49 protein-coding genes (2 of these 49 running past the window's edge) are annotated in these 57,143 nt (G+C 74.5%); 26 read left to right on the top strand and 23 right to left on the bottom strand.

What is annotated here, in order from left to right; all coding sequences use genetic code 11:
- A protein-coding gene (locus PUR71_RS27855; RefSeq protein ID WP_329929887.1) for a YhjD/YihY/BrkB family envelope integrity protein crosses the window boundary here: on the top strand, positions 1–547 show its 3' portion. The gene continues 335 nt to the left of window position 1, outside the view; only the last 547 of its 882 coding nucleotides appear in the window; its start codon lies off the left edge, out of view; the stop codon is at positions 545–547.
- 40 nt (positions 548–587) lie between these two features.
- On the opposite strand, the gene ppsA is transcribed toward PUR71_RS27855, so the two are convergent.
- Together ppsA and PUR71_RS27845 are read right to left on the bottom strand one after the other, a co-directional pair.
- Positions 588–2,951 (bottom strand): phosphoenolpyruvate synthase, encoded by a 2,364-nt coding sequence (ppsA, locus tag PUR71_RS27850; RefSeq protein WP_329929886.1) that lies wholly within the window; start codon positions 2,949–2,951, stop codon positions 588–590.
- Between the two features lie 398 nt (positions 2,952–3,349).
- A complete protein-coding gene (locus PUR71_RS27845) occupies positions 3,350–6,283 on the bottom strand; it encodes a cation-translocating P-type ATPase (protein ID WP_329929885.1) in 2,934 nt (977 codons plus the stop codon).
- A gap of 379 nt (positions 6,284–6,662) precedes the next feature.
- On the opposite strand from PUR71_RS27845, the gene PUR71_RS27840 reads away from it, so the two are divergent.
- Together PUR71_RS27840 and PUR71_RS27835 are read left to right on the top strand one after the other, a co-directional pair.
- Positions 6,663–7,379: an ABC transporter ATP-binding protein gene (locus PUR71_RS27840; protein ID WP_329929884.1), complete on the top strand. Its 717-nt coding sequence runs from the start codon at positions 6,663–6,665 to the stop codon at positions 7,377–7,379.
- Positions 7,380–7,382: 3 nt separating this feature from the next.
- Complete coding sequence (locus PUR71_RS27835) at positions 7,383–10,316, top strand: ABC transporter permease (RefSeq protein ID WP_329929883.1); 2,934 nt, start codon at positions 7,383–7,385, stop codon at positions 10,314–10,316.
- Between the two features lie 173 nt (positions 10,317–10,489).
- Here PUR71_RS27835 and PUR71_RS27830 read toward each other — a convergent pair whose 3' ends face one another.
- Both PUR71_RS27830 and PUR71_RS27825 read right to left on the bottom strand, forming a co-directional pair.
- Entirely contained in the window at positions 10,490–11,188 is a 699-nt protein-coding gene (locus tag PUR71_RS27830) for a hypothetical protein (protein ID WP_329929882.1), read from the bottom strand.
- A gap of 203 nt (positions 11,189–11,391) precedes the next feature.
- The gene (locus PUR71_RS27825; protein WP_329929881.1) at positions 11,392–14,982 is read right to left on the bottom strand and encodes a hydantoinase B/oxoprolinase family protein; all 3,591 of its coding nucleotides are present in this window, start codon (positions 14,980–14,982) and stop codon (positions 11,392–11,394) included.
- Positions 14,983–15,098: 116 nt separating this feature from the next.
- Here PUR71_RS27825 and PUR71_RS27820 point away from each other — a divergent pair, with 116 nt between their 5' ends.
- On the top strand, positions 15,099–16,256 hold the full coding sequence (locus PUR71_RS27820) for an NAD(P) transhydrogenase subunit alpha (protein ID WP_329929880.1): 1,158 nt from the start codon (positions 15,099–15,101) through the stop codon (positions 16,254–16,256).
- Here the strand turns inward: PUR71_RS27820 and PUR71_RS27815 are convergent.
- Positions 16,221–16,862, bottom strand: a complete 642-nt coding sequence (locus tag PUR71_RS27815; RefSeq protein WP_329929879.1) for a hypothetical protein — start codon at positions 16,860–16,862, stop codon at positions 16,221–16,223. The genes PUR71_RS27820 and PUR71_RS27815 overlap by 36 nt on opposite strands.
- A gap of 55 nt (positions 16,863–16,917) precedes the next feature.
- A complete protein-coding gene (locus PUR71_RS27810) occupies positions 16,918–17,235 on the bottom strand; it encodes a hypothetical protein (RefSeq protein WP_329929878.1) in 318 nt (105 codons plus the stop codon).
- On the opposite strand from PUR71_RS27810, the gene PUR71_RS41360 reads away from it, so the two are divergent.
- Complete coding sequence (locus tag PUR71_RS41360; RefSeq protein ID WP_443077596.1) at positions 17,198–17,518, top strand: hypothetical protein; 321 nt, start codon at positions 17,198–17,200, stop codon at positions 17,516–17,518. The two genes, PUR71_RS27810 and PUR71_RS41360, sit on opposite strands and share 38 nt — an antisense overlap.
- A gap of 102 nt (positions 17,519–17,620) precedes the next feature.
- On the opposite strand, the gene PUR71_RS27805 is transcribed toward PUR71_RS41360, so the two are convergent.
- From PUR71_RS27805 to PUR71_RS27780, 6 genes are all read right to left on the bottom strand, one after another.
- The gene (locus tag PUR71_RS27805) at positions 17,621–18,055 is read right to left on the bottom strand and encodes a universal stress protein (protein WP_329929877.1); all 435 of its coding nucleotides are present in this window, start codon (positions 18,053–18,055) and stop codon (positions 17,621–17,623) included.
- Between the two features lie 38 nt (positions 18,056–18,093).
- The gene (locus PUR71_RS27800; protein ID WP_329929876.1) at positions 18,094–18,291 is read right to left on the bottom strand and encodes a hypothetical protein; all 198 of its coding nucleotides are present in this window, start codon (positions 18,289–18,291) and stop codon (positions 18,094–18,096) included.
- A 30-nt stretch (positions 18,292–18,321) separates the two neighbouring features.
- The gene (locus PUR71_RS27795) at positions 18,322–18,855 is read right to left on the bottom strand and encodes a flavodoxin family protein (RefSeq protein ID WP_329929875.1); all 534 of its coding nucleotides are present in this window, start codon (positions 18,853–18,855) and stop codon (positions 18,322–18,324) included.
- Positions 18,856–18,946: 91 nt separating this feature from the next.
- Positions 18,947–19,792, bottom strand: coding sequence for a universal stress protein (locus tag PUR71_RS27790; RefSeq protein ID WP_329929874.1), 846 nt, complete (start codon positions 19,790–19,792; stop codon positions 18,947–18,949).
- On the bottom strand, positions 19,789–20,697 hold the full coding sequence (locus tag PUR71_RS27785; RefSeq protein ID WP_329929873.1) for a universal stress protein: 909 nt from the start codon (positions 20,695–20,697) through the stop codon (positions 19,789–19,791). The genes PUR71_RS27790 and PUR71_RS27785 overlap by 4 nt, the downstream gene beginning before the upstream one ends.
- 60 nt (positions 20,698–20,757) lie before the next feature.
- A complete protein-coding gene (locus tag PUR71_RS27780) occupies positions 20,758–20,988 on the bottom strand; it encodes a DUF1918 domain-containing protein (protein WP_329929872.1) in 231 nt (76 codons plus the stop codon).
- A 188-nt stretch (positions 20,989–21,176) separates the two neighbouring features.
- Here PUR71_RS27780 and PUR71_RS27775 point away from each other — a divergent pair, with 188 nt between their 5' ends.
- A complete protein-coding gene (locus PUR71_RS27775) occupies positions 21,177–21,794 on the top strand; it encodes an Rv1733c family protein (protein ID WP_329929871.1) in 618 nt (205 codons plus the stop codon).
- 28 nt (positions 21,795–21,822) lie between these two features.
- Here the strand turns inward: PUR71_RS27775 and PUR71_RS27770 are convergent, their stop codons facing one another.
- Positions 21,823–24,183, bottom strand: coding sequence for a glycoside hydrolase family 65 protein (locus PUR71_RS27770; protein WP_329929870.1), 2,361 nt, complete (start codon positions 24,181–24,183; stop codon positions 21,823–21,825).
- 207 nt (positions 24,184–24,390) lie between these two features.
- Here PUR71_RS27770 and PUR71_RS27765 point away from each other — a divergent pair, with 207 nt between their 5' ends.
- Positions 24,391–27,111, top strand: coding sequence for an acetate--CoA ligase family protein (locus PUR71_RS27765; protein WP_329929869.1), 2,721 nt, complete (start codon positions 24,391–24,393; stop codon positions 27,109–27,111).
- Between the two features lie 202 nt (positions 27,112–27,313).
- On the opposite strand, the gene PUR71_RS27760 is transcribed toward PUR71_RS27765, so the two are convergent.
- The 4 genes from PUR71_RS27760 to PUR71_RS27745 form a co-directional block, all read right to left on the bottom strand.
- Positions 27,314–27,601, bottom strand: coding sequence for an SHOCT domain-containing protein (locus PUR71_RS27760; protein WP_329929868.1), 288 nt, complete (start codon positions 27,599–27,601; stop codon positions 27,314–27,316).
- A 50-nt stretch (positions 27,602–27,651) separates the two neighbouring features.
- Positions 27,652–28,116, bottom strand: coding sequence for a DUF6325 family protein (locus PUR71_RS27755; protein ID WP_329929867.1), 465 nt, complete (start codon positions 28,114–28,116; stop codon positions 27,652–27,654).
- 265 nt (positions 28,117–28,381) lie between these two features.
- A complete protein-coding gene (locus PUR71_RS27750) occupies positions 28,382–29,719 on the bottom strand; it encodes a DUF2252 domain-containing protein (protein WP_329929928.1) in 1,338 nt (445 codons plus the stop codon).
- 88 nt (positions 29,720–29,807) lie between these two features.
- Positions 29,808–30,128, bottom strand: coding sequence for a hypothetical protein (locus PUR71_RS27745; RefSeq protein ID WP_329929866.1), 321 nt, complete (start codon positions 30,126–30,128; stop codon positions 29,808–29,810).
- A gap of 444 nt (positions 30,129–30,572) precedes the next feature.
- On the opposite strand from PUR71_RS27745, the gene PUR71_RS27740 reads away from it, so the two are divergent.
- A complete protein-coding gene (locus PUR71_RS27740) occupies positions 30,573–31,001 on the top strand; it encodes a DUF7144 family membrane protein (protein ID WP_329929865.1) in 429 nt (142 codons plus the stop codon).
- 57 nt (positions 31,002–31,058) lie between these two features.
- Here PUR71_RS27740 and PUR71_RS27735 read toward each other — a convergent pair whose 3' ends face one another.
- The gene (locus PUR71_RS27735) at positions 31,059–31,886 is read right to left on the bottom strand and encodes a YhjD/YihY/BrkB family envelope integrity protein (protein ID WP_329929864.1); all 828 of its coding nucleotides are present in this window, start codon (positions 31,884–31,886) and stop codon (positions 31,059–31,061) included.
- Between the two features lie 492 nt (positions 31,887–32,378).
- Here PUR71_RS27735 and PUR71_RS27730 point away from each other — a divergent pair, with 492 nt between their 5' ends.
- The 9 genes from PUR71_RS27730 (at position 32,379) to PUR71_RS27690 (ending at position 40,093) form a co-directional block, all read left to right on the top strand.
- Entirely contained in the window at positions 32,379–33,632 is a 1,254-nt protein-coding gene (locus tag PUR71_RS27730; RefSeq protein WP_329929863.1) for a hypothetical protein, read from the top strand.
- A complete protein-coding gene (locus tag PUR71_RS27725) occupies positions 33,625–34,935 on the top strand; it encodes a cation:proton antiporter (RefSeq protein WP_329929862.1) in 1,311 nt (436 codons plus the stop codon). Before PUR71_RS27730 ends, PUR71_RS27725 begins: the two co-directional genes overlap by 8 nt.
- Positions 34,936–35,056: 121 nt before the next feature.
- Positions 35,057–35,689: a hypothetical protein gene (locus PUR71_RS27720; RefSeq protein ID WP_329929861.1), complete on the top strand. Its 633-nt coding sequence runs from the start codon at positions 35,057–35,059 to the stop codon at positions 35,687–35,689.
- 50 nt (positions 35,690–35,739) lie between these two features.
- Positions 35,740–36,165 (top strand): SHOCT domain-containing protein, encoded by a 426-nt coding sequence (locus tag PUR71_RS27715; protein WP_443077594.1) that lies wholly within the window; start codon positions 35,740–35,742, stop codon positions 36,163–36,165.
- Between the two features lie 101 nt (positions 36,166–36,266).
- Positions 36,267–36,665 (top strand): YidH family protein, encoded by a 399-nt coding sequence (locus PUR71_RS27710; protein ID WP_329929859.1) that lies wholly within the window; start codon positions 36,267–36,269, stop codon positions 36,663–36,665.
- Between the two features lie 205 nt (positions 36,666–36,870).
- A complete protein-coding gene (locus tag PUR71_RS27705; RefSeq protein WP_329929858.1) occupies positions 36,871–37,566 on the top strand; it encodes a CBS domain-containing protein in 696 nt (231 codons plus the stop codon).
- Between the two features lie 15 nt (positions 37,567–37,581).
- Positions 37,582–38,184, top strand: coding sequence for a CBS domain-containing protein (locus PUR71_RS27700; protein ID WP_329929857.1), 603 nt, complete (start codon positions 37,582–37,584; stop codon positions 38,182–38,184).
- A gap of 148 nt (positions 38,185–38,332) precedes the next feature.
- The gene (locus PUR71_RS27695) at positions 38,333–39,007 is read left to right on the top strand and encodes a response regulator transcription factor (RefSeq protein ID WP_329929856.1); all 675 of its coding nucleotides are present in this window, start codon (positions 38,333–38,335) and stop codon (positions 39,005–39,007) included.
- A gap of 108 nt (positions 39,008–39,115) precedes the next feature.
- Positions 39,116–40,093 carry an Acg family FMN-binding oxidoreductase gene (locus PUR71_RS27690; protein ID WP_329929855.1) on the top strand — a complete coding sequence of 326 codons (978 nt, stop codon included), beginning with the start codon at positions 39,116–39,118 and terminating at the stop codon, positions 40,091–40,093.
- Positions 40,094–40,227: 134 nt separating this feature from the next.
- On the opposite strand, the gene PUR71_RS27685 is transcribed toward PUR71_RS27690, so the two are convergent.
- A complete protein-coding gene (locus PUR71_RS27685; protein WP_329929854.1) occupies positions 40,228–41,961 on the bottom strand; it encodes a GAF domain-containing sensor histidine kinase in 1,734 nt (577 codons plus the stop codon).
- Between the two features lie 185 nt (positions 41,962–42,146).
- Here PUR71_RS27685 and PUR71_RS27680 point away from each other — a divergent pair, with 185 nt between their 5' ends.
- Both PUR71_RS27680 and PUR71_RS27675 read left to right on the top strand, forming a co-directional pair.
- Positions 42,147–43,190 (top strand): zinc-dependent alcohol dehydrogenase family protein, encoded by a 1,044-nt coding sequence (locus tag PUR71_RS27680; protein ID WP_329929853.1) that lies wholly within the window; start codon positions 42,147–42,149, stop codon positions 43,188–43,190.
- 31 nt (positions 43,191–43,221) lie between these two features.
- Positions 43,222–43,875, top strand: coding sequence for a pyridoxamine 5'-phosphate oxidase family protein (locus PUR71_RS27675; protein ID WP_329929852.1), 654 nt, complete (start codon positions 43,222–43,224; stop codon positions 43,873–43,875).
- A 51-nt stretch (positions 43,876–43,926) separates the two neighbouring features.
- Here PUR71_RS27675 and PUR71_RS27670 read toward each other — a convergent pair whose 3' ends face one another.
- A complete protein-coding gene (locus PUR71_RS27670; protein ID WP_329929851.1) occupies positions 43,927–44,226 on the bottom strand; it encodes a hypothetical protein in 300 nt (99 codons plus the stop codon).
- A 269-nt stretch (positions 44,227–44,495) separates the two neighbouring features.
- Between PUR71_RS27670 and PUR71_RS27665 the strand changes: the two genes are divergently transcribed.
- The gene (locus PUR71_RS27665; RefSeq protein ID WP_329929850.1) at positions 44,496–45,431 is read left to right on the top strand and encodes an oxygenase MpaB family protein; all 936 of its coding nucleotides are present in this window, start codon (positions 44,496–44,498) and stop codon (positions 45,429–45,431) included.
- Positions 45,432–45,485: 54 nt separating this feature from the next.
- On the opposite strand, the gene PUR71_RS27660 is transcribed toward PUR71_RS27665, so the two are convergent.
- The 3 genes from PUR71_RS27660 to PUR71_RS27650 form a co-directional block, all read right to left on the bottom strand.
- A complete protein-coding gene (locus PUR71_RS27660; protein WP_329929849.1) occupies positions 45,486–46,700 on the bottom strand; it encodes a saccharopine dehydrogenase family protein in 1,215 nt (404 codons plus the stop codon).
- Between the two features lie 152 nt (positions 46,701–46,852).
- Positions 46,853–48,517 carry a beta-1,3-glucanase family protein gene (locus PUR71_RS27655; RefSeq protein ID WP_329929847.1) on the bottom strand — a complete coding sequence of 555 codons (1,665 nt, stop codon included), beginning with the start codon at positions 48,515–48,517 and terminating at the stop codon, positions 46,853–46,855.
- Between the two features lie 86 nt (positions 48,518–48,603).
- Positions 48,604–48,960: a hypothetical protein gene (locus tag PUR71_RS27650; protein ID WP_329929846.1), complete on the bottom strand. Its 357-nt coding sequence runs from the start codon at positions 48,958–48,960 to the stop codon at positions 48,604–48,606.
- 704 nt (positions 48,961–49,664) lie between these two features.
- On the opposite strand from PUR71_RS27650, the gene PUR71_RS27645 reads away from it, so the two are divergent.
- The 6 genes from PUR71_RS27645 to asnB all read left to right on the top strand — a co-directional run.
- The gene (locus PUR71_RS27645) at positions 49,665–51,032 is read left to right on the top strand and encodes a sugar transferase (protein WP_329929927.1); all 1,368 of its coding nucleotides are present in this window, start codon (positions 49,665–49,667) and stop codon (positions 51,030–51,032) included.
- Between the two features lie 97 nt (positions 51,033–51,129).
- On the top strand, positions 51,130–52,458 hold the full coding sequence (locus PUR71_RS27640; RefSeq protein WP_329929845.1) for a nucleotide sugar dehydrogenase: 1,329 nt from the start codon (positions 51,130–51,132) through the stop codon (positions 52,456–52,458).
- On the top strand, positions 52,448–53,713 hold the full coding sequence (locus PUR71_RS27635; RefSeq protein ID WP_329929844.1) for a glycosyltransferase family 4 protein: 1,266 nt from the start codon (positions 52,448–52,450) through the stop codon (positions 53,711–53,713). Before PUR71_RS27640 ends, PUR71_RS27635 begins: the two co-directional genes overlap by 11 nt.
- Positions 53,710–55,074, top strand: a complete 1,365-nt coding sequence (locus tag PUR71_RS27630) for a Wzz/FepE/Etk N-terminal domain-containing protein (protein WP_329929843.1) — start codon at positions 53,710–53,712, stop codon at positions 55,072–55,074. The genes PUR71_RS27635 and PUR71_RS27630 overlap by 4 nt, the downstream gene beginning before the upstream one ends.
- Entirely contained in the window at positions 55,071–56,633 is a 1,563-nt protein-coding gene (locus PUR71_RS27625; RefSeq protein ID WP_329929842.1) for a Wzz/FepE/Etk N-terminal domain-containing protein, read from the top strand. Before PUR71_RS27630 ends, PUR71_RS27625 begins: the two co-directional genes overlap by 4 nt.
- Before the next feature lie 2 nt (positions 56,634–56,635).
- Positions 56,636–57,143, top strand: the 5' end (the start) of a protein-coding gene (gene asnB, locus PUR71_RS27620; RefSeq protein ID WP_329929841.1) for an asparagine synthase (glutamine-hydrolyzing). The gene runs 1,400 nt beyond the window's last position; only the first 508 of its 1,908 coding nucleotides appear in the window; it begins with the start codon at positions 56,636–56,638; the stop codon falls past the right edge of the window.

Below are 57,143 nucleotides of genomic sequence, written 5' to 3'. Positions count from 1 at the left end.
CAACACGGTGAACGGCCTGAAGTGGATCGTCCTGGTGGCCGTGTACGCCGCGCTGAGCGGCTGGCTCCACGCCGTGCTCGGCCGCCGGCCGCTGGAGCTGGCCGCCACCGTCGTCGAGGCGCCGCTGACCGCCGTCTTCCTCGTCTGGGGCGGCAGGCTCCTGTCCGCCCGCCGGATCCCCGCGCGCGACCTGGTGCCGTTCGGGTGCATCGGAGCGACGGTGCTGGGCGCCTACTCGGTGGCCATGGCCGTCTACCTGCCCCAGCTCTTCAATTCCTACGCCAACCGCTACGGCGCGATCGGAGCGGTCTTCGCCATGCTCTCCGCCCTCTTCGGGGCCATGTTCGCGACCGTGGCCTCGGCGGCGCTCGGACGGGAGGTGCAGGACGAACTCGCCAGGATCCACCGCGGCGAGCGCCCGCCCGACAACGAGGTCCGCCAGCAGTGGGAGACGGTGCTCCGGCACGCGAGGTCACGCTGGCGGACGAGCCGCGGCCAGACCGTCCTCGGCCGCGTGCGCAGGGGGCGTCGGGCACGCGGCGGTTGACCGGAAGTCAGAGCACGTCCTGTCCGCCGGGGCAGGCGCCTCAGCCCGCCGCTTCGGCGGCGGCCACCGCCCGCTTCACGGCGGCGAAACTGTCCGGGGTGACGGAGACGGCGTCGATCCCGGCCTGGACCAGGAACCGGGTGAAGTCCGGGTCGTTGCTCGGGCGCTGGCCGCAGAGGCCGACGTGGCGGCCGGCCGCGTGGGCGGTGGCGATCAGCGATTCGATGCTGCGGGTGACGGCCGGGTTCCGCTCGTCGAAGAGGTGGGCGAGCAGGCCTGAGTCCCGGTCGACGCCGAGGGTGAGCTGGGTGAGGTCGTTGCTGCCGATCGAGAAGCCGTCGAAGCGCTCGGCGAACTGCTCGGCCAGCAGGATGTTCGACGGGATCTCCGCCATGACGTAGACCCGCAGGCCGTTCGCGCCGCGCGTCAGACCGTTGTCGGCCATCACCGCGAGGACCTCGTCGGCCTCCTGCGGGGTGCGACAGAACGGGATCATCACGACCACGTTGGTCAGGCCGAGCTCGTCCCGGGCCCGGCGCAGCGCCCGGCACTCCAGGGCGAAGCCCTCGCGGTACCCCGGGTCGTAGTACCGGCTCGCGCCACGCCAGCCGATCATCGGATTGGCCTCCGTGGGCTCGAACGGGGTGCCGCCGACCAGCCGGGCGTACTCGTTGGTCTTGAAGTCGCTGGTGCGCACGACCACCGGGTCCGGCCAGCGGGAGGCGGCGATGCGGGCCACGCCGTGGGCGAAGCGGTCCACGAAGTAGTCGGTCCGGTCGGGGTAGCCGTAGGTGAGCTCGTCCACGGTCCGCCGGTCCTCGGCCGTCAGCCGCTCGGGGTGGACGAGCGCCATCGGGTGGATCCGCACCTGGTGGGCGACCACGAACTCGGTGCGGGCCAGCCCGACGCCGTCCGCGGGCAGGCGCCACCAGCGGAACGCGGCGCCCGGGTCGGCCAGGTTGAGCATGACCTTGGTCCGGGTGGCCGGCAGCGAACCGAGGTCGGTCTCGGTCGACTCGTACGCGACCCGGCCCGCGTAGACGTGGCCGTCCGCTCCCTCGGCGCACGAGACGGTGACCTCCTGTCCGTCCGTCAGCACGGCGGTGGCGGAGCCGGTGCCCACGACGGCCGGCACACCCAGTTCGCGGCTGACGATGGCGGCGTGCGAGGTGCGCCCGCCGTGGTCGGTGACGATCGCGGCGGCGCGCTTCATCAGCGGCTCCCAGTCCGGGTCGGTGATCGCCGTGACCAGGACGGCCCCCTGCGGGAAGCGCTCCAGCCCGACCGGTTCGGCCAGCGCGCACACCGGCCCGGCGCCGATCGCCTCGCCGACCGCGATGCCGTCCACCAGCGGGTCGCCGGTGCCGGTCAGCCGGAAGCGGCGCAGCACCTCGCCGTGGCGGCGGGACTGCACGGTCTCCGGCCGGGCCTGCACGAGGAACAGCTGCCCGCTGATGCCGTCCTTCGCCCACTCCAGGTCCATCGGGCAGCCGTAGTGCTCCTCCACGGCCACCGCCCACTCGGCGAGCGTGCGGATGTCGCCCTGGCCCAGCACCGGCCGGGCCCGCTCGTCGGGGTCGGTGTCGACGGTCGTGGTGGAGCCGTTCCCGGCGTACACGGCCTTGCGGCGCTTGGCCCCGAGCCGCACGTTGACCACCGGGTCGAGGTGATGGTCCTTGAGGACGGGCTTGAACACGGTGTACTCGTCCGGGTCGACCTGGCCGCTGACCACCGTCTCGCCCAGTCCCCACGCGGCGCTGACGACCACCACGCCGGGGAAGCCGCTCTCGGTGTCCAGGGTGAACGCCACGCCCGCGCCGGCGAGGTCGGAGCGGACCATGAGCTGGACGCCGACCGACAGGGCGAGCGAGAGGTGGTCGAAGCCCATCCGCTCGCGGTAGTCGATCGCCCGGTCGGTGAACAGCGAGGCGAAGCAGCGGCGGCAGGCGTCGAGGAGCGCCCCGGCGCCGCGGACGTTGAGGAAGGTCTCCTGCTGGCCCGCGAAGCTCGCCTCCGGCAGGTCCTCCGCGGTGGCGCTGCTGCGCACGGCGATGTCCGGGTCCTCCCGCCCGGCTTCGCGGGCGAGCCGCTCGTACGCCTCCACGACGTCGTGTTCGAAGGCGGGCGGCAGTGGAGCGGCCAGGACGGCGGACCGGATCGCGGCGCCCACCTCGGAAAGCGGGGCACCGGCGTGCAGCCGGTCGACCTGCTCGGCGACCAGTTCGTGCAGGCCCCCGGCGGCGAGCAGCTCGCGGTAGGCGTCGGCGGTGGTGGCGAAGCCGTCGGGCACCCGGACCCCGGCGGGGCCCAGGCCGTTGATCAGCTCGCCGAGCGAGGCGTTCTTGCCGCCGACCAGGCCGACGTCCTCCCGGCCGAGGTCGCGGAAGCGGATGACACGGCGCATGGCGTCCTCCAGACGCGCTGGCAGGGTGCGCCCGACGGCGTCGACGCGCCGGGGGCTCCGTCCCTGCCACTGTCCGCCCGGCACACCGGCGCGGGGCAGTGCCGCAGGCCCCCGTCCGAAGGCCCGGTCGGTCGTCCCACCAGGGCCGTTCGGCCTCCTCGCCGGCCCTCGCCCAGCCGCGTCGGAAGGCCTTGCGGGCGCTGTGGGCCCCGGCGCCCAACGCGATCACCCGGGCGCTCCGCAGGACGGAGGCCGCAGGGACCACGAAGGCCAGCAGGAGGCAGCCGGCGTGCCGACGAGGGGGCGGCCCGGCGCGGTCGGCCTTGCGAAGGCGAGAGGGGCCAGGCGGAGGCATCGGCGACGGCGTCGTATGTGAGCACCCCGAACTGCCGTGGCCTTCACCTCGCCCGGTGGCCGTGCTGGGCGGCGACGCGGTGGGCGTGCGCGACGATCTCGGCGGCGGCGTGCTCGCCGACGCCGAGTGCGTGGGTGAGCCGGTGGGCGCTCCAGCCGTGCCGGGCGAGCAGGACGGGCAGGGGGTGGTGCGGGGGCTGCCCGGTCGGGACCGGTGCCGGGACGGGTGGTTCGGGTGTCGCGGCGGGTGCCGGTGCGGCCTTGCGGTGCCGGACGACCGCGCGGCGCAGTTCGTCCGCGCCCCAGACCAGGAACGGGAACGGTGCCACGGTGAGGAGTTGGGCGGGGGAGAGGGCCGCCGTGCCGAACACGCCGTGCAGCGCGGGCAGGTAGACGATCGCCGCGGCGAACACGAGCGAGAAGCCGATGCCTCCGAGGAGCTGGCGGTTGCCGAGGACGCCGACGGCCCGCAGGGGGGCCCGGTCCGTCCGGGCGGCGAAGGCGGTGCCGATCTGACAGGCGACGATGCCCAGCCACGCGACGGTGGTGGCCTGCTGGTAGTGCAGGTGCAGCGGGCTGCCGGGGCCGGTGGGGTCGCCGGGGTGCCAGCCGCCGAGGTGCAGCGTGAGGAAGTAACCGCCCATGACCAGCGCGGCGGAGATCAGGCCGAGGAAGCCCCATGCCCGGGCGAGCATGGCCGGGCGGATCACCCGCTCCGAGCGGGGCCGGGGCGGTCGGTCCATCAGCCCGGGTTCGGCGCGCTCGCGGCCCAGGGCGAGGGCCGGGAGGGTGTCGGTGCCGAGGTCGATGGCGAGGATCTGCATCACGGTGAGCGGCAGCGGCACCGCGCCTCCGGCGAGGGCGAAGACGAGGAACGGGACGACCTCGGGCACGGCGTGGCTGAAGATGTACACGATGAACTTGCGGATGTTGTCGTACGTGCGCCGCCCCTCCTCCACGGCCGCCACGATGGTCGCGAAGTTGTCGTCGGTGAGCACCATGGTGGCGGACTCCCGGGCCACCTCGGTGCCGGCGCGGCCCATGGCGACACCGATGTCCGCGCGGCGCAGCGCGGGTGCGTCGTTGACGCCGTCCCCCGTCATGGCGACGGTGTGGCCCTCGGCCCGCAGTGCGTCGGCGATCCGGAGCTTGGCCTCCGGCGAGGTGCGGGCGAAGATCACCTCCTCGCCCCGGGCCAGCAGCGCGTCCAGGCGGTCGTCGCCCAGTGCGTCGAGCTCGGTGCCGGTGACGATGCGCATGCCCCGCCGGCCGATGCCGACCTGCTCGGCGACGGCGGCCGCGGTCAGCCCGTTGTCCCCGGTGACCACGTGCACGGTGATTCCGGCCCGGTGGGCCTGCCCGATGGCGTCCGCCACCTCGGTCCGGGGCGGGTCGGCCATGGCGACCAGACCGGTCAGGCACAGGTCGCGCTCGGCGTCCTCGCGCCTGGCCGGGGGCGCCGCGCCCGGCGGCAGTGCCCGGCGGGCCACGGCGAGGACGCGCAGTCCGCGCGCCGCCAGCCGGCCGACGGCTTCGACCACCGCGGTGCGGTCGCCGGGGGTGAGCGGGCGTACGGTGCCGTGTTCGAGCAACTGCGTGGCGTGGGTGAGCACTTCCTCCGGGGCGCCCTTGGTGTGCAGGACGGTCGTGCCGTCGCGGGCGTCGGCGGTGGTCATGAGCTTGACGTGCGGGTCGAAGCGGAACAGCGCACGGCGCTCGTGGTCCCGGGCGTCCGGCGGCCGGCCGGTGCCGAGCCGGGCGGCCAGGTCGAGGAGGGCGAGCTCGGTGGGGTCGCCGTGCCCGGCCTCCGGATCGGCGGTGGTGCAGGTGGCGGCGGCGTCGGCGAGCGCGAGGACCGCCCCGTCCGGCGTGGGCACCTCCCCGTCCGGGGGCGCACCCGGGGTCCACACCGCGGTGACCCGCATCCGGTTCTCGGTCAGCGTGCCGGTCTTGTCGGTGCAGATCACCGTGGTCGAACCGAGGGTCTCCACGGCGGACAGCCGCTTGACCACCGCACCGCGCCGGGCCAGGTCGCGCACCCCGGAGGCGAGCGCCAGGGTGATCGTCGGCAGGAGGCCCTCCGGCACGTTGGCGACGAGCAGGCCGATGGCGAAGGCCACGGCCGCGCTGAGGGAGAGACCGGCCGCCAGGCCCATCGGGAGGAAGGCGAGTCCGACCCCGACCGCGATCACGGCGATCAGCCGGGCGACCCGCTTGACCTGCTGCTCCAGCGGGCTCTCCTCGCGGCGGGTGCGCTGGCTCAGCGCGGCGATCCGGCCGAGCTCGGTGTGCATGCCTGTCGCGGTCACCACCGCGCGGGCCTGCCCGCCGGTGCAGGCGGAGCCGGAGAACAGGAGGTCCCGGGCGTCCAGCAGCGGACCGGAGGCGTCCGTGAGGTCGGCGGAGCGGAACACGGGGACGGACTCGCCGGTCAGCGTGGAGAGGTCCACCTCCACCCCACCCGACAGCAGCCGGGCGTCGGCCGAGACCCGGTCGCCCTCCTCCACCACCAGCACGTCGCCCGGCACGAGGTCGGTCGCCGGCACCGGCCGCGGGCGGCCGCCCCGGACGACCGTCGCCTCGTCGGGCAGGAAGTCGGCCAGGGCCTCCACCGCACGCTCGGCCTGCCGCTCCTGGGCGAAGGCGAGCGCGGCGTTCAGGAGGATCACCGCCACGATCGCGGCCGCCACGTTCGGCGCCCCGCTCGCCGCCGCCAGCACGGCGGCGAAGGCGAGCAGCAGCGCCAGGGGGTGCGTGAACTGGCGGGCGAGCTCGCGCGGCCAGCGGCGCGTCTCCCGGCGCGTGAGCGCGTTGGGCCCGTAGACGGTCCGGCGCCGTGCGGCCTCACGCTCGGTGAGCCCGCCCGCGGACGTCCGGAGGTCTCGGAAGAGACGGTCGAGGGGCTCGCGTGGATCGGGAGCTCCCTCGGCCGGAGGGGGAGGGGCGGCCGCGAGAACGGCCCGGCCGTCGCCGGTCACGGCCGGCCCCGCTTCTTCGCTGCGGACCCGGGGCGGGCTTCGGAGCGTTCACCGGTCGTCATCACGTCCTCCGCGGGTGGTACGGCCCCCACGCCACCACCGTAGGAACGGTCCCCGCCCCGGCAGCAGGGCCGACCGGCCCCCTCGGCCGGGGGTCCTGCGCACCCCTCGACGGGCACCCGTCGGCCCCTGCCCGTGCACGGCGACGGCGGCGAGAGTGGGCGGTGAGCCCGATTCCCGAGGAGGTGGCGGAGATGATCCGCATCAAGGTCGTCATCCGGCCCCGCCTGCAGCAGCCCCCGCCCCTGGACATGCGCACGCCGTCCGGAAGGCCGAAGCCCTACTGACACCGCTGGCACCACTGACACCGGGATCCGCCATGAACCACCAAGGACCGCTGCTGGCCGCGACCGGGGTCCGCAAGGTCTACCGCACCGGGGCGGTCGAGGTGACGGCCCTGCGCGACCTCGACCTGACCGTCGGACGCGGGGAACTGGTCGGTGTCATGGGCCCGTCCGGCTCGGGCAAGACCACGTTGCTCAACTGCCTGTCCGGCCTCGACGACATCGACGCCGGCCGGGTCGAGGTCGACGGCCGCGACCTGTTCGCCATGTCGGACGCCGAACGCACCGAGCACCGGGCGAGGGCCATGGGCTTCGTCTTCCAGGCCTTCAACCTGATCCCCGTCTTCTCGGCCGCCGAGAACGTCGAACTCCCGTTGCTGCTCACCGGCACCGCACCGCGCGAGGCCCGCGCCCGCGCCATCGGCATGCTGGAGCGGATCGGTCTCGCGGACCGGGTGACGCACCGTCCGAGCGAGTTGTCCGGCGGTGAGCAGCAGCGCGTCACCATCGCCCGGGCCCTGGTCGCCCGTCCGGCGGTGGTCTGGGCCGACGAACCCACCGGGAACCTGGACAGCACGATGGCGGACCAGGTGATGGACCTTCTCACGTCGCTCAACCGCGACGAGGGCCAGACCATCGTGCTGGTCACCCACGACGAGGCGATCGGCCGCCGGCTCCCCCGCCTGGTGCGGATGCGCGACGGGCGCCTGGTCTCCGACCACCGCCGGGCCGTGCTCCAGGACGCGGGGTGAGCCGTGTACCCGAATCTCCTGGTGCCGGTGCTGGGTTCGCTCTCCGTGGCCCTGCTCGCCCTCCTGCTGATCGCCGTGCGCCAGCCGGTGGTACGCCGCCTGGCGCTGCGCCAGGTCGCCCGTCGCCGCACCGAGGCGGCCCTGGTCGTCACCGGCTCCGTCCTGGGCACGGCCATCATCGTCGGAGCGCTCGTCGTCGGCGACACCCTCGCCTTCTCGGTGCGGCAGCAGGCCTACCAGACGCTCGGCCCGGTCGACGAACGGGTCGTCGCCACCGGTGCCGCCGGCCCGGCCGCGGCGGACCGGCTGAAGCCGCTCGCCGCCGATCCGGCGGTCGACGGCGTGCTCACCGCCCAGGTGGCCCAGGCGTCCGCCGCGAACCCCGGCGGCCCCCGGCCAGTCGCCGAACCGCGGGTGCTCGCGTGGCAGATGGACCTGGGCGAGGCCGGCCACTTCGGCAAGCCCGGCGGAAGGTCGGGCCTGAACGGACCTACCCCGGGGCCGGGCCAGGTGGTGCTCAACGAACCCCTCGCCCGCTCGCTCCGGGTGGGCAGCGGGCAGACGATCACGCTCTACCTGTACGGGCGGCCCGCCGACTACCGCGTGGAGCGCGTGGTGCCCCAGCAGGGACTGGCCGGAGCGGGCCTCGGTGGCCATACGAACCGCGACGCGTTCCTGCCGCCGGGTGCCCTGGACGCGGCGGCCGCCGCTGCGGGCGCGCAACCCGTGTCGGTGACGATGGTCTCGAACCGGGGCGGTGTGCAGAGCGGCGAGAAGCTCACCGACCCCGTCACCGAGAAGATCCGCACCGCCCTCGGCCCCGACGCGGCGCGCACGGTGGTCGACACGCCCAAGCACACCGTGCTCCAGGAGGCACGGCGGACCGGAGACTCCCTCGGGGCCCTGTTCCTCATGATCGGAAGCTTCAGCATCATCGCCGGCGCACTGCTGCTGGTGAACATCTTCGTGATGCTCGCCGAGGAGCGGAAGCCGCAGCTGGGCATGCTCAGGGCGGTCGGCCTCAAGCGCTCGCGGCTGGTCGGCTCCTTCACCCTGGAGGGTGCCGTCTACGCCCTCGCCGCCGTGATCCCCGGGGTGGCGGTCGGCGTCGGCGTGGGCTGGGGCGTCGCGCTGATCGCCGCCAGGATCTTCCGCGGCTGGTCGGCGGACGGCGGCGGACTCTCCATCGCCTTCGCCGTCACCCCCACCAGCCTGCTGAACGGCGCCGCGATGGGGCTGGTCATCGCCCTGGCCGCGATCGCCGTCACCAGCGCCCGGATCAGCCGCTTCAACGTCATCGCCGCGATCCGCGAACAGCCGGCAGGAGCCGGCCGCGGGCCCAGGCGGCGGCTCCTGGTGCTCTCCGGTGCGCTGGCCGCGCTGTGCGCGGCGGCCGCCGTCCCGGCCGTCGCCCGCAGCCAGGCGGAACAGGCCTACCTGCTGCCCGCGCTGGCCGTCGCGTTCGCAGTGCCGCCGGCCCTGCGCAGATGGCCGCGCCGCGCGGTCGTCAGCGCCGCCGCGGGCCTCGTCCTCGTCTGGTCCCTGACCGCGAGCGTGGCGCGCCCGCGCGTGTTCGACACGCCCTCGATGGCCGTCTACGTCATCCTCGGCAGCCTCGCCGCCTTCTCCTCGGTGGTTCTGGTCAGTGAGAACCAGCAGGTCCTGTTGCGGCCGCTGCGCCGGGTCATGGCACGCCCCACCCAGCAGGGGCTCGCCCTTCGACTCGCCGCCGCCTACCCGTTGTCCAAGCGCTTCCGCACCGGCTCGACCCTCGTGATGTACACCCTCATCGCGTTGGTCCTGGTCCTGCTCACGGAGATCTCCGGCATGGTGAACGCGAGCGTCGGCCAGGCCACCAGGGACGCCACCGCCGGCTACACCCTGCGGCTCGACTACAACCCGCAGGCGGGTGCGGCCGACCCGCTCGCGGCCCTGCGCACCGACCCGCTCGCGAACCAGGTCGCCGCGTTCACACCGCTGCTCGGCGCGCGCGGGCAGGCCACCGACCCCGGGCACCGCAGTACACGGCCACTGGACGCGGCGGTCGTCGGTGTGCCGGACGGTGGCCTCACGAGCATCGCGTTCCGGGACCGGCTGCCGGGCCTCCCGGACGACCGGGCCGTCTGGCAGGCGCTCGCCGGCAACTCCGAATACGTCGTCGTGGACGGGGTCTTCGGTTCCACGGGCGGCCCGCCGGGCAAGTTCTTCGCCCCCGGAGACACGCTCACGCTCACCGACCCCGGCACGGGGCGGTCCGAGCAGAAGGTGATCGCCGGCATCCTGAAGAGCGGGATCGCGTTCTACCCCGCCGACGGGAACAGTGCCACCAGCTACCCGCTCATCGCCGGCGACCGGGCCGTCGCCCAGCAGTTCGGGGCCGACGCACGGACCACCAGTGCCCTGGTCCGCACAGCGCCGGGAGCCTCCCCGGAGGCGGTGGCCGGCCGCCTCCAGGGTGAGCACCTCTCGGCCGGACTGGTGGCGACCCCGATCGCCGCCGACGTGCACCGCCTGTTCGCGGCCAACACCGCCTTCTTCCGGCTGATGCAGGGTTTCCTCGCCCTCGGTCTGCTGATCGGGATCACCGGCCTCGGCGTCGTCATGGTCCGGGCGGTGCGGGAGCGCCGGCGCACCATCGGCGTGCTGCGCGCGCTGGGCTGCCAGGCCCGGACGGTGGAGCGCTCGTTCCTGTGGGAGAGCGGTTTCGTCGCGCTGGAGGGCGTCGTGCTGGGCAGCGTCCTGGGAGTGCTCACCACCTGGCTGATGTACCAGAAGAGTTCCGCGTTCACCGGCCTCGACGGCGGCTTCCCGATCGAGTGGTGGTCCATCCTCGCCCTGGTCGCCACCACCCTGCTGGCCTCCCTGGTGGCCGCCCTCGGCCCGGCCCGGCACGCGGCCCGGATCAGGCCGGCGCTCGCCGTGCGCGTCTCCGACTGACACCGACGACGTTCGTGGTGACGCTGCCGGCGGGTCCGGCCCACCGACTGACCGACGTCCCGACTGCCCTCGCGGGACTTGCCGGCCCGCCCGGCGTCACCACGCGCGGCCGGGTCCGCGCTCACCGGCCGTCGAACGACCTCGCGATCCGCGGGTGGTCGACGCCGCTCGGTTCACTGCAGGATGTTGATCGCACGGGCGATCACCAGGGTGGCCACGATGAGCGAGGCCGTGGCCTCCGCCATCATCAGCAGTTTGGCCCACCGCCTGATCGCCGAGACGTCGGTGGGGCTGAACGCGGTCGCGGTCCAGAAGGCCAGCGACAGGTAGTCGGCGAAGTGTGGCACCCAGTCGGCCGGTGTGTGGGCGCTGTGCTGCATCTCGGGGAAGACGAACGCCGCCTTCGCGGAGGGCGTGTGGGCGCGGGCGGCGGCGCCGCCGCGGTCCAGGTCCCAGTACCAGAGCGCGAAGGCGATCACGTTCGTCACCCAGGTCACTCCGCCGGTGGCCAGCAGGCCGGTGGCGTTGTCGGCGAACAGCTTGTTGTTGGTGAGGATGTCCACCACCAGTCGGACGCCGGCGTACAGGTTCGACACGGTGACGAAGGCGATCAGGGCCTCGGTGACCACGCGCAGCCAGGCCCTCTGACGGTCGATCCGCCCCGGGTCGCCGGTGATCAGTACCGCCAGCAGCGTGAACATGACCGTCGGGACCACCCATACGGGGGTCGGCCGGTACGCCGTGGGAAGCGCCACGTGGAGCAGGGCGGCAGTTGCGATCGCCGTCGCCACCGGCCACCAGTGCTCGCCGCGCGCGGCGGCCGGATCGGCGGTCACCGGCGGCGGACCGGCCGGGCCTGGGCTTGGTCGCATGCCTCATTGTGACCTCGAACGCCCGGGCGTGCCGCGTGCCGGGGCCGCCCACGAGGAGCAGATCCGGCCCGATCATCCGGCCTGGCCATCAGGACGCGGCCGCCTCCCGGCACCGCGCAGCGGGTGCGACGTCCCTGGTGACCGCCGGCGCCTGCGCGCGGGCGCCGGCCGCCGTCCTTGACACCTTGTCGGCCGAACGTGCGTCATCCCGGGGACGGAGCGTCTCCGCGCCGTCGGCCGTATCCGCCGCCGCCGGGGGTCAGGATCTCCACCGCGTCCCCGGCCGCGAGGTCGGCGCTGCCGCAGCCGGGGAGGACCTCCACGGTGCCGTCCGCGCGCAGGATCCGGTTGGCGCCGAGGGCACCGGGGGAGCCGCCGGCCAGTCCGTACGGAGGGACGCGGCGGTGGCCGGACAGGATGCTGACCGTCACCGGCTCGCGGAAGCGCAGCCGTCGCAGCGCGCCGTCGCCCCCGTGCCGGCGACCGTCGCCCCCGCTGCCGGGGCGGACGGCGAACTCCTCCACGAGGACGGGCAGACGCCACTCCAGGACCTCGGGATCGGTGAGGCGGGAGTTGGTCATGTGGGTCTGCACGACGTCGGCGCCGTCGAAGCCGGGCCCGGCGCCGGAGCCGGAGGCGATGGTCTCGTAGTACTGCCGTCGCTCGTTGCCGAAGCTGAGGTTGTTCATGGTGCCGGAGCCCTCGGCCTGGACGCCGAGGGCGGCGTAGAGCGCGCCGGTGATGGCCTGCGAGGTCTCGACGTTGCCGGCCGCGACGGCGGCGGGGTACCGGGGCGCGAGCATCGAGCCGGGCGGCACGACGATCCGCAGCGGGCGAAGGCAGCCGTCGTTGAGCGGGATGTCGTCGTCGACGAGGGTGCGGAAGACGTACAGGACGGCGGCGGTGACCACGGCGGAGGGGGCGTTGAGGTTGCCGTCCAGCTGGGGTGAGGTGCCGGTGAAGTCGATGGTGGCACCGCGGTTCTCGCGGTCCACGCGCACGGAGACGGCGATCACGGCGCCGGAGTCGGTCTCGTAGCGGTAGGAGCCGTCGGAGAGGCCGTCGACGGCCCGGCGCACGGCCAGCTCGGCATTGTCCTGGACGTGTCGCATGTAGGCCTGGACGACGTCGAGGCCGAAGTGCTCGATCATCGCGTTGACCTCGTCGACGCCCTTGCGGTTGGCGGCGACCTGGGCGCGCAGGTCGGCCAGGTTGGTGGCCGGGTCGCGCGACGGGTACGGCGCCCCGGTGAGCAGTCGCAGCGTCTCGGCCTCGCGCAGCCGGCCGTCCGCCACCAGCAGCCAGTCGTCGAAGAGCACGCCCTCCTCGTGGATCTCGCGGCTGTCGGCGGGCATCGAGCCGGGGGTGATGCCGCCGATCTCGGCGTGGTGGCCCCTGGAGGCGACGAGGAAGAGCAGGTCGCGCCCGTCCTCCTCGTGCCCGCTCGGGCCGAAGACCGGGGTGACGACGGTGACGTCGGGCAGGTGGGTGCCGCCGTGGTACGGGTCGTTGACGGCGAAGGTGTCGCCGGGGCGGAGGCGTGGGCCGCTCCGACGCAGCACCTCCTTGACGGTGGTGCCCATCGAGCCGAGGTGGACGGGGATGTGCGGGGCGTTGGCGACGAGGTTGCCGTCCGGGTCGAAGAGGGCGCAGGAGAAGTCGAGCCGCTCCTTGATGTTGACCGACTGGGCGGTGGACTCCAGCCGTGCGCCCATCTGTTCGGCGATCGCCATGAAGAGGTTGTTGAAGACCTCCAGCAGGACGGGGTCGGCGGCGGTCGGGACGCGCTCCTCGGTGCGGTCCTGCACCTGTTCGACCAGGAGGTGGCCGGCGGGGGTCACGGTGGCCCGCCAGCCGTCGTCCACGATGGTGGTGGCGTTGGCCTCGGCGATGATCGCAGGTCCGGTGACGGTGTCGTCCGGCCGCATCGACTCGCGCTCCAGCAACGGGACTTCCCGCCAGGCGCCGCCGGTGTACAGCCGAACGGCGGTGGCTCCGGCACCGGCCGCGGGGGGCGGCGTGTCCAGCTCGGGCTGCTCGGTGAGGCCGGTGCCCTCCACCACGAGGGCCTCGACGACGATCGGGCGGTCCATCAAGAAGGAGTACGTGGCGTGGTGCCGATTCTCGAACTCGCTTGCCATGGCGGCGGGTTCGTCCAGGAGTACCGCGATGGCGGTGTCGGTGCGCTCGTAGCGCAGCCGGGCCCGGTGCGTCAGGCGGATGCGCTCGGACGGGACGCCCTGATCCAGCAGCTCCGTGGTGACGGCCGCCGCGAGCTCGTCGGCGAGCTCCTGGACGGCGGTCGTCTCCCCGTGCGCCAGCGGCCGTTCGACGGCGCGCTCGCGCAGGACGGTCGTGTCGGCCAGGCCGATGCCGAGGGCGGAGAGCACGCCGGCCATCGGCGGGACCAGCACGCTCCGGATGCCCAGGGCCTCCGCGACCGCGCACGCGTGCTGGCCGCCGGCGCCGCCGAAGGTCGTCAGGGCGTAGCGGGTGACGTCGTGGCCCTGCTGGACGGAGATGCGCTTGACGGCGTTGGCGATGTTGCCCACGGCGATCCGCAGGAAGCCCTCGGCGACCTCCTCCTCGGACCGGTCGCCCAGTGCCGCCGCCAGCTCGCCGAACCGGCGTCCCGTCACGTCGGCGTCGAGCGGCTGGTCGCCGTCCGGTCCGAAGACGTGCGGGAAGTGCGCGGCCTGGATCCGTCCGAGGAGCAGATTGGCGTCGGTGACGGTGAGCGGTCCGCCGCGCCGGTAGCAGGCCGGGCCCGGGTCGGCGCCGGCCGAGTCCGGTCCGACCCGCAGGCGTTCGCCGTCGAAGCGGAGCACGGAGCCCCCGCCCGCCGCGACGGTGTGGATGGCGAGCATCGGCGCCCGCAGCCGCGCCCCGGCGACCTGGGTGGTCACCACCCGCTCGTACTCGCCCGCGTAGTGCGACACGTCCGTCGACGTGCCGCCCATGTCGAAGCCGATCACCCGCTCGAAGCCCGCCAGTTCGGACATCCGCACCATGCCGACGATGCCGCCGGCCGGACCGGAGAGGATCGCGTCCTTGCCCCGGAAGTGCCCGGCCTCGGCGAGGCCGCCGTTGGACTGCATGAACATCAGCCGGACACCGGCGAGTTCGTCGGCCACCTGCCGGACGTAGCGCCGGAGGCCGGGGGAGAGGTAGGCGTCGATCACGGCGGTGTCCCCGCGCGGCACCAGCTTCATCAGCGGGCTCGCCTCGCTGGACAACGACACCTGGGTGAAGCCGAGTCCTTCGGCGAGGCGCCCGATCTCGCGTTCGTGTGCCGGGTGCAGGTAGCTGTGCAGGCACGCCACGGCGACGGAGCGGAGGCCGTCGCGGAGGCAGCCGCGCAGCTTCTCGGCAAGTGCGTCGAGGTCGGGCGGGCGCAGAACCTCGCCGTCGGCGGTGATCCGCTCGTCCACCTCGACCACCCGGGTGTACAGCGGTTCGGGCAGGACGATCTCGCGGGCGAAGATGTGCGGCCGGTTCTGGTAACCGATCCGCAGCGCGTCCGCGAAGCCCCGGGTGACGACCAGCGCGGTCGGCTCGCCCGTCCGCTCCAGCAGGGCGTTGGTGGCCACCGTGGTGCCCATCCGCACCGAGTCGATCCGGGCGCCGGGCGGAAGCAGGGCCCGGATCCCGGCCATGGCGGGGTCGCGGTGGCGGGCCGGGCCGTGCGAGAGCAGCTTGTGGGTGAGCAGGCGGCCGTCCGGGGCCAGGGCGACGACGTCGGTGAAGGTCCCGCCGCGGTCCACCCAGAACTGCCACCCGCTGGATCGGGCCATGCCCGGCTCCCTCCGCCGTTGCCGCGCGCGGTTGTCCGTGCACGAGTATCCGACCACGCGAAGGGGGCGGGCAAACGGGACATACTGGCCGTGCGGGCCGACCTCGGGAGGACGCGATGGTGATCACGGTGGTGGGAGTGCTCCGGGAGACCGTCCCGGGCGAGCGCCGGGTGGCCCTCGTGCCCGGTCTCGTGCCGGACGTCGGCCGCCTCGGCGCGGCGGTCCTGGTCGAGCCCGGCGCCGGCGCCCGCGCCGGGCACCACGACGCCGACTACCGCGGCGCGGGTGCCGCCGTCGCCGGCCGGGCCGAGCTGCTGCGCCGGTCGGACGTCCTGCTCGGCATCCACCCCCCGGCCGGGGCCCGGGCCCGCGCACTGCGCCCGGGAACGGTGATGGTCGCGATGCTGCGCCCGCAGCGGATCCCGTACGCCGTGCGGGACTGGGCGGCGCGCGACGTCACGGCGATCGGCCTCGACCTGGCCCCGCCCGACCGCTCCGACGCCTACCCGTTGGACGCCGCGGCCTCCCAGGCCAGGGTGGCGGGGTACCGGGCGGTGCTGCTGGCCGCCGCGCGCCTGGACCGCTGCCTGCCGCCCTGGGGCGCGGCGGGCGGGCTGTTCGACCCGGTCGGGGTCCTCGTCGTCGGCGCCGGTCACGCGGGCCTCCAGGCGGCCGACACGGCCCGCCGCCTCGGCGCTCCGGTGCGGGTCGTCGAACTCCGTCGCCGTGAGCGGGCCGCGGCGGCCGTTCTGGGGGTCGAACCGCTCGACCTGCCCGGCCTGCACCCGGTCGCGGACGACCGGGAGCTGTGGGACACGCTGGAGCACGAGCGCTCCGCCTGGGCGGCGGGGCTCGCGGAGGCCGTCTCGCACCACGACCTGGTGATCACCGATCCGGGCCTCCCCGGCCGGATGCCCCCGGTCCTGCTGACGCAGGCGGCGGTGGCGGCGATGCGGCCCGGCTCGGTGCTGGTGGACCTCGCGGCGGGCCCGGACGGAGGGACCGTCGAAGGCGTCGGGCCGGACACGACCACGCTGGTCGGCGACGGGGTGACGGTGATCGGCGCCGGTGAGCTGGCCGCACAGGTGCCCGCCACCGCCTCACGGGCGTACGCCCACAACGCTCTCGCGCTGCTCGCCCGGCTCCTGCCGGGCACGGACCCTGCGACGGATCCGGTCCTCGGCCCGATGCTGGTCACCCACCGGGGCGCAGTGCTCCACGAACCGACCCGACGCCTGCTATCGGAGGCGACCGCCCTCGCCGGCCTGCCGTGAACCCCGGCGCGCGAACAGCCCGGCATGGCGGGCGATGGCCCCGGCGAGGTCGGTGCACTGCTGGTAGCAGCACGACAGCAGCACGAGGTCCGCGGCGTCGACCGGATCCACGTCCTCGCTCCGCACCAGCACCTCGTACAGCAGCCGTTGACGCTGCCCGACCTCGGGCGGCCCGGCCAGCACGTCCGCGACGTCCTCCGGCGCCCCGGACTCCAGGGCGTCGGCCGCCCGCGCGACCACGCCCAGCGCCGCGTGCGCGATCCCGTCCAGCGGAGTGCGCAGGTGCGGGGCGAAGGGTTCCCGTTCCTGCCGCGCCCACGCCGCCTCCAGCAACCGCTGCGCCAGCTGCCCCAGGGCCTCCGCCCCGGTGCCCACGTGGACCCCGGCGACGACCCCGGCCCGCCCGCCGACAGCGCCGGCGGCGTCCTCCTCGATCCGTTCCCGGAGCTCCGCCAGGGCCTTCTCGGCGGCCGGGATCCCGACGGTGTCACCGGCCGGATCCGTGAGCACGGCCGTGGCACCCCGCAGGGCGTCGTGAGCGAGCCGGACCAGGCCGGCCAGCTCGGTGATCAGGGCGCGGTACGCGTCGTGTCCGTCGGAAGGCATCCGTCCACTCCCTTCTGCGGCCCCCCGGACCAGTGTCACCCCCGCCCCCACGAGCTCACAGCTGCGGCAGGTGCAGCGGGCTGCGGGCGTACTCGGCCTCGGCCAGCAGCGCGAGGGACTCCCGGTACTCGGCCGGTTCGATCAGCCCGGTCAGCAGCGACGCCGTGACGAGCCGCTCGGCCTCCTCCCAGGTGACCGCCCGCGGGCCGGCCCCCTCCGGTGGCTCGGCGGTGCCGGGCCGGGGCGGCCGCCACCGCGCCCGTCGAGGACCTGCTGGCCGGCCTGGACCTCGGTGACCTCTTCGCCGGGCGCCGGAGGGCGAGGCGTCGCTGGCCGTGCCGCCGGGCACCCAGCCGGGCACCGTGCTCGGCATCCCCGGCAGCGGCCTGCCGCACTGGGAGGCGGGGGCGGGGCGCACTGGGGCGAGGGGCGACCTGCGTGTGACCGTGGCGGTCCGGATCCCCGCCTGTCCGCAGGCGCAGGAGAGGGAGCTCTACGAGCGGCTGCGCGCCCTGGCCGGGGCGTCCCGGCCGCAGCGGAGCGGGGACGGCCGCCGGCCGGAGGCGGCACCGGCGCCGCACGGGAAGCGGTGGTGGCCTTGGCGGCGCCGCCGTCGTGACGGGCGTCATGACGGTGCGACCGACGCCCGGACCTGACGCGCCGGCACCGGATCCTCGCGGTGGTCGGGAACGGATCACCGGGTGACGGCATCCGATCGGTCCGGTCCGGCCTCGCCCCACCCGTGAGGGAGGCGGGCCCTACCGGCCGCGCACGATCGTCACCGGGCACGGCGCGTGCTGGGCGCAGTACTGGCTGACGGAGCCCAGGAGCGCGCCGGTGAACCCGCCGAGCCCGCGGCTGCCGACGACCAGGAGCGTCACGTCCTCCTCGGCGGCCGCCGTCAGCAGCACCTGGGCCGGGGTGCCTTCCTGCGCACGGGCGGTGATCTCCACCGGCGGGTCCGTTCCCACGGTCCTCTCCAGGCTCTCGGCCAGCACCTTCGCCGCGACGTCCTGGAGGTCGCGCTGACCGTCGGCCGTCACGCTTCCACCCGTTCCGGAGAACGGCGGTTCCCAGGCGAGGACCGCCTCCAGCCGGGCGCCGGTCAGCCAGGCCTGTCGTACGGCCCAGCGCAGGGCCCGCCGGGACTGTTCGGACCCGTCCACACCCACGATGACCGTTCCTCCGGCCATGATGTCGCCTCCTCGGTCCGGGCCGGCGGCCCGGGAGCTCACGTCCACCGCTGCCCCCGGAGCGGATCGGCCGGCCGTTCGTCGGGGGCGAGGACGACGGCCAACCGGATCCCGGGGCCACGGGCCCGGCGCAGCCGGCCCAGCCGGAACGCCACACCACGCTCGTACCAAGGTGGTCTCGCGGTGGCCGACGACCACGTCCGGGTCATCACGTCGCGGACGGTGCGGTGCTGCATGGATCCCCTTGCGGGACGGCTGCGGGTCGTTCAGACCAGGGCCGCGCCCCAGGCGCGGGCGCGGTCGAGTTCGCCCGCGTGCAGCGGGCCGTCGACGCCGTCGACGATGAAGCCCTCGGGCTCGGCGACCATGTCGTAGTGGTGGTGGGAGAGCCGCTGGGCGATGCCCTTGGCGGCGCCGCCGGATCCGGCGGTCGCGCCGCGGGTGTCGAAGGCGGCGGCGTGGGTGCCGGACTCGGTCTCCGGGAGGTGGTGGAACCACGAGCGCAGGCCCGGCCCTCCGGCGCTCTCCCGTGCCTCGGCGGCGGCGTCCTCGTGGCCTTCCTTGTGGCTCTCGGCCGACGCTGCCATGTGACGGCTGACCCCGGAGGACATGCCGCGCATGTGGGTCGGGCCGCCGACCACGAGCAGGTCCGCGGTGCGCGTCACCTCCGCGCCGGCCTCGGTCACCGGGAGGCAGTCGACCCGCGCTGCGGGATCGGCCTGGTGGACGCCCTCGGCGATGGCCTCGGCGATCTCGCGGGTGTTGCCGTACATGCTCTCGTACACGATCACGGTGTGCATGGTCTCCACCTTTCGTCACCACCAGGTTCGCGCCGCGCGGCTGCTCGCGCGCGGGCCGTTCGGCCCGGATCCGGTTCCGGAGGGTCCCCGGTCAGCCGTGCGGGACGACCGCCACCGGGCAACGCGCGTGGTGGATCACGGCGTGGGCCACCGCGCCGAGGCGGGAGCCCAGCGGGTGGTGGCGGGTGCGGCGGCCGAGGACGAGCAGCCGGGCCGTCCCGGCCGCGGCGACGAGGACGGCGGACGCGTTGCCGAGGATCGGCTCGGAGGTCGCGTCCACGTCCGGGTGGCGGGCCCGCCAGGGGTCGACGATCGCGGTGAACCGATCCCGTTCCGCCTCGGAGAAGTCGGTTTCCAGCCCTCCGATCGCGTCGAAGGTCAGGTAGTCGCGGAAGGCGGGGGGCTCCCAGGCGTGGATCACGCGCAGCGGCGCGCCGCGGACGGAGGCGGCCTCGAAGGCGAAGGCCAGCACCTCGTCCGCCGGGTGCGCGAGGTCGAGTCCCACCACGACGGCGGCGTCGCCCTCACCCTCCCCGGCCCGGACGAGCACCACCGGACAGGCCGCTCGGCCCAGCACCTCCTGGCTCACCGAGCCGGTCAGGTAGCCGTGCACGGTGCCCAGTCCCCGCGAACCCAGGACGAGCACCGCGGCGCTGCGCGCCGCCTCCTCCAGCGCCTCGACCGCTTCGGCGCGGACGTGCGCGGAACCGATCGGCACGTCGAGCTCCAGGGCGCGCAACTCGGCTTCCCGGGCCGAGAGTCGTGCCACGCTCCGGAGGTAGGTCTCATCGCTTCCCACCACGTCCCGCCGTGGCCAGGGCCAGGCCTGGAGGAGCGTGAGGGGGCACGCGCGGCGCTGCGCCTCGCGGACCGCCCACTCGGTGGCGGCGAGGCTTTCGGGAGAGCCGTCGAATCCGACGACGACGGGAGGGGTCACTGGTCGCTCCTCGACCTCGGGGCCGGTTCAGTGCGGGGAACGGGCACCGTCACGATCGGACAGTGCGCGCGGTGCAGCAGGCCGTGCGGGACGGAACCGAGCCGCATGCCGGTGAAGCCGCCCCGGCCGCGGCGGCCGACGACGATGGCGAGGGCGTGGTCGGAGGCTGCGCCGAGCTCCTCGACGGGGTGGCCGTGCACCAGCTCGTGGGTCACCGACACGTCGGGGTGGCGCTCGTGGCGTCCGGCGGTGGACTCGAAGAGCAGTCGGCGCAGGGTGTGCTCGGTGGCGAGCTCGTCGAGGTTGCCGACCGGCGGACGCCGCCACACCCAGACGGCCCGCAGGGCGGCCCGGCGTTCGGCGGCGAGGTCGAAGGCGAAGTCGACTGCGCTCTCCGCGGACGGGCTGCCGTCCACGCCGACCACGACGTAGGGCGGGTCCTGGGTGACGTGCTCGGGGTCGCGGACGACCACCACCGGACAGTGGGACTGGGCGCTCACCGGGACGGTCACCGAGTAGGTGCTGAGCGCCTCCTGGGCCCGGTTGAGCCGCCGGGAGCCGAGCACGACCAGTGCCGCGTGGGCGGACTCGCGGCACAGCACCAGCGCCGGCACGTCCTCCTCCACGACCGTGACGATCTCCAGCTCCGGGTGCCGTTCCCGTGCCGTGCCCGCAGCCCGGTCGAGCGCCTCGTCGGCGCGCTGGCGCAGGGCCTTGTGGTAGCGGCCCTCGTCGAACGCCCGGAACTCGCGGAACAGGGGCGGGACGGCGTGCACCAGCCGCAGCGGAAGCCCGCGGCGTTCGGCCTCGTCGGCGGCCCAGACCGCGGTCATCCGGCCGGTGTCGAGCGCGTCGACGCCGAGGACGACGGGACGGCGCGGACCGTCCGAGCTCACGGGTGTCATGGTTTCCTCCTCGGGCCGGGCGGACCCGGCGTCGGCCGGGGTGCTCACGGCGGCGGTCCGTCAGCCGGCGAACAGGTCCGGTCGGGGTCCGCTCGCCCGCTCGTGCTCGTAGTGGTGGATCCGGGCGTCCGGGCCCGGGAAGTACTCGGTGACCCTGTCGTCCTCGGACCACCGCACGTCCCACGGCGGGCTGCCGTCCGGGTGGTGCAGGCCGACGATCTCGCCGTCCCTGCGGGCCGCGCCCGGCCGGGTGCCCTGGACGATGATGCGGTCTCCCAGCGCGGCTTTCATCCTGTTCCTCCCGGGGTCGGTGCGGGCGGGTGTCGGCCCGTAGTCCCATGGGACCACCGACGGCCCGGTCGGGCAGGGGCCGGACGGTCCCGGGGTTGGGGCCCGCCCGGCCCTGGGATCGCCACCCCGCCGGAGGAAGGCTGACGGTACGGGCCCGTAGGCCACCCCGGAGCCCGAGGAGGCGCGCCATGTCCGCCACAGCCACCACGCACCCGCACCCGGCTGCGGGCACGTCCCTGCGGCAGCACCTGCGCCGGGCCACCGGGCGCGACCACAACCCGCTCTGCCGCCCGATCGACCGGGCGTACAGCCGTCTGGTCGCCGGGTTCGCGCTGACCGTGCTCGCGGCCCTCGTCGCGGCGGCGGTCGCGGCGCTCGCGGTGTACCGCGCGGAGGCGGGCACCGCGCACCAGGTCGCCCGCCACCGGCACGTCGTCACCGCCGTCACCACCGGTCCCGCGATCTCGGACGATCCCCGGGCAGGCAGCACGCGGGCCCACGCGCCGGCCCGCTGGACGTACCCGGCCGGGCCGGCCGGCGGCAGCATCCCGGTCCTCGACGGCACCCGCGCCGGAACGGCCGTGCCGGTCGGGCTGAACGACGCCGGGCAGCCGATCCCGGCGCCCAGGAGCGCCGATCTGGTCCTGTCGGACGCCGTCATGGTGGGTCTCACCACCGTCGCCGTACTCGGCCTGACCGCGGAGGGCGGCTACGCGCTGCGCCGCCGCGCACTGGACCGGCGGGCCGCCGCGGGCTGGGAGGACGCCTGGGAGCAGGTGGAGCCGCGCTGGACCGGGCGCCGGTGAGGCCCCGGACGACCGCGCGATCACGCGATCAGAGGTGGAAGCGGCGGGTCTCGCCCGGGCGGACCGTCGCCTCCGTGCCGCGCAGGCGGATCACCACCGGGTCCTGCCGGTCCTCGCGCAGGCTCACGGTGACCGAGCTCCGCTCGACGGCGATCGTCACGCCCCAGTGGCCGCGGTAGCGCAGGTCCATCTCCAGACGGCCGAGCGTGGACGGCAGCCGGGGGTCGAGCCAGAGGGCGTCCTCGCGGACCTCCAGGCCGGTGTAGCAGCGCTGCAGGAGGTCGACGGCGCCGGCCATGGCGCCCAGGTGGACGCCCTCGGCCGTGGTGCCGTGCTGGCTGTCCCGCAGGTCGGCCGTCAGGGTGTCGCGGAAGTGGCGCCAGGAGGCCCGCCGGTCGGAGCGGGTGAGGACCCAGGCGTGGACCACCGAGCTGAGGGTCGACCCGTGGACGGTGCGCCGCAGGTAGTAGCCGGTGGTGCGGCGCAGCAGCTCGTGGCGGGCCGGGTACCCGAGGCGGCGCAGCAGGTCACGGACCTCGCGGGCGGAGAACAAGTACCAGAGCATCAGTGCGTCGGCCTGCTTGGACGCCTTGTAGCGGTTGACGGAGTCGCCCTCCGCCTCCAGGATCCGGTCGAGCCGGCGCAGGTCGGGGTAGTGCCGCCGGTACGCGGCCCAGTCGAGTTCGGCGAGCCGCTCGTAGCCGTCGAACTGGCTGAGGACGCCCCCGTGGAACGGGACGTGCAGGTGTCGGCCGACCTCCTGCCAGCGCTCCAGTTCGAGGGCGTCGAGTCCGAGCCGCTCGCGCAGCTCGTCGCGCCGGTAGCCGGGCAGGGTGTCGAGGGCGTCCTGTGCGCGGGCCAGGACCCACGAGGCCAGCACGTTCGTGTAGGCGTTGTCGTCCAGGCCGGGCCGGTCCGCCCAGGGGTAGGCGTCGTGGTACTCGTCGGGGCCGAGCACGCCGCGGATCGACCAGCGTTCCCGCTGCCGGTCGTGGGTGGCCGCGGAGGACCAGAACCGGGCGATCTCCAGCAGTGTCTCGGCGCCGGCCTCGGCGAGGAAGTCCCGGTCCCCGGTCGCCTGGTAGTACTGCCAGACGTTGTACGCGACCGCCGACCCGACGTGTCGCTGGAGGTGGCTGTGGTCGGGCAGCCAGCGGCCGGACAGCGGGTTGAGGTGCAGTTGCTGGGACTCCTCGCGGCCGTCGCTGGCGCTCTGCCACGGGTACATCGCCCCGCGCAGTCCGGCCTCCCGGGCCTGCCGGCGGGCGGTGTCGAGGCGGCGGTGGCGGTAGCGCAGGACGGCGCGGGCGAGTTCGGGGAAGCGGACGTTGAGCAGCCGCAGGACGAACAGCTCGTCCCAGAAGACGTGACCCCGGTACGCCTCGCCGTGCAGCCCGCGGGCCGGGACGCCGACGTCCAGGTCGGCGGAGTGCTCGGAGTAGGTCTGGAGGAGGTGGAACAGGTTCAGGTGCAGCGGGCCGGTGGCGTCGAAGTCGGCCTCGATCCGGCAGCGGCGCCACAACTCCACCCAGCGCAGCACGTGTTCGGCGAGCAGCTCCTCGAAGGTCCCGGCCTCGACGGCGAGCAGGAGCGAGGCGCGCAGCGGCGTCTCGATCGCCCGGTCGCGGGAGGTGTGCAGCGCGACCGTCTTCTCCACGGTGACGGGCCGGCCGCGCTCGACCCCGACGGTGAGGACGTGGGCGGCCCAGCCCTCGCGGCACTCTGTCGCCACCTCGGCGCCGTCCGCGCGCGTCCGGGCGGCCAGGGCGATCCGCAGCGGGGAGTCGACGGCGGACGCCTCCAGCCAGACCGGGCCCGCCCCGTCCGTCCCCTGGCCGGCCGGAGTGAGGTGCCGTTCGGCCAGGCCCCGGTAACGGGCCACGCCGCTGTTGGTGACCCTGCCGTCCAGCCCCGAGCGGACCTCCAGCGGGCCGGACCAGTTCTCCGCGGTGACGGTGGTTTCCATGGCGAGCAGATGAGGCCGGGCCTGGCTGGCCAGCCGACGCTGCACGAGCCGGGTCCGCCGCCCCCGGTCGTCGACCACGAGCGCGGCGCGCGTGAGCAGGCCGCGCCGCAGGTCCAGCTCCAGGGTCTGTTCGGCGGGCGGGCCGGTGAACCAGGCACCACCGGCCGGCCGGAAGGTCAGCGGCAGCCAGTTCGGGACGTTGACCAGGTCCTCGTTGGTGACCGAACGGCCCGAGACCGTCGACCGCGCCCGGTGGTAGCACCCGGCGATGTACGTCCCCGGGTAGTGGACCCCGTCCGCGACGCACTCGGGGGCGGCGCCGCGGCTGACCACGTAGCCGTTGCCGACCGCGCACAGGGCCTCCCGCAGCCCCTCCTGGCCCGAGACGAAGCCCCGGTAACGGAGGGTCCACGGGTCCGGCATGTCGGGGTACCCCGCAGGTGGGTCCGCTGCCACGACTCACCTCCGTGCCGGCCGGTCCACTTCCAGTGTGCGCACCGCGCCGCCGGACCGCGCCCCGGACGGCCGCGGCACGGGGAGCGCCGTTCGGCGGAGCGGGCAGGGGCCGGTAGGCCCTCGCCCGGCGTGGCGGGGACGAGGACGCTGGAGGACGAGGCGAGGAGGTACACCATGTCCACCGTCCACCCGCCGCGGACCACCGCGGAGGCCCTGCTGGCCGATGGCACCACGGTCTCGATCCGGCCGCTCGGCCCGCAGGACCGCCGGGCCGTGCTCGACCTGCACACCGACGGGATGTCGGAGGAGAGCCGCCGCATGCGGTTCTTCGGCGTCAGCCGCGACGCCCCGGCGCAGGCCGCCGACCGGCTCTGCGGGGAGCGGCCGGGGGTGCTGGCCCTGGCCGCCTGGGCGGGGGAGGAACTGGTGGGCGAGGCGGACTACGAGTTGCTGGACGATCCGCCGGAGGCGGCGGAGCTGGCCCTCGCGGTGGCCGACCGCTGGCACCGCCGGGGCGTGGCCACGCTGCTCCTCGAACACCTCCTGCACGCCGCCCGCACGGCCGGCGTCCGGTACTTCGAGGCGGACACCCTGTTCGGCAACCGGGCCGTCCACCAGGTCTTCGCCGATCTCGGCCTGCCCGTCGAGCGTCGGTTCGAGCAGGGCGAGGTCAGGATCCGGGTGCCGCTCGACGAGTCGGACGAGCACTACCGGGAGGCCGTCGACGAGCGGGGGCGCCGTGCCGACGTGGCCAGCCTGGCCGCGCTGCTGCGCCCGGCCTCGGTCGCGGTGGTCGGGGCGTCCCGGCGGGAGGGATCGGTCGGGCGCACCGTGCTCGGGAAGATCCGCCGGGGCGGCTTCACCGGGACGGTCTGGGCGGTCAACCCGCACGCCGGGGAGATCGACGGCGAGAGCGCCTACCCGTCCGTGACCTCCCTGCCCGCGGTACCCGACCTCGCCGTGCTCGCCGTCCCGGCCGCCGCCGTCCCGGCCGTGGCCGAGGAGTGCGGCGCCGCCGGGGTCCGGGCGCTGGTGGTGCTCGCCTCCGGGCTCGGCGGGGAGGAAGCCCGGCGGCTGATGCGCGCCTGCCGCCGGCACAGCATGCGCCTGGTCGGCCCGAACAGCCTCGGCCTCGCCCAGGCCGATCCGGCCGTCCGGCTGGACGCCGAGTTCGGCGCCGCGTTCCCGCGCGCCGGGACCGCCGGCGTGGCCGTGCAGAGCGGCGGCGTGGGCATCGCGCTGTTGGAACGGCTGGGCTGGCTGGGCATCGGGCTGTCGAGCTTCGTCTCGCTCGGCGACAAGTACGACGTCAGCGGCAACGACCTGCTCCAGTGGTGGGAGGCCGACGACCGCACCGATCTCGCGCTGCTCCACCTGGAGTCCTTCGGCAACCCGCGCGCCTTCGCCCGCACCGCCCGCCGGGTCACCCGGACGATCCCGGTGCTCACGGTCGACGCCGGACGCTCCGTCGCGGGGCGGCGCGGCGCCGCCTCGCACACCGCGGCGGCCGCCACCCCCACCGTCACCCGCGAGGCGCTGTTCCGGCAGGCCGGCATCACCGCGGTCCACAGCATCGACGAACTCGTCGAGGCCGCCGCCCTGTTGCACGCCCAGCCGCTGATCGCCCCGCGCGGCGCGGTCGCCGTGGTCTCCAACGCGGGCGGCATCGGCATCCTGGCCGCCGACGCCTGTGCGGAAGCCGGCCTCGACCTGCCCGAACTCCCGCAGCGGCTGGCCGGGCTGCTCCCCGTCGGCGCCTCCGTCCGGAACCCCGTGGACACCACGGCGGCGGTGGGACCGGTCGAACTCACGCACTTCCTGCGGGCGTTGGAACGCGAGCCGGCCATCGACGCCATCCTGGTGTGCCTGGTGCCGACGGCGCTCGGCGCCGCCCACGACCGCGACCCGGTGCACGCCCTGCTGGAGGGCCCCGCCCGGCGCCGCGTCCCGATCGCCGCCGTGCTCCTCGACCAGCAGGTGCCCGTCCGCTGCCGGCCCTGCGCCGACGACGGACTGCTGCCGGTCTACTCGGACACCGTCGCGGCCGCCCGCGCCCTCGGCCACACCCGGGAACGCGCCCGTCGGCTCGCCGAACCGCCGCCCCTGCCCGTCGACGCCCCGGGCTGCGACCGGCGCACCGCGCGCAGCCTGGTGGACGGCTACCTCACCGCCCACCCCGGGGGCGGCTGGCTCGACCCGCTGACCACGGCAGACCTCCTGAAGGGCTACGGGCTGCCGCTGACCACGTCCGTCTGGGTACGGGACGAGGACATGGCGGTGGCCACCGCCGCCGGGCTGCGCCCGCTGGGCCACGAGGGCACGGTGGCGTTGAAGGCGTACTGGCCGGGGCAGGTGCACAAGAGCGCGGCGGGTGCGGTCCGTACCGGTCTCGCGACGGACGACGAAGTACGCGCCGCCTACCGCGAGTTCACCCGGCGCTTCGGTGCGGACCTGGCCGGCGCGGTGGTCCAGCCGATGGCCGATCCCGGCCTGGAGCTGCTGGCCGGCGTTGTGCAGGACCGGGTGTTCGGCCCGCTCGTCGTCCTCGGGCTGGGCGGTACCGCCACCGACGTCCTGGCCGACCGGGTGGCCCGGCTCACTCCGCTGAGCGAACACGACCTCATCACCATGCCGGCCGAACTCCGCAGCGCACCCCTGCTGTTGGGAAACGGCGGGCCCGCCCCCGTGGACCTCGCCGCCGTCCGGTCCGTCCTCGCCCGGCTGTCCCGGCTCGCCGACGACCTCCCCGAGCTCGTCGAGGCGGACCTCAACCCCGTGATCGTCCGCTTCGACGGCGCGGTCTGCGTCGACGCCCGGGTCCGCCTCGAACCCCGGCCCTCCTTCGACCCCTACCTGCGGCGGCTGCGGCGACTTGCGGCGGCCGAGGGGGAGTGAAGTGCCATGAAGCACAGCGTCCTTGACGCTTCATCGGCCGCGACCTGCCCCGACACCGGTCCGGCGGCGGGAGCGTGGCCCGTCGCTCACGGCCGGCCCACGCACGAGCCCCGGCCGCGGAAGCGCGGCCGGGGCTGTGGGGCGTCGGTCGGTGCGATCGGCCGGTGCTCGCCGCTCCGGCCGTCGGCTCCGCCGCGGCCGGTCAGACGCCGAGGATCCTCGCCTTCTGGGCGGCGAACTCGGCTTCGGTCAGCACTCCCTGCTCCTTGAGGGCGGCGAGCTTCTGGAGCTGGTCGATCGTGTCGTCGGTGCTGCTGGGGGCCGCGGCCGGCGGTGGCGCCTGGTTGGCGGCGGCCGGTGCGGCCGGTGCGGCCGGGGCGTCCTGCTGGGCCCACCGGCCGGCTTGTCGCCGCGACACGCGGTTGGACACGGCCGTCGCCGTTCCGGCGACCACGGCGGTGCGGGCCACTCCTCGAAGCAGTCCGGGCATGGGATCCTCCTTCTTCATTCCTTGGTGCGGGATGGGCGGGATGCGTGCGGTCAGGGCGAGCCGTCGGTGACCTCGACGGCTTCCAGCGCTGCCAGCACCGACTGGACCGGGATCCGGCCGCCGGCGACGAACTGGGCGCCGGCGCGGCGCAGTGCGGCTGCCAGGGGAGCGGCCCACAGGTTCTCGTAGACGAGGACGGCGGCCGAACTCCCGGGCTCCAGGGCCTTCGCCGCCTCGCTGATGTCGTCGTCGCCCAGCAGCCCTGACGAGGCCCCTTCGAACACCGTGAGGTCGAGCTGTCCGTCGCCGTCCAGATCGGCGACCTCCAGAGCGGTGAAGGAGCCGTCCGACTCCTTCTTGACGAAGGTGAGGTCCAGGATCCGGATGATGCCCCGGTCGACCAGGTCGAGGAGCAGGGGCATGCCCTCACCGGTCAGTCGGGTACCGGGGAACTCGACGATCAGGTAGTCGATCGGACCGAGTTCGTCGATTTCGTCGGCGGGAGAAGTACTCATGGCGACTCCTTTGAAAGGGAGGGTTGTTGAGTGTGGCGCGGGATCGCTACGGCGGGTCCCGGCTGTCGTCCGGTCCGTTCGGGTCGCGTGGTCGACGACATCGCGGCCTCACGGGGCCCGGCCGGGACGAAGTCGCTGACCAGTTGGCTGATCGACGCGTCCAGCACCATGAGGAACTGCGCGAGGCCGAGGATGTACAGCGGCTTCCATCGGACGGCCGCGCCTTCGGGAGGCTGCTCGGCAGACTCGGCGTGGCGCGGCCCGTTCACACCCCGGCCCGTGCGGTGATCCGGCCGTCGGCGATCGCGGCGGTGAGTGCGGCGTGGTCGGAGCGGGTCTGCTCGGCGTATGCGAGCGCGAAGTCGGCGACGGCCCGTTCGAAGGCGTCGCCGCCACCCAGGTAGGCGGCGACGGCGACGCGGTCACCGGTGCGGGCGTGGCCGCGTGCGAGGGTGCGGCCGCACAGGTCGGCGTACTGCTCCAGGAGGGACCGGGGCATGCCCTCGATCACGGCGGATCCCTTCATGTCCCGCAGTTGCCGCCAGTAGAAGTCGCGGCCCGCCGGGCCGGTGGCCCAGCCCAGGAAGATGTCACTGGCGGCCTGGAGCCTGCGTTGTCCGTCGACCACCCGCCGCCCCTGGTGCCGGTGGAGGCTGGGCGGGAGGTGCGGCTCCAGCACCGAGCGTTCCGCCTCCTTGACCTGGAGGAAGAGCGGCTCGCCGGTGAGACGCCCCCGGAAGAGGCCGATGTAGCAGCGCGTGCCCACGCTGCCCACGCCGACCACCTTGCGGGCGGCGTCGACCAGCTCGAAGCGGTCCAGGAGCGCGGCCCGCTCGTCGGGGAGGGTGGCGCGGTAGTCCTTCAGGACCTGCTGGAGACGGGGCACGTCCTGCGGGTCCACCGGTTCGAGCAGCGGCGGGTCGTGGACGATGCGCGGCTCTCCGTCCGGTCCCGGCTCGGTGAGCTTGGCCAGGGCCTGCAGGTTGGTCCGCCCGCGGGCCTTCGCCAGGTTGCCTTCGACGCGCTTGCGGTACTTCGGCTCCCGGATCTGCGGCAGGAGGTCGGCGGTGTCGACCCGCTCGTACCAGACGTCGAGCTCGCCGAGTCCCGCGAGCCGTCGCATGGCGATCCGGTACGCCCGGGCGGACGCCAAGGCCGCGGACCACGCGGACGCGTCCGGCTCGTCGTTCTCGTGCGCGGCCACGGCGACGCTGGCCGCCAGGCGTTTGACGTCCCACTCGAACGGACCCGGCAGGGTCTCGTCGAAGTCGTTGAGGTCGAACAGCAGGGCGCGCTCGGGCGAGGCGAAGAGACCGAAGTTGCACAGGTGCGCGTCCCCGCAGAGCTGGACGGTGAGCCCGGTGTTCGGGGAGGCGGCGAGGTCCGCGGCCAGGACGGCGGGCGCGCCGCGCAGGAAGGCGAACCGGGAGGCTGCCATGCGGCCGTACCGGATCGGAACCAGCTCCGGGACGCGGGAGGCGGCCTGCTGCTCCAGGATGTCGACGGGGTCGGCCCGCTCCGGTGCGGGGGCCCAGCTCCCGAGGGCCGAGCGCGGCAGGCGCTTTCGGGCCTGCCGCCCCGCTGCGACGGAGTCGGTGGTCATCGGTTCCATCTGGCCAGTGTCGCCGCGCACCGGCCGAGCGGGGTGCCCGAGGCGGCCGATCGGGTGCATGCTCCGGGCGGTGCGGGCGTCATGATCGCGGCTGCCCGTCGGTGGGGTGCACGACCGCCCTGGTGGACTCGAGGACGCGAGCGACGGTGTGCGCCATCGCGCCGGTGATGACGAACATCGTGCTGATGAGGATCCAGCCGTCCCGCTCGTTGACCTTGGAGCCGGCCACGGGAGCGGGCCGCACCATGTCCTTGGCGATCGCGACGACGCCCGACAACGCGTGCGCGACCGCGCCGGCGACGAGTGCCGAGGAACCGAGGACGAGCCAGTCGAGCCGTCCGAGCTCGGTCGATCCGGGCGTGGCGGTGAGACGTGACGCCTGGTGGTGGATGCCGGGCATGGGTCTCGCCTCCTTTTCGTGAGTGCGGCGGGACGTTCCCTCCCTTCCGACGTTCACAGAAGACGGCGGGGGCGCCATGGGCCGTTCGGCCCAGACATCGTGGGCCGGACGGCAGTACGACCGTGTGTGACGGCGGTGCTCCCGTGCGGGGTCAAGTCCCGCACGGATGAAGTCCGTTCGGACCATTGACACGGTCCGCGCGGCCCACGACCCGTTGAAGGGGCCGGTCCTACGGTGGACGTAGGGCCTCCGTTCCGAGGCCTACCCCCGAGCCGAGCTTCCGGGGCGATCGTGATGAAGGACGACGGCTCCGCCGGTGCCGGTCCGGAGCCCGGCGGCCGCCCTCTCCCCGGAGTCCTTCCGCACCGGCTTCTCTTCTCTCCCGTCTCCTGCCTCCCGTCGCCCGTTCCGGGCCAGGCGGCCGCTACCGAAGGAGTCCGTGTCATGACCAGCAGCGGCACCGAAACGTCCCGAACCGCCCGGGCCCCCGAACACCGCCCCTTTGCGACCGGGTGGACGATCTTCGCCGCGATCATGATGACCGCCGGCGGGATCATGGCGATCTTCCAGGGGATCGCCGCTATCGCCAAGGACAGCCTGGTAGTCGTCACCCGGCACTACGTGTACTCGATGAACACCACGGGATGGGGATGGATCCACCTGATCCTCGGCGTCGTCGTCGTCCTGGCGGGCGTGGCGCTGTTCAACGGCGCTGCCTGGGCCCGTGTCGTCGGTGTCCTCGTCGCGGGGCTGGGAATGATCGCCAACTTCCTGTGGCTGCCCTACTACCCGTTCTGGGCGATCGTCCTGATCGCGATCGACGCCTTCGTCATCTGGGCGCTGTGTGTCGGAACGACCAGGAAGGAGGCGTGACGGCCCCGGACGACGACCGTCGAGGGTGCCCGGACGGCCACGGCCGTACGGGCACCCTCATTCCTCGTCCGCCGGGGCCGTCCTCGGGGTCCCCAGCAGCCGGGCCAGTCGGCCCTGGCCCGCCACCACGTACCCGCCGCCGATCCCGAGCGTGATGGCCGTGAACACCACGATGAGCCAGCTGAGCAGGGTGAAGACCATGCCGAGCGGGCCGAACTGCGCCACGCTGCGGTTCAGCGAGCGGGGGACGTAGAGCCGTGATCCCCAGGCGAGCGCCGTCAGTGCGGCACTGGTCAGCACGGCCCCCGGAAGCAGGGGGAGCCAGGGGACCCGGCCCGCGAGCAGCAGGTGCTGCGTCCACCACCAGAGAAGAGCGGCCGTGATCAGGTAGAGGACCACCCCGAGGCCGTCGCCCACCCCGAATCCGGCCCGTACCCGCCCCTGGACGGTCAGGGCGGCGAGCCACACCAGCAGCCAGGCGAGCCACCGCCATGCCGCCAGACGCCCTGCCAGATGGGGCAGGTGCCAGCTTCGCTCGCACAGACGCTGCAGGATACGGCTGCAACTCGTGGCCGAGAGCAGGGTCACCACGATTCCCACGGCGCCGAAGGCATCAGCGGTGGTGGTCCGGCTGGTCTGGAGCACCTCGGTCACCTGGTCGAGCGAGGCGCCCTGGAGCCCCAGGACGGTGCGCAGGGAGTCCGAGACGCTGCTGCGCACCTCCGACGGCATCAAAGCGGCCAGCACGAACAGCACCGGGACGGCGGTCAGGAACGTCTGCGCCGCGAGCCGGGTGGCGGTGTCCAGGACGTTGACGTGGATCAGCTGCGCCGCGAGCCGGCGCGGGAACGGGGCATCGCGCAGCGTGGCCGTCCGCCCCCGCAACCAGGCGGATCTGGCACGGATCCAGCGAGCGCGCACGGGCCGGCCCCGCTGTTCCGCCACCGCGCCACCCTCCGATCGCCGTCGGCACCTCCGGCCGCCGCTCCGGAGCCGTCGTCGGCTCCGGCACTCCGGGTTCCGTCCAACACTGGGCAGCGCGATGGTGTCCGGCCTGTCGGGCGGCCCGCCGTTCGGCGAAACGGCCCCAGGGTTTCACCTGCCAGGGGCGGGGCCGGTCCCCAGGGCGCACCCCGGTCGTGGTCTCCCGGGAGCGTGCGGCCGTACGGCCGTACCTCCTCCGGACGGACCACCCCGGGGTGCCGGAGGCCGGGCCCTACGGGGCAATGGTGGTCAGCGGTGCCACGGCCGCGCGGAGTGCTGGGAGATCCGATGAACGAGCGGCCAGGGCCTCCGTCCGCACGGGGGAACGGCGCGGCGGGCAACGGCGGATCGCCCTCCGGGGCCGCGCGCCCCGGCAGGGCCCGTCGGATCGCCATGAGCACCGTCTCGGCGGTGTTGATCACCCTGACCTGCATCCTGGTCCCGCTGTCGCTGCTCACCGTCTGGGTGCACGACATCGCGCTGGACACCGACCGGTACGTCGCCACGGTCGCTCCGCTGGCGACCGACCCCGCCGTCCAGGACGCCGCGGTCAACCGACTCACCCAAGCGGTGGACGTGAAGGTGGACGGCCCCGCGGTCACCTCGGACCTGGCCGCCTGGCTCCAGTCGCAGGGCCTGCCCCCGAGAGCCGCCTCCGCGGTGAAGGCACTCGGGCCCAAACTGGACGACGCCGTCGACCAGGTGGTCAACAAGGCCGCGACGAAGGCGGTGCACAGCGACACCTTCGCGACGGTGTGGACGCAGGCCAACCGCTCGGCCCACGCGGCCGTGGTCCACGCCCTCACCGGCCACGGCCGGGGCGCGGTCGGCGTCACCGACGGCACGGTCACCCTCGACGTCGGGACGGCCGTCGACCGGCTGAAGGACGAGCTCGTGGCCGCCGGGGTGTCCCCGGCCGCGAAGATCCCGGACGTGAACAAGCAACTGGTGCTCTTCCAGTCCGACAAGCTGGCCAAGATCCAGGACGCCGCGCACGCGCTCGACGTGGTCGGCAACTGGATGCCCGTCCTCACCGTGCTGCTCGGCGCGATCGGCGTCCTGCTGGCCCGGCGCAAGCGCCGGGCCCTGGTGACCACCGCGCTCGGCGCGGCCGGCGGCTGCCTGGTGGTGGCCGTCGCCCTGGTGATCGTCCGGCACTACTACCTCGACCACCTGCCCCCGGCCGTGCAGTCCCCGGCCGCGGCCGCGGCGATCTTCGACAGGCTGCTCCACTTCCTGCGGGTCAGCCTGCGCACCGCGATCGTCCTCGGCGTGGTGGTGGCGCTCGGCGCGTACCTGTCCGGGGCGGGACGCTTCCCCCGTGCCGTCCGCGGCCGCGCGGACGCCGCGGCGGACTCCGCGGCCCGCTGGGGCGGCTCCCACGGCGTGCGCACCGGGCGGGCCGGAACCTGGACCGAGGCCCACCGCCGAGGGCTCGTGCTCGCGGCGCTGCTGGTCGTGGCCCTGGTGTTTGCCCTCTGGGACCACCCGACCGTGCTCACGGTTCTGTTGCTCGTCCTGGTGCTCCTCGCGGTGCTGGCCGTCCTCGCGCTGTTCGCCGCTTCCGGGCGTGCCGGAACGGCCGGGGACCCTCCCGGTGCCGAGCGGGCCGGGTCCGCGGACGGCGAGGCGGGGGCCGGTGAGTGACGCCGCCTGGGCCGGGGTGGCGGTGGCCGGTGTCACCGGCGCGTACGCGCTCGCCTCGCGACGTCTGGCGAGCACCCCGGTGTCCGGCGCCATCGTGTTCACCACGGCCGGCGTCCTGCTCGGTCCCCTCTGCCTGGACCTGATCAGCCTGGACACCGAGGGCGGGCCGCTCCTGACGCTCCTGGAAGCCGCACTGATGCTGGTGCTCTTCACCGACGCCATGGCCGTCCGTCCCCGCGAACTCCGCACCGGAGGCGCCCTGCCGGGTCGGCTGCTCGGGTTCGGCCTGGTGCTCAGCATCGCGCTGGGCTGGCTGCTGGCCTGGCCGCTGCTGCCCGGACTCACCGTCTGGGAGCTCGCGCTGGTGGGCGCCGTCCTCGCGCCGACCGACGCGGCGCTCGGCAGCAGTGCGATCGCCAACCCGCGGGTGCCGGTCCTCGTGCGCCAGGGGCTGAACGTGGAGAGCGGCCTGAACGACGGCATGGTGCTGCCCTTCTTCGTCCTGTTCCTGGCGGCCATCCCCGGCACGTCGTACGCCGAGGAGGGCGAGGCGGGGACGTTCTGGCGGGCCCTGCTGCTCAGCACCGCCCTGGGGCTGGTGGTGGGCGGGGGCGCCGGCCGACTGCTGCGATGGTCGAGCGGACGGGGCTGGATCACGGGGGAGTGGCGCCGGCTCCACGTCCTCGCGGTCGCCGCGGCGTCCTACGGTCTTGCGGTGGCCACCGAGGGCAGCGGCTTCATCGCGGCCTGGGTGGCGGGGTTCGCCTTCGCGGCAGCCGAGCGCGGTGACGCCGTGGCGCCGGTACCGGAGGACGACCAGATCGCCGACCTCGCGGAGTACCTGGGGAGCCTGCTGGCCTTGCTCAGCCTGCTGGTCTTCGGCGCCGTGATCCTCGGGCCGACCTTGGAGCACCTCGGCTGGCGCCTCGTCGTCTACGCCGTGCTCAGCCTCACCGTGGTCCGGATGGTCCCGGTGGCGCTCTCCCTCGCCGGCAGCGGGCTGAGGCCGCCCACCGTGGCCTACATCGGGTGGTTCGGGCCGCGTGGCCTCGCCTCGATCGTGCTCGGGCTGCTGATCGTGGAGCAGCACGTTCCGGGGGTGGAACTGATCGGCCGGGCGGTCGCGGTCACCGTCGGCCTCAGCGTGCTCCTGCACGGGGTGTCCGCGGTGGTGCTCTCGGACCGCTACGGCCGCTGGTACGAGCGTGCCGCCGAGCGCGACCCGGGCCTGAGGGAGGGCAGCGGCTCGCCGGTGCTGCGCCGGCGGCGCAGGCTCGACCTCACCGGTCCCCCCGGGGGGTGAGGCCGCCGTCCGGAGGCTCGTCCCACCCGGTCGGTCCAGCCGACCGCGTCCACGCCCGGCCGCCCCGGGGCCCCCGACCTAGATTCGTCGAAGTGCACCTCCCGCATCCGAAGGGATGACCATGAGCCGTCGTCCGAACGTCCTGCTGATCGTCACCGACGAGGAGCGGGCCGCGATCCCGCGTCCGCAGGGCTTCACCGGACTCGACCGGGCGACGACCGCCACCCGGTTCCCCGCGCTGCACGGCCACTCCCTCGCGCCGGCGCTGGAGGGGGCCGCGGTTCGCGAGGGCGTGCTCACCACCGTCGAGTCGATCACCACGCCGGACGCCGGGTTCTGGTCCGAGTTCGCCGACCCGCAGGCCCCCGAGCGCATCCAGTCGGGGTCGCTGCGCCCGGACTGGAGCAAACGCGGCTTCCTGCGCGGGTTCCTGGACCAGAGGTACACCTTCGGCCGCTACTTCTCCCCGCTCGAACCGAACCGCCCCACGACCGTGGAAGCGCTCCACGAGCAGAACGACGTCGTGCTCTACGACCGCGTGGAGGACCCCGACGAGCTGCGCAACCTCGCGGCCGACCCGGCCCACCACGAACTCGTCGCCCACCTGAACGGCCGGCTGGAGGACCTCATCAGCGCCGAGACCGGCACCGACACGCGCGCCTGGGTCACCGAACGCCCCCGGCTGCTCGGCTGGCCCACCTGGCACGGCGACACCGACCGGCCCGCGCCCTCCGGCGTCGCTGCCGGCCACTGACCGCAAACCCCCCCCACCACTAGGAACAGGACCCGCTCATGGACACGTCCGTGCACATTTCCGCAAGGCTCGCGGCCGACTACCCCGTGCTCGACATCTTCTGGACCACCTGCCTGATCTTCCTCTGGATCCTGTGGTTCATGCTGCTCTTCCGCGTCTTCGGCGACCTGTTCCGGGACGACTCGCTGAGCGGCTGGGCCAAGGCCGGGTGGGCGGTCTTCGTGCTCGTGCTGCCCTTCCTCGGCGTCTTCGTCTACCTCATCGCCCGGGGCACGGGCATGGGCCGGCGCGAGCTGAAGGCGGCGCAGGAGCGCGAGGCGGAGTTCCGCTCCTACGTGCGCGAGGCCGCCGGCACGCCGTCCGCGCCCTCCACCCCGTCCACCACCGACGAACTGGCCAGGATCGCGGAACTGCACACCACCGGCAAGCTCACGGACGAGGAGTACCAGCGCGCCAAGGCCAGGATCCTCGGCTGAGCACCGCCGGGGCGGTCAGCCGGCCGGCCGGTGCATGAAGGACGGGTGCCGGTCGGCCGGCTGCTGCTCGACGAGCTGCTCGGAGGAAGGCGGAGGTACCGGTGGCCGAGGCGTCGTCGAACGGACTCGACGGAGACGGGGGGACCGGCCCCTGGTGGGAGAGGGGGCGGGAGCCCGACTACCGCGCGACGCTGGCCAACGAACGGACCTTCCTGGCGTGGAGCCGGACGGCCCTGGCACTGCTGGCGAGCTCCCTGGCGGTGCTTCAGTTGGTCACCGGCGTCCCGGAGCCGCTGCGGGTGGCGCTGTCCTGCCTGCTGGCCGCGCTGTCACTCACCACGGCCGTGGTGGGCTACGTCCAGTGGCGCGTGCGTCAGGAGCGCATGCGGATGGGGCGCCCCCTCGGGCACCTCCCGGTGCAGGCCGTGCTGACCGCGGTGTTCGTCCTGCTGACCGCAGTGGTCGGCGCGGTGATCGTCCTCGCCCCGGGTGGCCGCTGAAAGGTTCGGCGCACCTCACCGGACCAGGACCCGCTCGCCGGGGCGCAGGACCACGGCCGTCCACCCGGTTCGCGGTCGATGCGCTCGCGCAGGGCCTGCGAGACCTCCGGCGACCGGCCCTGGTGGCAGGGACCGTCCGGCCCTGTCCGGCTGCCGCCGGGGCGGCGAGAGTGGAGGCGGGACCACCCGAGGAGGAGTGAGGACGATGCAGCACCGCAGCGTCATCGACGTGATGACCCGTGAGGTCGTCACCGCTCGGCCCGACACGCCGTTCAAGGAGATCGCGGCTCTGTTCCACCGCAACGACATCACCGCGATCCCGGTCGTCGACGAGCAGGACCGGCCGCTGGGCATGGTGTCCGAGGCGGACCTGATCCGCAAGGCCGCCGTCCTGCCGGACCCGGAGGGACGCTACCCGGGCCGCTGGCTGGACGCGAAGGACCGCGCCCGCGCCGAGGCGGAGACCGCCGGCGGGCTGATGACCAGTCCCGCCGTCACCGCCCGCCCCGGTTGGTCGGTGCCCGAGGCGGCCCGCGCCATGGACAGGCACAAGGTCAAGCGCCTGCCCGTGGTCGACGAGATCGGCCGCTTGGTCGGCATCGTCAGCCGCGCGGACCTGATCCAGGTCTTCCTGCGCCACGACGCGGCGATCCGCGACGAGATCACGCACGACGTGCTCGGCCAGACGCTCTGGCTCGCCCCGGCGGACGTCCAGGTGGCCGTGCACGACGGCATCGTCACGCTGAAGGGGCGGCTCCCGCGCCGCAGCCTGATCCCGGTCACGGAACAGCTGTGCCGCGCCGTGGACGGCGTCGTCGCCGTCCACCAGACGCTCGACTGGTCCGAGGACGACACCTCCCCGGACCTGGAACACCCCCGCGCCTACCGCGCGGCCTCGTAGCCGGAGGAGGTCATCGTGAAGCGGACGCTGAACACCGTCGCCGACGTCATGACCCACGCGGTCGTCGCGGTCGGCCGCGACGCGGACTTCCGCGAGGTCACCGAGACCTTGCAACGCTGGCGGGTCAGCGCAGTCCCCGTGCTGACCGGCGACGGCCGGGTGGTCGGCGTCGTCTCCGAGGCCGACCTGCTCACCGCCCGGGACCGCGACGGCGCGCGCGCCGACGCGCTGACGGCCGGACGGATGATGTCCGTCCCGGCGGTCACCGTGCACCCGGGCAGCCCGCTCAACGAGGCCGCCCGGGCGATGGCCCGCGGGCACTTCAAGCGGCTCCCGGTCGTCGACGAGGAGGGCTACCTGGTCGGCATCGTCAGCCGGGGCGACCTGCTCAAGGTGTACCTGGAGGACGACCGCGAGCTGGCCGACCGGGTCCGGTTCGAACTGACCGCCACCCTCGGCCCGGTCGCCTCGGTGGACACCGACGTGCGCTCCGAGAACGGGCGGATCACGCTGACGGGCGACCTGTCCGACGCCGTGACCGCACCCGTCCTGGAGCGGCTGGTGCGGTCCGTGCCCGGCGTGGTCGGCGTCGAGCTGCGGCTCGCCGCTCCCGCCTGAGCGCGGAGACCGGGCGCGGCGCCCCGGAGGGCGCCCACCGCGTGCGGGGCTCGATCGCCGTCGTGCCGTGCGACCGAGCCGGTGCGCCGGGCGGCGCGGGCGCGCAGAATCGGTGGTGTCACCGAGCGCGCACCGCAGGGAGCAGGCCATGGACACGCCCCAGCCCGTACGGGTGTTCCTGCTGGACGACCACGAGGTCGTCCGCCGGGGGGTGCGCGACCTCCTGGAGGCCGAGCCGGACATCGAGGTCGCCGGCGAGGCGGGCACCTGCGCCCAGGCCCTCGCCCGGGTCCCGGCACTGCGCCCGGACGTGGCGGTGCTCGACGTGCGGCTCCCGGACGGCGACGGGGTGACCGTCTGCCGGGAGCTCCGTGACCGGATGCCCGACCTGGCCTGCCTGATGCTGACCTCCTTCGACGACGACGACGCGCTACTGGACGCGATCATGGCCGGGGCGGCCGGCTACGTCCTGAAGCAGGTCAAGGGTGCCGACCTGGTCAGCGCCGTCCGCACGGTGGCCTCCGGCCAGTCCATGCTCGACCCGGCCACCACCCGCAAGCTCATGGAGAGCCTGCGCCACCACGAGGAGAACGAGACCGACGCCGTCCTCGCCGGGCTCACCCAGCGCGAGCGGGAGATCCTCGCGCTGGTGGGGGAGGGCAAGACCAACCGGCAGATCGGCCAGGAGCTCTACCTCGCCGAGAAGACCGTCAAGAACCACGTGTCCCGCCTGCTCGCCAAGCTCGGCGTCGAACGCCGTCTCCAGGCCGCCGTGCTCGCCGCGCACGCCGACCCCGAGCAGCACCACCGGCGCCCGCACTGAGGCGCCGTGGCCCGGATGGTCCACGTGCCCGGGCCGAACGGCCCAAGCGCAGCGCCGCCCGCCGGCCGCACGGTGGAGGTGATCCACCAACTCGCCCGGGAGGCGGTCGTGCCCACTCTCGCCCTCGACGCCGCCGCACTGGAGAAGCTCGTCTCCGCCGCCGTCGCCGCGCCGTCGATCCACAACACCCAGCCCTGGCGCTTCCGGCTGGAGCCGGCCACCTCGACCCTGGAGGTCCGGGCGGACCGCAACCGTGCCGTCCCGGCCGCCGATCCGCAGGGCCGGGCGATGCACATCTCGGTCGGCGCCGCCGTCCTCAATCTGCGCGTCGCCGCCCGGCACCTCGGCTGGGCGCCCGAGGTCCGCCTGCTGCCCGACCCGGCCGAGCCGGACCTGTTCGCGTCCGTCGAGCTCGACACCGCGGCGAGCGCGCCCGCCCCGGGCAGCGAGCGGCTGTACGGGGCGATCTGGCGCCGGCACTCCAGCCGCGCCCCGTTCACCGACGAAGCCGTCCCGGCGGTCGTCCTCGACGAGCTCGTCACCGCCGCCCACGCCGAAGGCGCCGGGCTCCACCTGCCCGACCACGAGGAGAGCGCACGGCTGTTGCGGCTCACCGCCGAGGCGGAGCGGCGCAACACCACCGACGAGGCCCAGCGGACGGAGAGCCGCACCTGGATCCGTACCGGCGACGCGCCGCCGTACGGGATCCCGGTCGGGGCCCTCGGCCCGCAGGACGTGGCCGGCCACGTGCCCATGCGTGACTTCTCCGCCATCCACGCCGCCGAACACCAGGCGCCCGTCCTCTTCGAGCACGAGCCGCGCATCGCCGTCCTCGGCACCGACCACGACACGCCCACGGACTGGCTGCGCGCCGGGCTCGCGCTGGAGCGCCTGCTCCTGACCGCCACCGTTCACGGCGTCCGGGCCTCCCTGCTGCACCAGGCGATGGAGTGGCCCAACCTCCGCTGGGAGACCCGCGACCCGCGCGACCGCCCCGGCTACGTCCAGATGCTGATCCGCCTCGGCTACGGCCCCGAGGGCGCGCCCACTCCCCGGCTCGCGGCCCGGGACGTCCTGGAGCCGTAGTGATGCGGTGGCGGGCCCGGCCGGTCCGGAGCCGTGGGCGGTGGCCGTCGCCGGCCCGGGTCAGGGGTCGCCGAAGAAGTTCTCGCGCACCTCGCCGGCGGGGCAGTCCACGAGCACGTAGCCGGCCGCCGGATTCATCCTGCGCCGGGCAACGGCACCCGCCAGACCAGTTCCGTGCCGCCTTCGGGGCGCGTGCGGGTGGTGAAGGTGCCGCCCAGGGCGGCGGCGCGGTCGGCGAGGTTCGCCAGGCCGCTGCGGCGGCCGCCCTCGGGGAGGCCGATGCCGTCGTCGGTCACGGTGAGCGTCAGCTCGGTGCCCGCGTCGATCGAGGCCTCCACGGCGTCCGCGTTCGCGTGGCGGGCGGCGTTGGACAGGGCCTCCTCCAGGACGGCGACGGCCGCGTCCGCGATGTCGGCGGGCACCGAGACGTCCAGCAGCCCGCTCATCCGCAGGCCCGGGGTGAAGCCGAGCGCGCGGGCGGCCCGGTCGACGACCTCGACGACCCGGGTGCGCAGGCCGGCGGCTGCCGGACCGGACTCACGCAGGCGCAGGCCGAAGATGGTCGCCCGGATGGTCCTGGCGGTCTCGTCCAGATCGTCGATGGCCCGCAGGACCCGGTCGGTGGCCTCGGGGTGCTCGATGAAGCGGGTGGCGCCCTGGAGGGTCATCCCGGTGGCGAAGAGGCGCTGAATGGCGAGGTCGTGCAGGTCGCGGGCGATCCGGTCGCGCTCCTGGAGGAGGGCGACCTGCTCGGAGTCGCGGCGGCGCTCGGCGAGCTCCATCGCGACCGCCGCCTGTCCGGCGAAGCCGAGCAGGGGCCCCGACTCGCCCTCGTCGAACAGCGGCGCGCCGGCCGCCCGCGCGAGCATCAGGACGCCGCGGATGCCGTGCTCGGCGGTGCCGATGGGGACGGCGACGGCCGGGCCAAGCCCCTCCCAGCGCGGCGGACCGACGGTGATCCTGGGATCCTTCCGGACGTCCGGGCTCACCACGAGCCCTGCGACGCGCACGGCCGCGCCCACGAACGACCCGTCCACCGGGAGGACCAGGCCGCGGTGCTCCCGCTCGCCCAGCCCGACGGCGATCCGGACTTCCAGCTCACCGGTGCCCGGCAGCGGCAGGGCGACCACGGCGAGGTCCGCGCCGACGATCTCGCCCGCCCGGGTGAGCAGCAGGTCGAGCACCTCCTGTTCCGCACTGCCCGACAGGAGGCTGCTCGTGACCTCCGCGCTCGCCTCCAGCCAGTGCTCCCGCTGCCGGGCCCGGGCGTAGAGGCGGGCGTTGTCGATCGCCACGCCGGCCGCGACGGCGAGGGTCGCGAGCACCGATTCGTCCTCGGCGTCGAAGTCCCCGCCGCCGCGCTTCTCGGTGAGGTAGAGGTTGCCGAACACCTTGCCCCGGATGCGGATGGGCACGCCCAGGAAGCTGTTCATCGGCGGGTGGTTGGCCGGGAAGCCGTAGGACGCCGGGTGGTCGGCGATCCGGGTGAGCCGCAGCGGCTCGGGGTGGCGGATCAGTTCGCCGAGGATGCCGTGCCCGGACGGCAGCGTACCGATCAGCTTGGCCTGCTCGTCGGTGACGCCGACCGGGATGAACTGCGACAGGCGCTGGTCCTCGCCGATGACGCCCAGGGCGCCGTACTCGGCGTCCACCAGGGTGACCGCGGCCTCCACGATGTGCTTCAGCGCCTGGGACAGTTCCAGGTCGCGTCCGACCGCCAGCACGGCCTCCAGCAGGCTGTGCACGCGGTCGCGCGTGCCCCGGGCCGCGTCCAGATGGGCCTGGAGCTCCTCCAGGAGCTCGTCCAGCCGCAGCCTCGGCACTGGGGCGTCCGCCTGCGGTCCGCCGGTCTCCGATGCGTTGCCCAACGAAACCTCCGTGGCTTCCCCGACGCCACTGACCAGCCTAGACGCGCACGGCCGGTACCGGAGGGTCGAGAGGGGCCCAACGGCCCTCGGCGAGGCCCCAGCAGGCCCATGGCACCCGCACGGATCGGCAGAAGGCTGGAAGAGCGGAACTGCCGGTTCCGCCACCCGAGAGGAGCGGACACGTCATGAAAGCGCTCACCTACCACGGACCGGGCCGCCGCACCTGGGGCGAGGTACCCGAACCCGCCCTCCGCGACCCGGAGGACGCCGTCGTCCGGGTGGACGCGGTGACCATCTGCGGCACCGATCTGCACATCCTCAAGGGCGACGTGCCCGAGGTCGCCGAGGGCCGCGTCCTCGGCCACGAGGCCGTCGGCACCGTCACCGGGACCGGGCCGGGCGTGCGCACCGTCGCGGTCGGCGACCGCGTCCTGGTCTCCTGCATCTCCGCGTGCGGCCGCTGCGCGTACTGCCGGGCGGCGAGCTACGGCCAGTGCACGGGCGGAGGCGGCTGGATCCTCGGCCACCTGATCGACGGCTGTCAGGCCGAGTACGTCCGCACGCCCTTCGCGGACACCTCCCTGTACAAGCTCCCCGACGGCGTCACCGACGAGGACGCCCTGCTGCTCGCGGACATCCTGCCCACCGCTTACGAGGTGGGGATCCGCAACGGGCACGTCGGGCCGGGCGACACGGTCGCGATCGTCGGCGCGGGCCCGATCGGACTCGCCGCGATCCTCACCGCCCGGCTCTACAGCCCGGCGCGCGTCATCGCGATCGACCTCGCCCGCAGCCGCCTCGACGCCGCGAAGCGCTTCGGCGCCGACACGACGCTGACCGCCGCCGAGGCGACCCCGGAGGCCGTCCGGAAGCTGAGCCGCGACGGTCTGGGCGTCGACGTCGCGATCGAGGCGGTCGGTGTCCCCGGGACGTTCGAACTGTGCACCGGTCTGGTCCGCCCCGGCGGCCGGGTGGCCAACGTCGGCGTGCACGGCAAGGCGGCCACGCTCCACCTGGAGGACCTCTGGATCCGCGACGTCACCATCACCACCGGTCTCGTCGACACGCACAGCACCCCGATGCTGCTCGACCTGCTGGCCGCAGGCCGGCTGGACGTCGCCGGTCTCGTCACCCGCCGCTTCGGCCTCCACGAGATGCAGGAGGCCTACGACGTCTTCGCCGACGCGGCCGACACCGGCGCCCTCAAGGTCGCGCTCGTGCGGACCTGACCTCAGCCGCCACCACCGAGGAGCAGCAGCCATGGCCGCCCACCCCGACGCCGACGACATCGCCCGCCGCATCGTCGAGCGCCGCCACCAACTCGGCCTGAGCGAGCACACGTTGTGCCACCGCGCCGCCATGGCGCCGTCCTACCTGCGGCTCCTGATGCAGGCGGGACCGGAGTTCGATCCGGACGCGTTCGTCCGGATCGCCACTGCGCTCGGGACGACCTGGCCGGAGCTGGCCTCGGGCCACCGCCCCGACGATCCGCCCGGACGGACGGCACCCGGGACGCGCCCGCTGCTGCTCCACCTCACCGAACCCGAGTGCTGGGAACTCCTCGGGACCCACGGCGTCGGACGGATCGGCCTCTCCGGCGGGCCGTCGCCGGACGTGCTCCCGGTCAACTACGCGGTGGACGCCAGGACGATCGTCTACCGCACCTCCCCCAGAGGCGCCGCCGCCCCGCCCGAGGGTGCCCCGGTCTCGTTCCAGGTGGACCACATCGACGACCGTCGCGGCCACGGCTGGAGCGTCCTCATCCACGGCCATGCGCGCCGCATCGCCGACCCGGACGAGGAACGGCGTCTCGCCGCCCTGCCCGGCACCACCCCGTGGGCCGGCGGCGCCCGCCCGCTGTGGGTGCGGGTCCGGCCGGGCGAGGTGACCGGCCGCCGGATCGGCACGGGATGATCGCCCCGGAGCTCCCGGAGGCCGTCCACGCCGCCGTCGGCCCGGCCCCGCCTACGCGGCTCCGCTGACGCCGGGTGAGATGAAGCGCCGGTGCAGCGGGTGGTACTCGACCGAGGGCTCCCCGGCGATCCCGGCCTTCTCGATCGCGGGCGCGAGCCGCTCGGCGAAGAACGCCTCGAAGGCCTCCCGCGACTCCCACACGTCGGTCACGTTCAGGCCGTGCCCGTCGAACCAGGCCACGTGCAGGTGGGCGCCCGCCGGCGCGAGTTCCTCCCAGCGGACCGCGTCACGCACCGCGTCGTACTGCTCCGGGGTGGTTCCGGCCCATCGCATCGACATCACTACAGCCATGGCACTACTCCCTCGCACCCGTGACGGCCACCCGTGACGGCCACCCTCACACCTCAAGCCAACGCCGGTTCCCCTCCGCCCGCACCTCGGAACCGCCCCGCGCCGACCGCGGCCGCGCACGGGGCGGTTTCGTTGCGCCTCCCCGGCTCGACCCCGGCGGCGACGAGCCGCTCGGCGTGCTTCTTGTGGGCGGCCTGACGGGTGACACCGAGCACCCGCCGGGCCTCTCGGTAGTGTGGTGGCCCGGAGCGGGGGAAGGGTGGGCGTTCATGGGGGCCGAATCGCGGCGTGGGCCGCTCGACCGGTTGCGGATGCGGCTGTTGGCGGAGATCAACGCCACCGTGCACGGGCGGGACCTCCACCTGGAGCGGTACGACCGGCCGGCCGGGGATCCCGGGTTGTACGGGCCGGACAGTGTCGTGTGGCGGGTGCACGGGCATCCGGCCGGGATGGTGGCGGGCGGGTTCGCGGCGTTGCTGCTGCAGTCGCTGCATCCGGTGGCGATGGCCGCCGTCGACGCGCACTCCGACTTCCGGGTCGATCCGACCGGGCGGCTCAACCGGACGGCGCGCTTCGTGGCCACGACCACGCTCGGGTCGACGGCGGCCGCCGAGGCGGCGATAGCGGGGGTCCGGCGGATCCACCCGCGGATCCGCGGTACCGCCCCGGACGGCCGGGCCTACCGGGCCGACGATCCGGACCTGCTCACCTGGGTGCACACCGCCGAGGTGCTCTGCTTCCTGACGGGCTACCAGATCTTTTCCGCCACCCCGCTGACCGGCGCCGAGTGCGACCGCTACTACGCCGAGGCCGCACGCGTGGCCGAACGGCTCGGCGCCACCGCGGTACCCGGGTCGCGCGCCGAGGTGGCGGCCTACCTGGCCCGGATCAGGCCCGAGCTCCGGGCCACGCCGCCCGCCCTGGAGGTGGTGCGGCTGCTGCGCGGCTTCGGCCGCAGCCGGCGCGAACGCGCCGCCGTCCGGGCGTTGACGAACGCCGCGATCGCCCTGCTCCCCGGCTGGGCCAGGGCCGAACTCGGCATCCGCCGGCCCCGGTTGGTGCGCGCGCTCTGGGACCGCCCGGTGGCGCGGACCGGCGGCCGGATCATGGTGTGGGCCTGCGGTCCGTCCCAGATCCGAGCCGCCGCGTACGCGCGGGCCACGGCGACGGGCACGGCCGTCGGCCGACTGGAGGAGATCGGCTGATCGTCGCCGCGTCTTCGGCGGTGACTCTCCGCCAGACGACCTGCGGGGCGCGCCCTACCGGCCGGGGGCCGTCGTCGGCGGGGTGTCCAGCACGCGGAAGGAGACGCCCGCCGCGATCAGCCGGTCGATCAGCGGTCGGCCCATCGCCACCGCCGTGGTCGACTGGCCCGCCACCGGGGGAAGATCGTCGTACGCGAGGCACAGCGCCGACTCGGCCAGCATCTTCGCCGTCTCCTGGTAGCCGGGGTCGCCGCCGGACACCTCGGTGAGGAGCGTCCGCCCGCCCTGCGCCCGGGCCGCGAAGCGGACGGCGAACCAGGAGCGCGCCCGCTGCTCCTCGCCCGGGCCGTCGCCGGGCTTGCGCAGTCGGCCCAGGGCCCGGCGCAGCGCCGGGAGTTGGGCGGCGACCGCGATCGCCGCCACCGTGGCGACACCGGCGAGGGCGATCGGGAGGCGTCGTACCGCGGCGTAGTGGGCGTAGGCGAAGTCCGGGCCGTACTCGTCCAGCGCGGCGGCCGAGCGGGACACCACCCGGGGGTCGATCGTGGGCATCGGTACGGCCCAGGCCCGGGCGGCCCGTGACCGGTGGGGCCGGCCGGCCGGGGTGCGGACCAGCCGTCCCTTCGGCCGGGGCTCGGCGGCGCGGCGCGCGCGGGCGGCCCGGGCCATGGCGCGCGGCCGGGAGAAGGCCGTCATCGCCGAGGCGAAGGTGCCGCCGGAGACGGTGCCACTCGCGCGGACGAAGCCCTCCACGGAGAGCCGGCCGAGCGGGCCGCCGCGGCGCAGCAGTTCCTCGACGGTGAACAGCACCCCGAGGTCGTGCGGCACCGAGTCGAAGCCACAGGCGTGCACCAGCCGCGCGCCGGTGGCCACGGCCCGTTCGTGGTGCCGGAGGTACATCCGGTCGACGAACTCGGGCTCGCCGGTGAGGTCCACGTAGTCGGTGCCGCTGTCCGCGCAGGCCGCCACCAGGGGTTCGCCGTGCCGCAGGTACGGGCCGACCGTGGAGATCACCACCCGGGCGGAGGCGGCCACGTCGCGCAGCGCCGCGCGGTCGGCGGCGTCGGCGATCAGCAGGGGGAGGTCGGCGCAGCGCGGGTCGATCCGCGCCAGCCCCGCCCGGACGGCGGCGAGCCTGCCCTCGTCCCGCCCGGCGAGCGCCCAGCGGCAGCCCTCGGGCGCGGTGCGGGCCAGGTACTCGGCGGTGAGTCCGCCGGTGAAGCCGGTGGCACCGAACAGGACGAGGTCGTACGGGCGGGGCTCGGTCATCAACGGTCCCTACTCGCGGGTAATCGACGGCGCAACGCTAGGAGCCGGTCGTGGCGGTGTCAACGGTGTCGGCCCCGGGCTTCCGTCGCGGCGTGTGGGGCGCGGTCGGAGCGAGGGCGGCGGTCCCCGAGCGGGACCGCCGCCCTCAGGGCTCACTGCCCGAACGTGAACCAGTTGAGGTTGACGAAGTCCGCGCCCTGGCCGCTGGCGAAGGTCAGGTAGACGGTGTGCGTGCCGGTGGTCCTGGTGATGTCGGCGGGTACCGTCCGCCAGCTCTGCCAGCCGCCGGTGCCGGCGACCGCGAAGCTGCCGACGGGCGCTGCGCTCGGGCTGTCCAGCCGCACCTGGACCAGCCCGCTGACCCCGGGTGCGGCGCCGGAGGCGACCCGGGCCTGGAAGCGGGTCGCGCCGGAGCCGCCGAAGTCCACGCCCGCGTAGGCGAGCCAGTCGCCGTTGGAGATCCAGCCCACGTCGCGGCCGCCGCCGGTGTCCGCGCAGGCCTCCAGCGCGGTGCCGGACTGCGCGCTGAAGGACTCGGCCCGGATGGTGCCGAACGCGCTCGTCCCGCCGCCGGGTCGGGGTGACGGCCCGGGGCCGGGCGCGGTCCGGGCGCCACCGACGGTGACGGTCAGCAGGGTCGGGTTCGCCGACTGCACCTTGCCCTCGAAGTCCACGCCGGCCGGGTGGACGTCGTCGTAGGGGAACGCGTAGCCGAGGTGGTCGGGGTTGGTCGCGTGCAGGACGCGGGCGTAGTGGTTGGTGCGCGCGGCGGTGTAGAAGGCGGCCGGGTCCTCGCCGTCCGGCTGGCGCGGATCGTCCAGCAGGGTGGTGCGGTTGAGCGCGGCGGCGAGCCGGGCGCTCAGGTTGCCCATGAGGTCGTTGCCGGTGGTGAACGGCGCCGAGCTGCAGTTGAAGACGGCGGCCGTGGAGGGCCTGCTGAAGCCGCCGGCGCCGGGGAACGTGAGCACGCCGTCGCGCACCCGGCCGGTGACGGTGCCCCAGCCGGACTGGGTGTCGATCACCAGGTCGGTGCTCTGGTACTTCTGCCACGCGGCGGCGAGGTAGCCGTCCAGGTAGCCGTCGAACAGGGACGGGTCGGCGCTGATCGCGGTGTTGGGGCTGAGGACTCGCAGGGTCCGGCCGGTGGAGTCCGGGACGATCAGGCGGGCCCAGTCGCCTCCGTCGGCCGCGGCCTGCGCGCGCAGCGCGTCCGCGACGGACTCCAGGCCGCCGGCGGGCAGCCCGGCGACGCCCTGCCGCCCGCCGTCGGCGGCGCTCAGGTCGAACGCGATCGGGACGGCGGCGAAGTCGACGTAGCTGATGTTGGCGTACAGCTGGTCCGGCCCGTAGGTGAACTCGCAGAACCCGTACGCCGTAGCGATGTTGGGGTCGGTGGGGTTGCTCACCGAGGGCAGCGCGATGCCGGGGCCCGGGTTGATCAGGAAGGTGAGCGTGCGGCCGACGGAGAAGTAGATCCGTCCGCTGGAGAGGTACGGCAGGCTGATCCGCCGCGGGGTGGTGCCGGGTGCGGCCAGTGCGATGGCGCAGTCGGCGCCGAGCGGCGCGCCCGGGGCGCCGGGGGACGGCGGGTGGTAGAGCGTGCTGCCGTCGGAGCGCAGGAAGGCCCAGCTGTTGCCCTGGGCGGGGTCGAGGCCGAGGACGTAGGCGTAAACCGGCTGGGACGGCACGGTGTTGACGAGGTCGACGGCGAGCCGCTGCGGGGTGGTGGTCCCGTCGGCGCTCTGCGGCAGGGCGAGGAGCGCGGGCGTGGCCAGGGCCGCGACGGAGGCGCCGAGGACGGTCCGGCGAGTGATCACGTGGACTCCGGGGGGTGGGGGGAGGGGCGACGGCTGGGACAGAGCGCGCCGCCTGACGGCCACCCTCTCGCTCGGGTCTGGACACGTCAACATCTGGAACCGTAAACGGTCCTTAAGCCTGGTTCGGTTGATTTCTTGAACGCGGAGTCGCGCGAGTGGGGCGGCCCCGGCGCCCGGAGGCCGGTGGGGCGGACGGTGATTCCGGCCAGTGCCGGGGAATCGGCGAACTCCGGTGCGTCGAAAGGTCGTTGTGCGCGCACGGCGACAAGGCCGAGGAACCCCCGGGTGCCGGCGGCGGCCGGGTGTCCGGATTCGATCGGCCCGTGCGCCGGCCCCGCGTCGTCGTCGAACGCCGCTTCGACCGGCCCGATCCATGGTGCGGCCTGGCCATCCGTCAGTACAAGACCGCGGCTCCATGTCCTGAACGCGCTGTCCGTGGTCACGTCGGAAGGCCTCCGGATCATCGTGGCCGAGGGGCCGGTGGACGGTCATCGTCACAGGTCACCGCGTGCGGCACCGTCCCCGCGGCGTCCTCCGGGTGCCACCCTTCGGTAGATCAGGATTCAGCTCTCGTGCATGTGTTTCACACATCCCCCACTTCGGGCGGTCGCGATGCTCTACATTGATGTGCACTTCGCACGGTTCAACGCGAGGCGACGATCGATGATCTTCGGGTCCGGCGCTGCGCACGGCCGGTAGTCGCATCCCCGGCGGCAGCCGTGGGGGCGGTGAATTCCCGGCGCCCGGAATCGGGCTCCGAGTGTGGAGAGCGGCCGCCGACGGAATCCCGTCCGGTTCGGGAATCCGGCAGGACGTCAGGGTCCGTCGGTGCTTTGGGGGAAGTTCGCGTAGCGCTGCCACAGCCGAATTCGCCATGCCCGGGAGCGGGACCTCCCGGCGGTAGGAACAGCGCGGCACGGGAGGCGGGGCCTCCCGAGGGGAGGAATCAGGTGCGGGGGGTGCGAGCCTCCCGGGGGGAGGAATCGTGTGGAGCGAGCACGTCGAACCCACTGGTGACCTGGAAGGGACCGTCGAGCAGGGGGAGGGAGAGTCAGTCCGCCCGTTCCCGGCGGCGCCGGTGCGCCGGCTGAACGGGAGCATCGGGCGGCCCGAGGGCGACTGGGAGCAGCAGTACCGCCGTACCGTGATGATCGGCGACACCGTGGCCACCTCCTTCGTGGTGGCGGCGATCGGCGGCTTCTTCGGGGTCAGGGACGCGGCCAACTGGCACGAGAAGTGGGGGATCCTCGCCTTCGGCACCGAGCTCCTGGTGCTCGGGGCGCTGGCGACGACCCGGTCGTGGGCGCCGGCCCTGCTGGGCCAAGGCGCCGAGGAGTTCCGCCGGCTGGGACGCGCGCTGTGCGCCGCGGCCGTCGTCCTGTCTCTCGGCGGGATCGCTCTCGGCTCGACCAACATCAAGCTCTGGATCTTCGTCGCGATCCCGGCGATCACCGTCGTCACCATGACCGAGCGGTACCTGCTGCGCCTGTGGCTGCACAAGCAGCGGAAGGAAGGACGTTGCCTGCGCCCGGTGCTGGCCGCCGGGAGCCCGGCCACCATGTGCGACCTGATCGCCCGGACCCGCAGGTTCCCGCACCTCGGCTGGCGGGTGGAGGCGGTCTGCACGCCGTACGCCCTCGGTCCGGGCGGTGACCGGCTGGACGGCGTGCCGGTCGTCGGCCGGCTGACGGACGTCGCCAACCACGTCCGGCGCGACGGCTACCGGGTCGTCGCCGTCACCCCGGACCCGTACTGGACGCCGGACCGGCTCCAGCGGCTGGCGTGGAAGCTCGAGGGCAGCGACGCCGAGATGGTCGTGGCGCCCGTGCTGATGGAGGTGGCGGGACCGCGGCTGCACGTCGACGCGGTGCTCGGGATCCCGATGCTCCGCGTCAGCATGCCGACCTTCACCGGGGGCCGGCGGGCCGTCAAGGAGGTCGTCGACCGGCTGGGCGCCGCCGTCCTGCTGGTCCTGTTCGCGCCGCTGATGCTGGTCGTCGGGCTGCTGGTGCTGGCGGACAGCCGGGGCGGGGCGTTCTACCGGCAGCACCGGGTCGGCAAGGACGGCCGCGAGTTCACCCTGCTCAAGTTCCGCACCATGGTGGTCGGGGCGGACCGGGCCCGGTCCGCGCTGGCCGACCGCAACGAGGGCGCCGGACTGCTCTTCAAGCTCCGCCGGGACCCCCGGGTGACCCGGGTGGGCGGCGTGCTGCGCCGGTACTCGCTCGACGAGCTGCCGCAGCTGCTCAACGTGCTCACCGGGTCGATGTCGCTCGTCGGCCCCCGGCCCCCGCTGCCGGAGGAGTCCGCCGCGTACGGACCGGACATCCGGCGGCGACTGCTCGTCAAGCCCGGTCTCACCGGCCTGTGGCAGATCAGCGGGCGCAGCGACCTGCCGTGGGAGGAGGCGGTGCGGCTGGACCTGCGGTACGTGGAGGACTGGTCGCTCGCCCTGGACACGGTGATCTTGTGGAAGACGCTGCGGGCGGTGCTCCAGGGGCAGGGGGCGTACTAGGCGCCAGGACCGGCAGAGGACCGGCAGGGGAAGGCACAGCACGGCTCGGCACGTGGACGGCAGGCCCGTGGGGTCTGCCCGAGGGGAGGAACGGGTCATGAGGGTCAGCGTCCTGGGGCTCGGTTACGTGGGCTGCGTGTCGGCCGCGTGCCTGGCCAGCCTGGGGCACGAGGTCATCGGGGTGGACGTCAACCGGGTGAAGGTCGACCTGGTCAACGACGGCAGGGCGCCGGTGGTCGAGGAGCGGATCGGCGACCTCATCGCCGAGGTGGTGCGGACCGGGGCGCTGCGCGCCACCACGGACGTCCGCCAGGCGGTCCTGGGCAGCGACGTGTCCCTGGTCTGCGTGGGCACGCCGTCCGAGCCCAACGGCGGTCTGTGCACCACGTTCCTGGAGCGGGTCACGGAGCAGATCGGCGCCGTGCTGGCCGAGCGGGACGGGCGGCACACCGTGGTGTTCCGCAGCACCATGCTCCCGGGCACCTGCCTCGACCTGCTGGTGCCGATCCTGGAGAAGCACACCGGCGGCACGGCCGGGGTGGACTTCGGGGTCGCGGTGAACCCGGAGTTCCTGCGCGAGGGCACGAGCGTGCGGGACTTCTTCGATCCGCCGAAGACCGTCATCGGCGAACTCGACCCGGAGAGCGGCGACGTGGTCGCGGCGCTGTACGAGGAACTGCCCGGCGAGGTGTTCCGGGTCCCGGTCCCGACGGCCGAGGCGATCAAGTACGCGGACAACGCCTTCCACGGCCTCAAGATCGGCTTCGCCAACGAGTTCGGCGCGGTGTGCCAGGCGCTCGGGGTGGACTCGCACCAGGTGATGGACGTGTTCGTGGCCGACCGCAAGCTCAACATCAGCCCCGCCTACCTGCGGCCCGGCTTCGCCTTCGGCGGCTCCTGCCTGCCCAAGGACCTGCGCAGTCTGGTCCACGCGGCGCGGCGGGCGGACGTCTCGGTGCCGATCCTCTCCCACGTGCTGGCCTCCAACGCCGACCACCTCCAGCGCGCGGTGGAGCTGGTCGAGCGCACCGGCAGGCGCCGAGTGGGCTTGTTCGGCCTGTCCTTCAAGTCCGGCACCGACGACCTGCGCGAGAGCCCGCTGGTCGAGCTGGCCGAGCGGCTCTTCGGCAAGGGCTACGACCTGCGGATCTACGACCCCAACGTGAACCTCTCCCGCCTGCTCGGCGCGAACCGCGAGTACATCGAGACCCGGCTGCCGCACCTCGCGCAGTTGCTCGCCCAGTCCGTCGACGAGGTGCTCGACCACGCCGAGGTGTGCGTGGTCGGGACGAAGGACCCCGCGGTGCTGTCCGCGCTGCCGCACGGCGGCGCCGACGGCGACGGCCCGGTGATCGTCGACCTCGTCCGCCTGCCCGACGCCGAGGCGCGCCGGGCCGAGCCGGGGTACGCGGGCCTTGCCTGGTAGCCCGGCCGGCGGCGACGGGCGGGGCCGTCGCGCGCTGGTCCTGGTGGAGAACCTGTCGGTGCCCTTCGACCGGCGGGTGTGGCAGGAGTGCACGACGCTGCGCGACGCGGGCTGGACGGTGCACGTCATCTGCCCGCGGGGCACCAAGCGGGACACCGAGGCGGAGGCCGTGATCGACGGGGTGCGGATCCACCGCTACCCGCTGCGCGCGGCCACCGGCGGACCGGCCGGCTACCTACGGGAGTACGGATCTGCGCTGTGGCACACGGCCCGGCTGGCCCGCAGGGTCGGCCCGGTCCACGTCGTCCACGCCTGCAACCCGCCCGACCTGCTGTTCCTGCCCGCCCTGTGGCTCAAGCGGCGCGGCGCGCGGTTCGTCTTCGACCAGCACGACCTGGTGCCCGAGCTGTACCTGTCCCGGTTCGACCGCGGCGAGGACCTGCTCTACCGCGGCGTGCGCGCGCTGGAACGGCTGACCTACCGGGCGGCGGACGTCGTGCTCGCGACGAACGAGAGCTACCGGGACGTCGCGCTTCGCCGCGGCGGGCTGCGCCCGGAGGACGTCTTCGTGGTGCGCAGCGCGCCCGACACCGAGCGGTTCCGGCCGGTGGAGCCCGAGCCGGAGCTGAAGCGCGGCAAGCCCCATCTGCTGTGCTACCTCGGCGTGATGGGCCCGCAGGACGGCGTCGACTACGCGCTGCGGGCGCTCGCGAAGCTGCGCGACGAGCTCGGGCGGACGGACTGGCACGCGGTGTTCGTCGGCGGTGGCGACACCTTCGAGGCGATGGTGGCGCTGTCCCGACGGCTCGGGCTGGCGGAGCGGGTGGAGTTCACCGGGCGCGTCCCGGACGCCGACCTGGTGCGCTACCTGTCCACCGCGGACGTGTGCCTCTCGCCGGACCCGCGCAATCCGCTCAACGACGTGTCGACCATGAACAAGGTCCTGGAGTACATGGTGATGGGCCGGCCGATGGTCTCGTTCGACCTCCGGGAGGCGCGGGTCTCCGCCGGGGACGCCGCCGTCTACGCGCCCGCGAACGACGAGGCCGAGTTCGCCCGGCTGGTGGCGCTGCTGATGGACGATCCGGAGAAGCGGGCCTGGATGGGCAAGCTCGGCCAGGAGCGGATCAACGGGCCGCTCGCCTGGCGGAACTCCCAGCGCGCGCTGCTCGACGCCTACGCCGCCGCCTGCCGGGCCCGGCCCGCGAGGTCGGCGCGCGGCCCGTTCCGGCTCGGGAGAAGGCCTCGGCGTTGAGCGACGAAACGATACGCCTGGTCACGGTCGGCCGGATCCTCCGGCGGCGGTGGCGGCTCCTGGCCGTCATCGCCCTGCTGGGTGCGCTCGCCGGCTACGGCACGTCCCTGCTGTTCCCGCCGCGCTACACGACGTCGGCCTCGGTCCTGCTGCCGGGGGTGTGGCAGGACCGCGAGCTGCTGACGCAGGCGCAGATCGCGACCAGTTCGGTGGTCGTCGACCGGGCGGCCGCCACGCTGGGCTGGACCGGGATCACCGGCACCGAGTTCCAGGACCGGGTGAGCGCCACGGCCGCGGACGGGAACATCATCAAGATCTCCGGGACGGCCGAGACCCCGGAGCGCGCGCAGCAGCTCTCCGACCAGGTGGCCCACCAGTTCGTCGCGTTCGCCTCGCACGTCGCGGGCGACAGCACCGACCCAGAGGCGGCGCAGCCCGAGGCGCTGCGGCAACTCGTGCTTCAGACCGGCCGCCGCATCTCCGACCTCGCCGCCGCGGCCGACCCGGGCAAGACCGTGGAGAGCGTGCAGACCCGCACCGAGCTGGAGAAGCTGCGCACCACGCTGCAGGACGCCATCAAGAAGCTGGACCAGGTGGACCCGGCCGCCAACAGGGCCAACATGGTCGTCATGGGGTCGGCGCCCCGGCCGTCGGGCGAGGCGCCGCCGACGAGGATCCAGCTCGTCGCCGCCGGGGCGCTGCTGTTCTTCCTGGCCGCGGTGGTCGGCCATCTCGCCACCGGGCGGACGAGCCGTCGGCCGCGCACCGAACCGGAGATCGCGGCGGCGCTGGGTTCGGTGCCCCTCGGCACCGTCGACGTCCCCGGTGAGCGGTCCGCCCGCCGGTCCGGGGGCCGTGGCCCGCGGGCCCTGGTCCGCCGGCTGCTGGGCACGGACGTCCGGTGGGACCTGCCGGCCCCGCGCCCGTCCGGCGACGAGGCCGGTCGGCGGCTGCGCCACCGGCGGGTGTGCGCCCGCCTGAGGGAGCAACACCCGTACCCGCGACGGCTCCTGGTCGTCGTCCCGGACGATGACGAGACGGCCCGGCTGGCCGCCGGGCAGCTCGTCGCCGAGGCCGGGGGAGACCCCCTGCTGCGGGTGGTGGACGTGTCGGTGGCCCGGCCGCTGGTGCCGGACCACGACGGCGAGGCCGGCGTCCTGGTCGTGCTGAGCGCGGGCCACCGGACCGCCGGGGAGCTCGCCGGCCTCGCCGGAGCGTGCACGGACGCCGGGCACCGGGTCGTCGGCGTCGTCGTCGCCGAGACGGTCCTGGCCCGTCCGGGACGGTCCGCCGACCGCTCCCCGGACGGCGCCGCGCCGGTGCTCGCGGGCGGTGCCGACACGAGGAGGCGCGAGGCGTGACGACGCGTACGACGCCGGAGCCCGTCGAACCCCCGGTACCCACCCCGCTGCTGGACCTGCAGTCGCTGGTGGTCGCGGTGCGCAGGCGCCGCCGCCTGTGGTGCGTCATGGCGTTGCTCGGGCTGCTGGCCGGCGCGGCGCTGGCCGTGCTGCGGCCGCCGGCGCCGAGCGCGGTGGTCAAGGTGCTGGTCGCCCACCAGGCGGACCAGCCGAACGACCCCGGGACGCTGATCCGCACCGACGCCGCCCTGTTGCAGACCACGGGGATCGCCGGCAAGGCCCTGCAGTCCCTCACGTCCGCGGAGAAGCCCGAGGACTTCATGCGGGACTACGCGGGCACCGGCCTGACCAACAACCTGCTGCAGATCGACGTGACCGCTCACACCGACGCGGAGGCGGTGGCCCGGGCCAAGGCGCTGGCCGACGCGTTCGTCGCCGACCACGTGCGGCGGATCCAGGAGGCCGCGGACGCCGAGGCCAAGGCCCTGCTCGACCAGCGCGACCGGCTGCGCACCGAACTCGACCAGGTCAACCAGTCGATCGGGGACGCCTCGCGCCAGAGCGGGCCCAACGCGGCGGCGAACCTGGAGTCGCTCTACGCCAGCCGGGCCGAACTCACCTCGCGGATCACGGACTTCGGCCAGCGCGCCGCAGAGGCGGGCGTCGGCACGCCCCGGCTCGTCGCCGGCACGCAGATCGTGGACGCGCCCCGGGCCGTGCGGCGGTCGCTGCCCCGGACCGCGGTCACCGACGCCGCGATCGGCCTCGTCCTCGGCCTGGTGCTCGGGCTCGCGGTGGCCGCCGTCGGCGCGGTGGTGGCGGACCGCCCGGTGCTGCGCCGGGAGATCGCGGCGCACCTCGGCGCCTCCGTCATCGCGGAGCTGCGCGGCGTGCCCCGCAGGTCGATCGGACGGTGGCAGCGCCGGCGGACCCGGGCCGCGAGGACCCGGCTCACCGCGACCCTGGCCCGCAGCGTGGGCGACTCGGCGGAAACGGTGTCGCTGCTGGAGCTGGGCTGTGCGCGCAGTGCCGGCGTGATCGCCCTGGACCTCGCCGGCGCTCTGGCGTCGCAGGAGGAGGGGCCGGTGGTCGTCGTCGACGGCCTGCCCGGCCCGCAGCTCGCCAAGCGCCGTGCCGGGCCGGGGGATCCGACCGTCGTCGTCGGCTCGCGGGCCGAGGGCCCGGCGCCCGAGGAGCGCCGGCTCGGCGTCGGTTCGGTGGCGCCCGGCACGGCGTGGACCGACCTCCGGTACCTCGGCACCCGGACGGTGCTCGTCGTACGGGCCGGGCACGGCAGCGCCGCCTGGCTGCACACCGTGGCCCGGCAGCTCGCGGACCAGGGCATCCCGGTGATCGGGGTGGTGCTGATCGACCCCGATCCGCGGGACCGGACCGACGGAACCCTCCGGGACGGCCCGCCCGCCGCCCCGCGCGCCCGCACCGCCCGCACCGCCCGCACCGCCCGCCCGCCCCGGCGCGGCCGGGCGGCCCGCCGGCGCACGGAACGACAACCGACGCGGACCGCACCGGTCCCGGACAGCGACCAGGAGGCGGGCTAGACATGTGCGGCATCGCGGGAACGTACCGGTGGCCGGACGGGAAGGCCGTGACCGACCTGCTCACCGACACCCTCGCCCACCGGGGCCCGGACGGCGCAGGGCGCTACGGCCACCCGGTCGGCGACGGCGACGTGCAGCTCGGGCACCGCCGGCTGGCCATCGTCGACCTCTCGGAGACCGGCGCCCAGCCGATGGCCTCCGACGGCCTCGTCCTGACCTACAACGGCGAGCTGTACAACGCGCCCGAGCTGCGCGCCGAACTGACCGCCGCCGGCGTGAGCTTCCGCGGCACCTCCGACACGGAGGTGCTGCTGGAGGCCTGGCGGCGCTGGGGCACGCACTGCCTGCCCCGGCTGCGCGGCATGTTCGCCTTCGGGATCTTCGACGAGCGCACCGGTGAGCTCGTGCTCGCCCGCGACCAGCTCGGCATCAAGCCGCTGTTCCTGGTCCGGCGCGGCGGGGGCCTGGTGTTCGCCTCCGAGCTCAAGGCGCTGGCCGCGGCCACCGGCG

Source organism: Streptomyces sp. SP17BM10 (assembly GCF_036322405.1).
In the GTDB taxonomy this organism is placed as follows: domain Bacteria; phylum Actinomycetota; class Actinomycetes; order Streptomycetales; family Streptomycetaceae; genus Kitasatospora.
Note: the sequence above shows the minus strand (reverse complement) of the source record. Positions and strands in the feature narration are given on the sequence as shown.

Coding starts and splice junctions, on each gene's coding strand:
- PUR71_RS27770 (WP_329929870.1), bottom strand. CDS start 24,183: ATGCCGGACCCGTGGACCCTCCGTTACCGGGGCTTCGTCTCGGGCCAG.
- PUR71_RS27820 (WP_329929880.1), top strand. CDS start 15,099: ATGGTGATCACGGTGGTGGGAGTGCTCCGGGAGACCGTCCCGGGCGAG.
- PUR71_RS27730 (WP_329929863.1), top strand. CDS start 32,379: ATGAGCACCGTCTCGGCGGTGTTGATCACCCTGACCTGCATCCTGGTC.
- PUR71_RS27745 (WP_329929866.1), bottom strand. CDS start 30,128: ATGCCCGGCATCCACCACCAGGCGTCACGTCTCACCGCCACGCCCGGA.
- PUR71_RS27675 (WP_329929852.1), top strand. CDS start 43,222: ATGGCCGCCCACCCCGACGCCGACGACATCGCCCGCCGCATCGTCGAG.
- PUR71_RS27805 (WP_329929877.1), bottom strand. CDS start 18,055: ATGGCCGGAGGAACGGTCATCGTGGGTGTGGACGGGTCCGAACAGTCC.
- ppsA (WP_329929886.1), bottom strand. CDS start 2,951: ATGCGCCGTGTCATCCGCTTCCGCGACCTCGGCCGGGAGGACGTCGGC.
- PUR71_RS27670 (WP_329929851.1), bottom strand. CDS start 44,226: ATGGCTGTAGTGATGTCGATGCGATGGGCCGGAACCACCCCGGAGCAG.
- PUR71_RS27705 (WP_329929858.1), top strand. CDS start 36,871: ATGCAGCACCGCAGCGTCATCGACGTGATGACCCGTGAGGTCGTCACC.
- PUR71_RS27825 (WP_329929881.1), bottom strand. CDS start 14,982: ATGGCCCGATCCAGCGGGTGGCAGTTCTGGGTGGACCGCGGCGGGACC.
- PUR71_RS27740 (WP_329929865.1), top strand. CDS start 30,573: ATGACCAGCAGCGGCACCGAAACGTCCCGAACCGCCCGGGCCCCCGAA.
- PUR71_RS27755 (WP_329929867.1), bottom strand. CDS start 28,116: ATGAGTACTTCTCCCGCCGACGAAATCGACGAACTCGGTCCGATCGAC.
- PUR71_RS27695 (WP_329929856.1), top strand. CDS start 38,333: ATGGACACGCCCCAGCCCGTACGGGTGTTCCTGCTGGACGACCACGAG.
- PUR71_RS27660 (WP_329929849.1), bottom strand. CDS start 46,700: ATGACCGAGCCCCGCCCGTACGACCTCGTCCTGTTCGGTGCCACCGGC.
- PUR71_RS27665 (WP_329929850.1), top strand. CDS start 44,496: ATGGGGGCCGAATCGCGGCGTGGGCCGCTCGACCGGTTGCGGATGCGG.
- PUR71_RS27785 (WP_329929873.1), bottom strand. CDS start 20,697: ATGACACCCGTGAGCTCGGACGGTCCGCGCCGTCCCGTCGTCCTCGGC.
- PUR71_RS27680 (WP_329929853.1), top strand. CDS start 42,147: ATGAAAGCGCTCACCTACCACGGACCGGGCCGCCGCACCTGGGGCGAG.
- PUR71_RS27765 (WP_329929869.1), top strand. CDS start 24,391: ATGTCCACCGTCCACCCGCCGCGGACCACCGCGGAGGCCCTGCTGGCC.
- PUR71_RS27775 (WP_329929871.1), top strand. CDS start 21,177: ATGTCCGCCACAGCCACCACGCACCCGCACCCGGCTGCGGGCACGTCC.
- PUR71_RS27810 (WP_329929878.1), bottom strand. CDS start 17,235: ATGCCGAGCACGGTGCCCGGCTGGGTGCCCGGCGGCACGGCCAGCGAC.
- PUR71_RS27815 (WP_329929879.1), bottom strand. CDS start 16,862: ATGCCTTCCGACGGACACGACGCGTACCGCGCCCTGATCACCGAGCTG.
- PUR71_RS27780 (WP_329929872.1), bottom strand. CDS start 20,988: ATGAAAGCCGCGCTGGGAGACCGCATCATCGTCCAGGGCACCCGGCCG.
- PUR71_RS27760 (WP_329929868.1), bottom strand. CDS start 27,601: ATGCCCGGACTGCTTCGAGGAGTGGCCCGCACCGCCGTGGTCGCCGGA.
- PUR71_RS27720 (WP_329929861.1), top strand. CDS start 35,057: ATGAGCCGTCGTCCGAACGTCCTGCTGATCGTCACCGACGAGGAGCGG.
- PUR71_RS27640 (WP_329929845.1), top strand. CDS start 51,130: ATGAGGGTCAGCGTCCTGGGGCTCGGTTACGTGGGCTGCGTGTCGGCC.
- PUR71_RS27795 (WP_329929875.1), bottom strand. CDS start 18,855: ATGCACACCGTGATCGTGTACGAGAGCATGTACGGCAACACCCGCGAG.
- PUR71_RS27645 (WP_329929927.1), top strand. CDS start 49,665: ATGATCGGCGACACCGTGGCCACCTCCTTCGTGGTGGCGGCGATCGGC.
- PUR71_RS27750 (WP_329929928.1), bottom strand. CDS start 29,719: ATGACCACCGACTCCGTCGCAGCGGGGCGGCAGGCCCGAAAGCGCCTG.
- PUR71_RS27830 (WP_329929882.1), bottom strand. CDS start 11,188: ATGCGACCAAGCCCAGGCCCGGCCGGTCCGCCGCCGGTGACCGCCGAT.
- PUR71_RS27800 (WP_329929876.1), bottom strand. CDS start 18,291: ATGCAGCACCGCACCGTCCGCGACGTGATGACCCGGACGTGGTCGTCG.
- PUR71_RS27840 (WP_329929884.1), top strand. CDS start 6,663: ATGAACCACCAAGGACCGCTGCTGGCCGCGACCGGGGTCCGCAAGGTC.